Source organism: Williamsia sp. SKLECPSW1, assembly GCF_054332755.1.
In genome coordinates this window covers 750,120-807,790 of record NZ_JBTGLI010000001.1, presented here as the reverse complement: position 1 = coordinate 807,790, position 57,671 = coordinate 750,120, and the positions used below count along the sequence as shown (strand labels likewise).

At 68.6% G+C, this 57,671-nt stretch carries 39 protein-coding genes (2 of these 39 cut by a window edge); 20 read left to right on the top strand and 19 right to left on the bottom strand.

Annotated elements, in window-relative coordinates; genetic code table 11:
• The 10 genes from ACXVUM_RS03535 to ACXVUM_RS03490 all read right to left on the bottom strand — a co-directional run.
• On the bottom strand, positions 1–731 hold the 5' portion of the coding sequence (locus ACXVUM_RS03535; RefSeq protein ID WP_458520487.1) for a YveK family protein. It extends 373 nt beyond the left edge of the window; only the first 731 of its 1,104 coding nucleotides appear in the window; its start codon is at positions 729–731; the stop codon falls past the left edge of the window.
• A complete protein-coding gene (locus ACXVUM_RS03530; RefSeq protein WP_458520486.1) occupies positions 728–2,023 on the bottom strand; it encodes a hypothetical protein in 1,296 nt (431 codons plus the stop codon). Before ACXVUM_RS03530 ends, ACXVUM_RS03535 begins: the two co-directional genes overlap by 4 nt.
• The gene (locus ACXVUM_RS03525; protein WP_458520485.1) at positions 2,020–2,703 is read right to left on the bottom strand and encodes an acyltransferase; all 684 of its coding nucleotides are present in this window, start codon (positions 2,701–2,703) and stop codon (positions 2,020–2,022) included. The genes ACXVUM_RS03530 and ACXVUM_RS03525 overlap by 4 nt, the downstream gene beginning before the upstream one ends.
• The gene (locus ACXVUM_RS03520) at positions 2,700–3,299 is read right to left on the bottom strand and encodes a YveK family protein (RefSeq protein ID WP_458520484.1); all 600 of its coding nucleotides are present in this window, start codon (positions 3,297–3,299) and stop codon (positions 2,700–2,702) included. Before ACXVUM_RS03520 ends, ACXVUM_RS03525 begins: the two co-directional genes overlap by 4 nt.
• Positions 3,296–4,438, bottom strand: coding sequence for a glycosyltransferase (locus ACXVUM_RS03515; RefSeq protein WP_458520483.1), 1,143 nt, complete (start codon positions 4,436–4,438; stop codon positions 3,296–3,298). Before ACXVUM_RS03515 ends, ACXVUM_RS03520 begins: the two co-directional genes overlap by 4 nt.
• Complete coding sequence (locus ACXVUM_RS03510; protein WP_458520482.1) at positions 4,429–5,610, bottom strand: lipase family protein; 1,182 nt, start codon at positions 5,608–5,610, stop codon at positions 4,429–4,431. Before ACXVUM_RS03510 ends, ACXVUM_RS03515 begins: the two co-directional genes overlap by 10 nt.
• A gap of 8 nt (positions 5,611–5,618) precedes the next feature.
• Positions 5,619–6,830 (bottom strand): hypothetical protein, encoded by a 1,212-nt coding sequence (locus tag ACXVUM_RS03505; RefSeq protein ID WP_458520481.1) that lies wholly within the window; start codon positions 6,828–6,830, stop codon positions 5,619–5,621.
• Entirely contained in the window at positions 6,827–8,104 is a 1,278-nt protein-coding gene (locus ACXVUM_RS03500) for a glycosyltransferase family 4 protein (protein WP_458520480.1), read from the bottom strand. The genes ACXVUM_RS03505 and ACXVUM_RS03500 overlap by 4 nt, the downstream gene beginning before the upstream one ends.
• Before the next feature lie 114 nt (positions 8,105–8,218).
• Positions 8,219–8,752: a WcaF family extracellular polysaccharide biosynthesis acetyltransferase gene (locus ACXVUM_RS03495; RefSeq protein WP_458520479.1), complete on the bottom strand. Its 534-nt coding sequence runs from the start codon at positions 8,750–8,752 to the stop codon at positions 8,219–8,221.
• Positions 8,749–9,480, bottom strand: coding sequence for an FkbM family methyltransferase (locus ACXVUM_RS03490; protein WP_458520478.1), 732 nt, complete (start codon positions 9,478–9,480; stop codon positions 8,749–8,751). The genes ACXVUM_RS03495 and ACXVUM_RS03490 overlap by 4 nt, the downstream gene beginning before the upstream one ends.
• 346 nt (positions 9,481–9,826) lie before the next feature.
• Here ACXVUM_RS03490 and ACXVUM_RS03485 point away from each other — a divergent pair, with 346 nt between their 5' ends.
• Together ACXVUM_RS03485 and ACXVUM_RS03480 are read left to right on the top strand one after the other, a co-directional pair.
• Complete coding sequence (locus ACXVUM_RS03485; RefSeq protein ID WP_458520477.1) at positions 9,827–10,414, top strand: DUF3558 family protein; 588 nt, start codon at positions 9,827–9,829, stop codon at positions 10,412–10,414.
• 470 nt (positions 10,415–10,884) lie between these two features.
• Positions 10,885–12,420, top strand: coding sequence for a hypothetical protein (locus ACXVUM_RS03480; RefSeq protein ID WP_458520476.1), 1,536 nt, complete (start codon positions 10,885–10,887; stop codon positions 12,418–12,420).
• A 137-nt stretch (positions 12,421–12,557) separates the two neighbouring features.
• Here the strand turns inward: ACXVUM_RS03480 and ACXVUM_RS03475 are convergent, their stop codons facing one another.
• The 3 genes from ACXVUM_RS03475 to ACXVUM_RS03465 form a co-directional block, all read right to left on the bottom strand.
• The gene (locus ACXVUM_RS03475; RefSeq protein ID WP_458520475.1) at positions 12,558–12,854 is read right to left on the bottom strand and encodes a hypothetical protein; all 297 of its coding nucleotides are present in this window, start codon (positions 12,852–12,854) and stop codon (positions 12,558–12,560) included.
• A 63-nt stretch (positions 12,855–12,917) separates the two neighbouring features.
• A complete protein-coding gene (locus tag ACXVUM_RS03470; protein ID WP_458520474.1) occupies positions 12,918–13,442 on the bottom strand; it encodes a hypothetical protein in 525 nt (174 codons plus the stop codon).
• Positions 13,443–13,584: 142 nt separating this feature from the next.
• Positions 13,585–15,048 carry a polysaccharide biosynthesis tyrosine autokinase gene (locus ACXVUM_RS03465; protein ID WP_458520473.1) on the bottom strand — a complete coding sequence of 488 codons (1,464 nt, stop codon included), beginning with the start codon at positions 15,046–15,048 and terminating at the stop codon, positions 13,585–13,587.
• Positions 15,049–15,492: 444 nt separating this feature from the next.
• Here ACXVUM_RS03465 and ACXVUM_RS03460 point away from each other — a divergent pair, with 444 nt between their 5' ends.
• The 7 genes from ACXVUM_RS03460 to ACXVUM_RS03430 all read left to right on the top strand — a co-directional run bounded on the left by ACXVUM_RS03460 (position 15,493) and on the right by ACXVUM_RS03430 (position 41,177).
• Positions 15,493–16,611, top strand: a complete 1,119-nt coding sequence (locus ACXVUM_RS03460) for a glycosyltransferase family 2 protein (RefSeq protein WP_458520472.1) — start codon at positions 15,493–15,495, stop codon at positions 16,609–16,611.
• A gap of 484 nt (positions 16,612–17,095) precedes the next feature.
• Positions 17,096–17,713 (top strand): glycosyltransferase, encoded by a 618-nt coding sequence (locus ACXVUM_RS03455; RefSeq protein WP_458520471.1) that lies wholly within the window; start codon positions 17,096–17,098, stop codon positions 17,711–17,713.
• 6 nt (positions 17,714–17,719) lie between these two features.
• Positions 17,720–19,009: a hypothetical protein gene (locus tag ACXVUM_RS03450; protein WP_458520470.1), complete on the top strand. Its 1,290-nt coding sequence runs from the start codon at positions 17,720–17,722 to the stop codon at positions 19,007–19,009.
• Positions 19,010–19,293: 284 nt separating this feature from the next.
• Entirely contained in the window at positions 19,294–20,124 is an 831-nt protein-coding gene (locus ACXVUM_RS03445; protein ID WP_458520469.1) for a glycosyltransferase, read from the top strand.
• 26 nt (positions 20,125–20,150) lie between these two features.
• Positions 20,151–21,392 carry a DUF1972 domain-containing protein gene (locus ACXVUM_RS03440; RefSeq protein WP_458520468.1) on the top strand — a complete coding sequence of 414 codons (1,242 nt, stop codon included), beginning with the start codon at positions 20,151–20,153 and terminating at the stop codon, positions 21,390–21,392.
• A gap of 280 nt (positions 21,393–21,672) precedes the next feature.
• Positions 21,673–39,399: an amino acid adenylation domain-containing protein gene (locus ACXVUM_RS03435; RefSeq protein WP_458520467.1), complete on the top strand. Its 17,727-nt coding sequence runs from the start codon at positions 21,673–21,675 to the stop codon at positions 39,397–39,399.
• Positions 39,396–41,177 carry a DUF4012 domain-containing protein gene (locus ACXVUM_RS03430; protein WP_458520466.1) on the top strand — a complete coding sequence of 594 codons (1,782 nt, stop codon included), beginning with the start codon at positions 39,396–39,398 and terminating at the stop codon, positions 41,175–41,177. The genes ACXVUM_RS03435 and ACXVUM_RS03430 overlap by 4 nt, the downstream gene beginning before the upstream one ends.
• A 20-nt stretch (positions 41,178–41,197) precedes the next feature.
• Here ACXVUM_RS03430 and ACXVUM_RS03425 read toward each other — a convergent pair whose 3' ends face one another.
• Positions 41,198–41,764: a YdcF family protein gene (locus tag ACXVUM_RS03425; RefSeq protein WP_458520465.1), complete on the bottom strand. Its 567-nt coding sequence runs from the start codon at positions 41,762–41,764 to the stop codon at positions 41,198–41,200.
• A 68-nt stretch (positions 41,765–41,832) separates the two neighbouring features.
• Here ACXVUM_RS03425 and ACXVUM_RS03420 point away from each other — a divergent pair, with 68 nt between their 5' ends.
• From ACXVUM_RS03420 to ACXVUM_RS03410, 3 genes are all read left to right on the top strand, one after another.
• Complete coding sequence (locus ACXVUM_RS03420; RefSeq protein ID WP_458520464.1) at positions 41,833–42,762, top strand: ATP-binding cassette domain-containing protein; 930 nt, start codon at positions 41,833–41,835, stop codon at positions 42,760–42,762.
• Positions 42,759–43,586 carry an ABC transporter permease gene (locus tag ACXVUM_RS03415; RefSeq protein WP_458520463.1) on the top strand — a complete coding sequence of 276 codons (828 nt, stop codon included), beginning with the start codon at positions 42,759–42,761 and terminating at the stop codon, positions 43,584–43,586. The genes ACXVUM_RS03420 and ACXVUM_RS03415 overlap by 4 nt, the downstream gene beginning before the upstream one ends.
• 111 nt (positions 43,587–43,697) lie before the next feature.
• Positions 43,698–44,519 carry a hypothetical protein gene (locus ACXVUM_RS03410; protein WP_458520462.1) on the top strand — a complete coding sequence of 274 codons (822 nt, stop codon included), beginning with the start codon at positions 43,698–43,700 and terminating at the stop codon, positions 44,517–44,519.
• An 81-nt stretch (positions 44,520–44,600) separates the two neighbouring features.
• Here ACXVUM_RS03410 and ACXVUM_RS03405 read toward each other — a convergent pair whose 3' ends face one another.
• Positions 44,601–45,539, bottom strand: a complete 939-nt coding sequence (locus tag ACXVUM_RS03405) for a 1,4-dihydroxy-2-naphthoyl-CoA synthase (RefSeq protein ID WP_458520461.1) — start codon at positions 45,537–45,539, stop codon at positions 44,601–44,603.
• An 83-nt stretch (positions 45,540–45,622) separates the two neighbouring features.
• Here ACXVUM_RS03405 and ACXVUM_RS03400 point away from each other — a divergent pair, with 83 nt between their 5' ends.
• Positions 45,623–46,264: a PaaI family thioesterase gene (locus ACXVUM_RS03400; RefSeq protein WP_458520460.1), complete on the top strand. Its 642-nt coding sequence runs from the start codon at positions 45,623–45,625 to the stop codon at positions 46,262–46,264.
• A gap of 287 nt (positions 46,265–46,551) precedes the next feature.
• Positions 46,552–48,057: a sugar transferase gene (locus ACXVUM_RS03395; protein ID WP_458520459.1), complete on the top strand. Its 1,506-nt coding sequence runs from the start codon at positions 46,552–46,554 to the stop codon at positions 48,055–48,057.
• A gap of 18 nt (positions 48,058–48,075) precedes the next feature.
• On the opposite strand, the gene ACXVUM_RS03390 is transcribed toward ACXVUM_RS03395, so the two are convergent.
• The 3 genes from ACXVUM_RS03390 to ACXVUM_RS03380 form a co-directional block, all read right to left on the bottom strand.
• Complete coding sequence (locus ACXVUM_RS03390; protein WP_458520458.1) at positions 48,076–48,594, bottom strand: arsenate reductase/protein-tyrosine-phosphatase family protein; 519 nt, start codon at positions 48,592–48,594, stop codon at positions 48,076–48,078.
• A gap of 7 nt (positions 48,595–48,601) precedes the next feature.
• Positions 48,602–49,870, bottom strand: a complete 1,269-nt coding sequence (locus ACXVUM_RS03385) for a saccharopine dehydrogenase family protein (protein WP_458520457.1) — start codon at positions 49,868–49,870, stop codon at positions 48,602–48,604.
• Positions 49,871–49,931: 61 nt separating this feature from the next.
• Positions 49,932–51,059 (bottom strand): AbrB family transcriptional regulator, encoded by a 1,128-nt coding sequence (locus tag ACXVUM_RS03380; RefSeq protein ID WP_458522767.1) that lies wholly within the window; start codon positions 51,057–51,059, stop codon positions 49,932–49,934.
• An 89-nt stretch (positions 51,060–51,148) separates the two neighbouring features.
• Between ACXVUM_RS03380 and ACXVUM_RS03375 the strand changes: the two genes are divergently transcribed.
• From ACXVUM_RS03375 to ACXVUM_RS03355, 5 genes are all read left to right on the top strand, one after another.
• Complete coding sequence (locus ACXVUM_RS03375) at positions 51,149–51,643, top strand: MarR family winged helix-turn-helix transcriptional regulator (RefSeq protein ID WP_458520456.1); 495 nt, start codon at positions 51,149–51,151, stop codon at positions 51,641–51,643.
• On the top strand, positions 51,643–53,292 hold the full coding sequence (menD, locus tag ACXVUM_RS03370; protein ID WP_458520455.1) for a 2-succinyl-5-enolpyruvyl-6-hydroxy-3-cyclohexene-1-carboxylic-acid synthase: 1,650 nt from the start codon (positions 51,643–51,645) through the stop codon (positions 53,290–53,292). Before ACXVUM_RS03375 ends, menD begins: the two co-directional genes overlap by 1 nt.
• 197 nt (positions 53,293–53,489) lie before the next feature.
• Complete coding sequence (locus ACXVUM_RS03365) at positions 53,490–54,026, top strand: hypothetical protein (RefSeq protein WP_458520454.1); 537 nt, start codon at positions 53,490–53,492, stop codon at positions 54,024–54,026.
• A 5-nt stretch (positions 54,027–54,031) separates the two neighbouring features.
• Positions 54,032–55,180 (top strand): glycosyltransferase family 4 protein, encoded by a 1,149-nt coding sequence (locus ACXVUM_RS03360; RefSeq protein ID WP_458520453.1) that lies wholly within the window; start codon positions 54,032–54,034, stop codon positions 55,178–55,180.
• 67 nt (positions 55,181–55,247) lie between these two features.
• Positions 55,248–55,967: a demethylmenaquinone methyltransferase gene (locus ACXVUM_RS03355; protein WP_458520452.1), complete on the top strand. Its 720-nt coding sequence runs from the start codon at positions 55,248–55,250 to the stop codon at positions 55,965–55,967.
• Here ACXVUM_RS03355 and ACXVUM_RS03350 read toward each other — a convergent pair.
• Positions 55,960–57,234 carry a geranylgeranyl reductase family protein gene (locus ACXVUM_RS03350; RefSeq protein ID WP_458520451.1) on the bottom strand — a complete coding sequence of 425 codons (1,275 nt, stop codon included), beginning with the start codon at positions 57,232–57,234 and terminating at the stop codon, positions 55,960–55,962. The two genes, ACXVUM_RS03355 and ACXVUM_RS03350, sit on opposite strands and share 8 nt — an antisense overlap.
• A 142-nt stretch (positions 57,235–57,376) precedes the next feature.
• On the opposite strand from ACXVUM_RS03350, the gene ACXVUM_RS03345 reads away from it, so the two are divergent.
• Positions 57,377–57,671: the 5' portion of a polyprenyl synthetase family protein gene (locus ACXVUM_RS03345; protein WP_458520450.1), read on the top strand. Its footprint extends 722 nt past the window's final position; the window shows 295 of its 1,017 coding nt (coding positions 1–295); the start codon lies at positions 57,377–57,379; its stop codon lies off the right edge, out of view.

Here is a 57,671-nt window from a genome sequence, read left to right as displayed (position 1 = left end):
AGGGACGTCTGCAGGGAACGATCGGCGACGGGCGCGGTCGCCGCGGGGGCGGTTCTCGTGTCCTGCGCCGGGGATGCGGCATCGGTCTCGTCGGCCGGCGTCGACGTCGTCGTGCCATCGGCCTTGCGTCGGTTGACCAGCCGGAACCGCCCGGGGATCAGGATCGCGATCACCGCACCGAGCACCAGTCCACCGACGCCGTAGGCGGCGAGCAGGGTCGGTTGCAGCACCGGGACCTTCGTGACACCGGCGTCGGCGGGTTGCAGGATCAACAGACCGAGGGAGGGACTGCCACCGCGGAGCGGGCGCTCTGCCTGCGACACCAACGACACCAGCTGCTGGGCCACCGCGTCGGACAGGGCTGCGGCCTCCTGCGCGTCACCCGCGGTCGCGGCGATGTCGAGCAGAACGGTGTCCGGTGGAGTCGACACCGAGATCCGCTTCGCGAGTTCGCTTCCGGTGATGCCGACGCCGGAGCTCTGCGCCGCCCGGGCGAGGAGTTCGGGACCGACCGCCATCAGGCCATAGGTCCGGACGCGGGACTGCGCCGCCAGGTTGCCCTGGTTTGCGGCGGTGACGTCCTGGGCAGAGGTGCCCACGAACAGGCGGGACGTGGCGCGGTAGGAGTCGGGCGACGCGGTCGCCAGCGCGGCCGGGACCGCCACCGCGACGATGCCGCAGAGGACGATGAAGACCAGTCGCCGTCGGACGAGCTCGAGTATCTCGCTCATGACGCTCCTTCTGTCTCGAGCCGGGCAGGCTCGGGTGCGGGGTGTCGCCGTCGTGGCAGTCCGATGCGGCGGGGGACGAGGAGGCGACCGGGGCCGATCATCAGCAGCAGAACCGGCACGCACGGCAGGATGCCGAGGAAGTAGGGGGTCATCAGGCTCTCGAGCGTCGAGATCCCCAGCAGGCCGCAGACGGCGACGATGAAGACGGATCGTTCCTCGCCCTCGAGGAGGAACGCCTTGAGCGCCATCGCACCGACGATCACGATCACGCCGGCGACTCCCACCGACAGCGTCGTGTCCAGCCATGCGTTGTGGGGCGAGTAGTTCGCGTCGTAGACCGATGTCGTCCCGAGCCGTTCCCAGAAGGCGGGTCCGGCGCCGAGGACGAGGTGTCGCCCGATGAGCAATTTCGCCTCGTTCCACAGCGTGCCGCGGAAGCTGAACGCCTCGTCGCCATAGGACAGCAGGACGGGTAGCAGCGACAGGCCGAGGGATGCCAGCAGACCGATGAGGTGGATCGCACGGTGCGCGCTCGACGTGCGGAGGGCGACGGTCATCAGGGTGACGATCCCGACGCCGATCAACGCCGTTCGGCTGCCCGCCAGTTCGCCGAGGGCGACCACCGCGACGAGGAGGGCGATGACGTGCGGCCACCGTCGCCCGACGAGCGCGAACGGCAGCAGCAGGGCGACGGCGAGGCCGAGCACGTTCCCGTTCCCGGCGAACGCGGACGTCAGTGCCTCGCCTGCCGATCCGCACTTGTCGGTGCGACAGGAGCCGACCGCGCCGGGCACGACGGTGACGGCGACGAGGACGGTGATCGCGATGACGAGCAGGCTGGCCCGTGCGGCCCAGGCCAGCGCGGCCAGCGTGACGCGCTCGCGTTTGAGCAGAGGGATGGTGAGGAGGACCCCACCGAGAACCCACCGTTGGATCTCGCTGAACGTGCCCCCGTCGAGCAGCAGCGGGAACAGCGCGAGCACGGAGACGCCGGCGATCATCGCGACCGGCAGATCGATCCGGAAGCCCGGTGAGTCGAATGCTCTGCGCAGCAGCAGTACTGCGATCACCGCCGACGGCAGGTACCACAGTGCCGGGAACAGCGACGACGCAGGCGTCGACACGATCACCGGTCCGAACACGAACGTCCAGGCCATCGGCCAGGCTGTGACCAGGACGACGGCGACCGCCGCCCAGCGGTCCTCGTCGCCCAGAGCGGTGAACTCGCCTCGTCGCACCGTCACCACGAGGACGGCGATGACCGCGACGAGGGCATAGACGATGACGGTCATCGGAGGGTCTCCGTCGTCGGCAGGTCGACGGGCGTGTGGACCGCGATCCTGTCGAACCAGGCCCACCCCGAGATGTCCTTCTTCGGCTGGGCCGGTGTGCCCGCGTAGAGCTGCCGGGTGGGATCCCCGGGGGCCGTGGCGGTCCGGGTGGACCCGGCGGCGAGGATCGACCGGTCGGGCAGGTACGAGTTCTGCAGCATCTGCACGCCCGTCGCGGTGAAACACCGCGCGCCCACCACGATGTCACCCGCGCGGGCCACGTTCTGGGCGAGATCCAACTCATGTGTCTGGAACACCGATCGGATGCCGGCGATCATGGACATGTCCCCGACGAGGAACCTCCCGGAGCAGTCGACGTGGTGCCGGTTGGTGAACCCCGCGCCGCGGCCGAGGCGGAGGAGACCGAGTTCCGGGTCGACCGCGCGGTGGTCCGGTGCGGCGGTGAACTGGTTGAAGTTGCCGATGTAGGCGTCCGCGTCGAGGTGGACCAGCCGCAGCGACCGGAAGACGTTGAGAGTTCCCAGGGAGGTGTTGTCGCCGAGGGTGAATCGGACATCCCCGAGGACGACGGTGGGCCCGATCCGCACCCCGTGGCCGAGGGTGACCCCGATCCGACGCAGCAGCATGTTCTTCACCGGAGAGGGGGGCAGCAACCACAGCAGGAGGCGGACGACGGTCATGCCGGCACCTCCGATGCCCGGCGGGTGGTGAGCAGCGACAGCGCGAAGGCGCCGATCAGACCGAGGATCCCGTACATGGCGATGACCTCGGCCGGACGTTTGCCGTCCGGCGCCGACGGTGCCATCGCGGAATCGACCACGGTCACCCGTACCGGCAGGAGGTTCTCCCGTTCGGGGATGACCTGTGCCAGCACGCCCGCGGTGGCGTTTGTGAACGTCACGGCGGCCTCGGGCGTGGTCGCACGAACGCTCACCTCGATGAGTGCGGTCTTCTTCGGTGCCGTCACCGACAGGTTGTCCCCGAGCTGATCTCGACTCAGCGGCAGCTTGTCGGTGGAGATCACACGGTCGAGGAACGAGTCGGTGGTCCCGAACGCCGCGTACTCGGGGACGCGCGACTGGATGAACACCGACTGCGCGAAGCCGCCCGGATCCGACGAGCCGCCGCCGACGGCGGGAAGGACTGTGGCGGTGGCGGTGTAGTACCGCGTCGAGTCGTGTGAGACGTACCAGCCGAGCGAGGCGCCCACGACGATGCCGGCGAGCAGGAGGACCGCCCGGGTGAGCAGCAGGTGACGCAGGTCGCCGATCGTCATGCGACCCCCTCCCGTCGACGTGGTGACGCCGCGCGGTAGATCTCCTCGAGGTCGTCGACGACCGCGGACACCGAGAACTGTTCCGCCACAGCAGCACGTCCCCGAGCGCCCGCCGCGGCGGCGGCGTCACGGTCGTCGAGCATGGTGCGGATGGCCGCAGCGAGCGCGTCGTCGCCGTGGTCGACGACGGCTCCGCAGCGGGCACGCGTGACGGCGGGGGCGAGTCCACAGGTCTCGGTGACGATCACCGGTACACCCACCGACATCGCCTCGAGGACGGTCATCGGAAAGGGTTCGTGAACGGATGGCAGGACGTAGACCGCGCTCTGCGCCATCCGGCGCGGGACGTCGTCGGAGTGGATCGGTCCCGTTCGCACGATCCGGTCGGTGTGGCCGCTCCGCGCGATCTCGGCGTCGACCGCTGCCGCCTGCCCGCCGTCCGGTCCGACGAGGGTGAACCGCGCCTGCACACCCGCATCGAGCAGGGCCGCAGCGGCGCGGACGAAGAGCGCAGGTCGTTTCCGCTCGTCGAGGCGGGCGAGGAACAGCACCTCGGTCGAGTCGCCGGTGCGCTGGATCGAGCCGTCGACCGGCACGCCGTTGACGATGCGGCGGAACGGCAGACGCCCCGCGACGTCGCGGAGACCGCCCTCCTCCGTCGGGGTGAGTGTCAGCACCTCGCGCGCGGCCTGCAGGGCGGGGATCGTCGCCGCACGGTCCAGCGGTCGGGCGAGCGTTCGCGACGACGGGTCGATCATCCCGTGGCACTGGACGACGTAGGGGACCGCGGACCGTCGCACGGCCATCGCTGCCGGCAGCGTCACGAGGTCCCGCGCGAGGTGGATGTGGACGACGTCGTGATGACGTGCGCTGTCCGCGACGAACGCGCGCGCACCGGGGGCGCGGAGCCCCGCGACGCCGAGACCCGGCACCGATCGGCGCTGGGGGAAGAAGCGGCACCGGACACCGGGGAACGCGTCGCCGGGATCGGACTCCCATCCGCGTGCGGCTCCGGTCAGCGTCACCTCGTGCCCCCGTCGGGCGAGTTCGACGGCCTGGTGGCCGGCCACGCGGGTGGGCCCACCGAACTGGCCGTCGGGGGTGAACAGAGTCGCGATGTGGAGGATCTTCACGGGCACGCGTCCGTCACCGGACGCCCGGCGAACCGGTCGACCACCCATCGCAGATCCGAGTCGTCGAGGAGGGTGTCCCCGTGCCCCTTCCCGGGGACGGCCCGTGGGGACACCTGGCTGCCCTCGGCGCACGCCTGTGCGATCGGAGTGGTCACCCAGTCGGGTGGGATCAGCTGATCGGCCAACCCGTAGACGACGCGGATCGGGACGGTCGACCGTCTCTGCGGCAGTGCATCTCGTTGCAGTGCGGTGGTGTACGCGCCCACGGCGTCGGGTGCCGGGGCGAAGCCGTCGGGGCCGATGCTCTGCAGGGCGCGGGTTCTGGTGGCCGCGTCGCATCCGACGAGATCGCCCACCGTCGCGGCGGGGATCGCGGGGAGGACCTGCGCGACGGTGAGCCGGCCGTCGGACGCTCTCGCTGCGCCCAGTGCCACCATGGCCGCGATGGTGCGTTGTTGCATGGAGAGGTCTCCGTCGGCCGCCAGCTGCGCCAGAGCGGTCACGTTCGCGGCGGGCTTGGTGGCCAACGCACCGACCATCGTGAGACCGGCGCCGTAGTCGCCCTGTTGCTCTGCTGCCGCCCAGACCGCCTGTCCGCCCTGCGAATCGCCGTAGGCGAGCCATCGGGTGGACGTGGTGGGTGCCAGGCGGTGCAGCGCGCGGGCGGCGTCGATGACGTCGAAGGCGGCGGTGAGCGGATCGAGATAGAGGTGGACCCCGTCGGGCCCGAGGCCGCGATAGTCCGTGGCGGCCACGGCGTACCCCGCGGTGAGCAATCCGACGACGGTGCCGGCGTACCCGCGCAGGTCGGGTGACTGGGACAGACCGCACCCGTTCGATGTGCCGGTGGTGCCGTGGGCGAACGAGATGACCGGCCACCCGCCGGTGGGCGGTGCGGTGCGGGGGAGGAAGAACGCGCCGGTGACGCGGACCTCGGCCGCCGTGCGGGGGTCGGTGGAGACGTAGGTGGCGCGCACGGCCTGCGAGGCCGCCTGGGCGAGGGCGGGTGTCGCATCGGTGAGGGGGGTCGCCGTGACGATCGTCCCACGATCGGCCGGCGCCGGCGGGAGCGACGGTGTGACGGGGATCGGTGACCGTACGGCGGTCGTCGGCGCGGGGTCGTCGGAACACGCGACGGACGTGAGGGCCGTGGCCGCACAGAGGGCGAGGGCGATCATCGCGCGCCTCACACCGCACCGACCGGATTCGCGAGGGCCTCGCGGAGTGCGGAGCCGACGACGTCCGGATCCTGTGCGCCGTCGAGGAACCGTGCGGTGACGAACACGGTGTCCTCGACGCGGCTGTAGACGAGGTTGAGTTCGTCGCTGCGGGTGCAGACGGTTGCGACCCCGAAGATCCGCGGCGACGCGGACGTGGTGCTCCAGCGGGCCGCGGCGATCGCCGGGCTGGCCGACAGGTCGGACACGATGAGCCTGGTGGGTGCGCCGGCGACCCATCGCCGGATGTGCGGATCACGCAGCCCCGCGGGTCGCACCGCGCCGAGCGCGTCGGAGAGTGCTTGGCGCACCACGAGATCGGCACCACCGGCCACGGTGCGGACGGTGGTGCTCATCTCGGGGGGTGAGGTCGACGGCGCGGTGATGGCACCGATGAAGTTCGACGTCGACACCGATCCGGGTGGCAGGTATCGCCGGAGGTTCACCATCAGGGTGATGTCGTCGGCCAGGGCGACGCCGGCGGCGCGCAGTCGCCGGTCGATCAACCAGGTCATCGTGGTGGTGGCGCTGGCATCGGGATGGTCGCGGTCACGCAGCGCGCGTAGACGGTCGGGGAATCCCGGGTCACTGGCGACGAAGACGCTGCGTGTGGTCGCGTCGGGTGCGGTTCTCGATGCCTCGCCCGTCGCGGTGCCGCGTCCGCGCAGGACCCTCCGCGTCGCGTCGACGACTGCTCCCGGATGGTGTCGCACCGCCGAGGCGAGTGCGAGCGCGGAGGGACGACGCACCGCCGACGCGCCGTCGACGAGGAAGCTGGGGAACGTCGGCGTCGACGACTGGGTGAGAGCGGCAAGCAGTTCCGTGATGTACACGCCGTCGCCGATGCCGTGGTCGCAGGTCGCGAAGAGGTGGTCGCCGCTGACGCGGATGTCGAGTGCCGCGGTGGACATCTCCGCGGCCCGCTGCATCGACCCCCCGATGTCGTCGACGTCGAGATCGGCCGCGGTCACCGAGGTCCCACGCCGGATGTCGTGGTCCCACCGAGCGGAGTCGAGGGTCGGCACGAGACCTACGCGGGTGTGCGCCCCCTGTGCGGCGATCGCGGCGAGCCGGTCGCGGATCCCCTGGATGCCGCCGGTGAACTCCACCGGGCCGATCGCGGCGGTGTACCGGGCGGTGGCGAACTTCCGGTCGCTGACCGTCTGACGCAGCGCGGTCATGCCGCACCCCGCGCCAGGTCGCGACACCAGTCGGCGTAGGCGTCCAGGGCCTGACCGGCGTCGAGGACGTCACCGGCGTAGCGGCCCCCGTTGTCGGCGAGCTGCCGGATCGCGTCATCGTCCCGTCCCAGTGCGAGGACCGCGTCCAGCAGTGCCTCGGGATCGGCCGGCGGGACGGTGACCCCGGCACGCGATCGGGCGATCTCGTCGGCGGTGACACCCGCCGGGTCGACCGCGGCGATGACGGGTCGACCGCTGGCGAAGTAGCTCGTGAGTTTGCTGGGAGCCGCCATGTCGGCCACGCCGGGACGCTCGTTGACCAGGAGCACGTCGGCTGCGCCGAGTGCGGCCATGTAGTCGTCCTCGGGGAGGGGGTCGAGGAAGGAGATGGTCTCCACTCCCGCGGCGACGGCCTCGATGTGGGCGCGTTGGTTGCCGTCGCCGATCAGCACGAACCGGACCGGTGCACCTCGCTGTGCGGCGAGACGGGCTGTCTCGACGACGTTCTCGAGGCCCTGCTTCACACCCATGTTGCCGCTGTGCACCGCGACGAGTTCGGCTGCGCCCCAGCCCAGGCGGTCCCGCGTCGATGCACGGTCCGACGGGTCGGAGCGGACGACGTGCGTCCAGTTGCGGATGGTGACCATGCGCGGCTGGTGGATGCCGAGGGCGCCGATCGACCGGGCGAACCGGTCGTGGATCACGACCACCGATGACGCCCAGTGCACGCACCACGATTCGATGCGGGTGATGAGTTCGCTGGTCCGGCCTCGAGCCAGACCGGTCTCGATGGCGCCCAGGCTGTACAGGTCTTGGACGACGAGCCCGACGGGGATGTGGCGCAGGCGTCCGTAGAGCGTGATGATCGTCGCAGCGATGAGCGGGGGGCTGATCACGACGATGGCGTCGGGTGTCCCGATCCCCGCCGCGATCGACCGCATCGCGAAGCTGAGCTCCATCCGTGCGCGACCCCGGGCGGTGACGATCGGCGGTACGTGGTGGTCGACGCGTTTGACGACGAGTGACCCGCCCGACGGCGTCACGGTGGCGGCCACCGCGGGCGGGGCATCCCATTTGCGCCACTGCGGATAGTGAGGGATGCCGGTGTGCACCGACACCGTGAAGCCGCGCTCGCTGAGTCCGCGTGCGAGCCCGAACGTGTACGGGCCGATGCCGGTGACCTCAGGTGCGAAATTGATGCCGACGATGGCGACGGACACCGGGCGTCGAGCAGCCGGCAGTGCGCTCTCGCTGCCTGCTCGGTCCGATGTCATCGGGGACGCCACCTCGGTGTTTGCTGCTGTCGGGCCCCCGGGTGTGCGGTAGATCACCCACACAAGTGCATCGTAGATTCAAATCGGTACATGCGTCGCGTAGACGCGACACGACTATCGACCGTCCACGACGAATTCTCCGGGGGCGACCGAGCGCGCCACGACGCTGCCGGCACCGATCACCGCGTTGTCCCCGATGGTGACCCCGCGCAGCACGGTCGCCCGTGCGGCCACCCACACCCCGTCGCCGATGGCGATGGGTGCGTTGTCGAACTCGAAGGTGGGGGAGTGGCGGTCGTGGCTGCCCGTGCAGAGCAGCGCCTCCTGCGAGATCACCGTGTCGGCGCCGATCCGGATCGGCTCGAGATTGAGCAGCCAGGCACCCTCACCGATCCACGAGTGGTCGCCGACGCTCAGCTTCCACGGCCAGTGCACGCGTACCCGATGGCGGATGAGAACTCCCTGGCCGATGTCGGCACCGAACCCGCGGAGGAGGGCCGATCGGAGGCGTGCCGGGCACCACCACTTCACGAAGACGACGTTCAGACACACGAACCAGGCGACCTGGACCGCCAGCGGTCGCCCCTTGTCGTAGCCGGCCCCGGTGAACCCGGCCAACTGCCACCCACGTGTCGGTCTCGGCGTCACAGGACACCCGGCCGCATGTAGACAGCGTCGACCTGCAGCATCCGGCCGCTGGTGAGATCGGTGAATCCCGGGAAGATGCTGACCGTCTCGAAGCCGGCCGCCGCGGCGAACGCCGCCCCGTCCTCGAGCGACATCCCCTCGGAGTACATCGGGACGAGGGACAGCTCGAGCTGGACGCCCACGCACCGGTCGCGGATGAAGTCCGCGGCCCCGTCGAGGACGTGCCGCTCGAATCCCTGGGTGTCGACTTTGAGTAAGCACCGATCGGCTGCGGGCACGAGGTCCGCCGCGACCGCGTCGAGACGGCGGACCTGGACTTCTTCCTCGCCGACGTATCCGATGTCCGGCGCCGCCTGCTTGTGGCCGTCCAGCATCTCGAGGAGCGAACTGCTCTCGCCGGCGTTGCTGGCGATGTGCATCCGCGCGGACTGGTCGCGATCACCCAGACCCATCTGGTGCGCGGTCCACTGCGAGTCCTTGGCCGACGCGGCCTGGAGCCGCGAAAAGGGTTCGGACAGTGGCTCGAAGGACACGATCGCGCCCGCCCATCCGGCCTCGCGGACCTCCTGCCCGTACCGGCCGCCGTTCGCTCCCACGTCGACGACGCAGTCGACCGACGCAGTCGTGAGCATCCGCGCCAGCATGACCGTCGGACCCAGGCCGGGATAGCGCACGAGATCGACACCGACCCGACGGAGACCTGCACGTACGGAGCGTGTGAGCGCCATGAGTCACCCTAGGCTGCCGGATCGCCAACATCCGAGCGTTTGCCGCGCACCGCCGATCGGAACGCGCCCGTAACGCGCTCGTGCCCTCCTGGGGATCCCTTGCCGCAGTTTCGCCAGGTGACGTGACTGTTCCCCGTAGGTGCCTCGGCCCGAATCGACCTCACCACCGCCGGCAACCGCGGACAGGTACCCCTCAGTGGCCCAGCAGGAGTTTTGCGAGGCGGGTGATTGAGCTCGTGGAGGAATGGCATGCGGACAATGACTGGGCGGTAGACATGCCCGGTCAAGTACAGGCGGACTTCATCGCCCGTATCCAGAGCAGCGTCGATGAGGACATTTCGAAAGGATGGTTGAAATGACGCGGTGGCGTGCGGCGGGGCTCGGCGTGGTGCTACTCGGTGCGATAGTCGCGGTGGCGGCCTGCGGGTCAGGCGACACTCCCGCGTCTGAGCCCACAGCCTCCTCGACGACTGTCTCCGCTCCTGCGACACCGGTACGGCCTGCAGATCTGACGGGGTCTGCTTTATGCGGGCTCTTGGGAACAGGGGACCTCGCGCCGCTCGTCTACGGCGATACCGCCGGCGGCCCTGCTGCCGAGTCGTCGGGGGGACTTGCTGGGTGCCGCTGGCCGGTGTCCGGATCCCGCAAGGACTTCGCGATCTTCGTCGACAGAGAGTCTGGCGGGAACATGCGCGAGAACTTCGGCGAGTTCGCTCAGGTGACGATGAAGGTCGACGGCCAGCAGTTGGTCCGGACAACCACGGGCGCAACGACCTGCGACGCTGTGGTCTACGGTCCGCAGGTCCCGGCGACTTATTATCTGCGTATCAAGTACGAGGCCGACAAGTCGATCCTCAAGGGCCAGGATCCGTGTAAACCAACACTTTCAGCTGTCGATGTGGTCCTGACGAAGCTTGGGTGGGTACCGCGGTGAGGTTGCTTGCGTGGCAGCTGTCAAGCTGGTAGGCAGGGGCCGCTTTCGCGTTCACTCAAAACCCTGAGCTTGGGGCCAGGCACCTTCACTGTCACTGAATTGTTCGACCGCCGGACGGCGTCGTCGAGAATCGGTGGTTATGAACGCCCCTGTAATGTCCGGCGGCTTCAGGCTGCGCGCGGGGTCAGTTGGTCGCTAGACATGCCCGACAGATCGCACGGCCGTCGGAACAAAATGCCTACTGGGGCTCAGTTGCAGATAAGACCAAGTCGGTCGCTGACCTCGCCACCCCTTACGCCGCGCGGCCAAGCCGCGTCGCGTAGGTCAGGAAATGGGCACGTCATCGCGACAGCACAACGACCGAGTTGCGAATGCCTTGGCGAATTATCGGGCGATCAACGCCGTACGCGAGCTGGTGGTCGGGTGTTCTAGCACGGGCGCGGCGGATCGACTCTGTGGCTGCACGATCTGTGTGCCAGCATCGTCGCTGTTCAGGAGGATCCAGAGTTCGTTTGGAACGAAGCCGCGCTGATCGCAGCATCGGAGGCGTAAGCCGTGTCCCAAAATCGCTGTGGGCGGGTGGACCGGTCGGTCGACATGCCGGAACCGCACCCGTGTCCGATAATCAGCCGGTGACCGTGACCGATCCTCGCGCTGACGTCGACGACGAGCTGGGCGCTGAACGGTCGCCACTGTTCGCGCCCATCGCGCTCGTGTTAGCGCTCTCGGCGCTGTCAGTGGGTGGTGCGCTGACGTCGCCCAAGTTCGCTGCCGTCGCCGCAGCCGGAATCCTCTTCGTCGCCGTGTACTTCGCTCCGCGAGAGCGGGTGTGGGGTCTGCTCGCGGTCGGCTTCGTCGCATCACTCACGCTGTTCCCCGTGCTCGCGATGAAGGGCGTCAGCCTGTCGATCATCGGCGCGGCCGTCGTGGTCATGCTGATACGGGCGGGGGTCGGCGAACGTCGCTGTGTCACGGCCCCCGCGAGCACCTTCGCGTTCTGGGTTGCCCTGGCGGCGGTCGGGATGTGCACGGGGCTGAACCCCGAGTCGTCAGCACGAGCATGGTTCTTCTTTGCCCTGGTGGTATTCGTGCTCGTGCCGACCGTGGCCGCGGCCAGCCGCGAAGACATGACAACGATGTACGCCGGCGGGGTGACGCTGGTCGCGGTCGAGTTGGCCCTGTCTCTCTACGAGGAGTTCGTCACCCGCACACCGCTGTACGTCATCGGTTCCCTGCGTGATCCGCTCGACCCCGAGGCGGTGCCCGCGTTCCTGCAATCGACCTTGTTCGAGGACGCGGTCCGCGTGACTGGCACCCTCGGACACCCTCTACCCCTGTCGTTCCTGATGGTCGTCATGTTCGCCATCACCGTTGCCTTCGCCGACCGCATCCCCGTGGCGGTGCGGAGGTCGATGTACGTGGCGTGCCTCGGCGCGCTACTCCTCGCGAGCGCCCGCAGCGCGCTTATCGCCGTCGTGCTCGTCGCGGTCATCGCCGGCTTGGCCCGCCGCACCGTCCCGACGCTGATCGCCGCCGTGTTCGGCGTCGTCGCCTACGTGCTGATCGGCGGCGAAACAATCGCAGGCTGGCTCGGCGTCGACGCGCTCGAAGCGTCTGGGTCGTTCACCCACCGATCGGGCGTGCTGTCTGCGCTGCCCGCCCTACTCGACCGCGACCTCGGGCCGCTAATTGTCGGGACCGGGTACGACCAGCAGAAGGGCGTCATCGAGACGTTCGTCGGCACGAGCTTTTCCGCGGTCGACAACCAGTTCGTCGGCTACCTCATCACCGGCGGACTGGTCGCGTTCGTGGCGCTGATAGTGGCCCTGCTCGTCGCCGCTGTTCAGTCGCAAAGGATGCGGCTGCCGCTGCTCGCGGTCGTCGTCATGTTCTTCTCGTTCGACGCGCTGTCCTGGCTCGCACCGCTGTCACTGGTCGCGGTCATCATCGGACTCGCCGCCAATCCCGCCACCGACGACGAGGTCTACGTTGAGGATCCCGTCTGACATCAAGCGCGCACTCGATGTCATCTCAGTGCTGGTGACCTTGTACTTCCTCTACACGTACGTGCGGCCCGAGCAGGGGATGTCAGCAGTTGCGTTCTTTCTGATCTGGCCGTTCCTTGGCTGGCTCGGGATTCGCCTTATGCGCTGGCACGACGATCGCAAATCGCCCACCAGTTCGCGCCGTCCCACTGATAGCGACCGACCGCGAGAGCGCTGAGTGAGGCGCTCGCCTGTCCGTCGATCGTGCCGGTGGTTGGCGGCACGGTCACGGTGGAGCCGCTGGTGATGTTCTTGAGTCGGTAGATCCGGCCCGCCGCAGCGGGTGTCGGCAGGGTGATCGTGATGACACCGTTGGCGAGGATTGTTCCGTCGGTGTCGAGCGCGGTGTAGTTCGCCGTCTTCGTGGTGACGGGTGACGACAGCGCTCCGGACACCGAGGTCCCGACGAGCACCTAGCCTGTTGCCGCGTCGTACCGCCGGAAGTTGGCGGTGGCGCGCTAGGGCAGTACGAGTGTCGGTCCCCATCCGCGTAGGTTCAGGTCGGTCGTGCTGTCAGCGCCGGCGTTGGACAGGATGATCGGCCTGCCGAACGCCATCAGGGTGATGTCCTGCCCGGCCATCGGGTGATAGCTGGCGTCGATCGCGACGATGGCGGTGGCGTTGACGAAGAAGGTGGTCGACCGTTTGAACGGGGTGATCTTGCCGTCGGCGTCGACGCCGAACTGCTTGCTGAACCCGTTCGACGACACGACACGGCCCAACGGCCAGCGGACCGTGCCTACTTCGGAGATCGACGAGAACGAGTCCCTGATCAGGCCGGCGGAGAAGTTGCCCGTCGCGGAGCCGCCTCTGATGTCGACGAACGACTGGTTGCTCACGGACACGAGCACGGGGATGTAAACCTTCCCCGCCGGGCGGGCCTTCGCGGCGTCGATGGCAGCCTGGATCGCGGCCGAGTGGGTGTCCGCCGTCGCGGCGAGGTTGACCTTGGCGTGGTACATACCGGTCAGCGGATGGACCACCGCGGCGACCGGCGGTTGAATGACGGAGTCGGCCTTCGCTCCCTGCGCAGTCGAGGCATATGACGAGGAATGAGCGCCAGGTGGCAGTCACCTCAGCAGTGCTGAATCCCGCTCCGAGATTTAGAGACGTAGAGCCTGTCAGCTAATGCGAATCTGCCCGGTGCTGCGCGGCGTCTGAGGCAAGCGCGGTCTCGACCACTGCCTGACTTCGTGGACGCTTGCCCGGTCCGAGCCGCTGGCCGTAGTAGGTGTAGCGGGCAGAGCGAACGTCTGCCTCGGTCAAGACCGTCCCGATTACCGGAGTCTGGGCAACCCCGAGTTGTTCAATCGCGGATTGGAGGTCGCGCACCTTCGTCGCGCGAGCGCGTGCGACGAGCAAGACAGCATCGACATAACCTGACAGAATTGCCGCATCGGTGACCGGTAGAACCGGCGGGCTGTCGACAATCACCAAATCAAAACTATCGGCCAGACGCTTCAAGGCATTCCGCGCGCGCTCAGTCGCCAGCAACTCTGCTGGATTCGGAGGCTGCGGACCGCTGGCAAGCATCCACAGGTTCGCCATCTTCGACTCCTGAACCAAATCCTCCAAATCTGCATCTCCACGGAGGAAATTAGTAAGACCGACACCGCCAATGAGGCCGCTTCGTCGGTCTACCTGTGGCCGACGCAGATCGGAGTCGACTAGGACCACTTTATGACCAACCTCGGCGAGGGCTGCGGCAAGGTTCATTGCTGTGGTCGTTTTGCCTTCAACAGCCATAGGGCTGGTGACGAGAATGATGGACGCTGGCTTGTCGACGCTAGTGAAAGAGAGATTCGTCCGGAGCTTTCGGTATGCCTCTGCCGCTGGCGTTGCGCCTGAGGCGAAATCGATGAGTCCCTGCTTGCGGAGCGAGCTATCGGTGGGAACGACGCCGAGGACCGGCGATTCGGACACGGTCGCGAGATCCTCTTCCGATCGGACACGATTATTGAACCGTGACCTGGCCAAAACCCAGATTGCGCCCATGGCTGCCCCAACAAACAAGCCGAGCAAAACGTTGCGGGTGGTCTTCGGACTTACCGGTGTTGAACTTGCGACTGCCGGCGTAACGAGGGTCAGCTTTGCAAGCGGCTGTCCCCCTCCCGCGGGAGTCTCGAGTCTCTGGATGTAGGCAGTCATCGACCTGGCAACAGCATTAGCGAGATCAGAAGCCGAGGATCGGCTCGACTCTGTCGCTGTGATCGACAACAGGACAGTCGACGTTGAGGATGACGAAGACAAAGCCTTACGCGCATCTGACGTCGAAATTTGTAGCTTCGCTGAACTGAGCGCCTGATCGAGCACCGCGTCGGAGTTCACAAGTTTCGTATAAGACGCGACTCGCTGCTGCGCGGCCTGTCCGCCGACATACGCAGCGTTGCTGTTGTCATCGCTCCCGGATGTGACATAAAGCGTCGCCGTCGCGGCGTACATCGGCGTTTGCGCGAGGCTGAAGGCGAGTGCTGCCGCCCCGACGATGACACCGACGATGAGCACCACGAGCCACCCGCGCCGCAGTGCGGACAGTGCCTCATGCACGCCGTCTCTGGGGTCCGCCCTCTGACGTTGGCCATTTGTCATCGTAAATCCAATCTCATACCCAGAACGGTCATGATGACGGTCGCTGCTGATGATCGCTTGACTGTGGTCGAGGCGAAAACCGTTTCTTCTGTTGAGCTTCGAGTTTCGATACGCGGTCGAACCAAAATCTCAGAGCGTCCTGCGACGGTCGTCTCACGTGGAGCGTAGACGCTTAACACGGGCTCAGCATGACATGTGTAGAGGCACGGCGAGTACAAGCGGACTGTCCATAGTAGAAGGAGCCAGCTAGCGGTATCTAGCGACAGCATCGGTCGCCAGACGGGCGCGTCTTTGCCAGACTTCATCGTTGCTTATGAGGCCCAGCTCAAGAACCAGGCGCCGAACTTGAAGCAACTTCTCAGCCGAACAGAGCCGCCTTTTTCTGGGTTGCATTGAGAAAAATTTATTCGCGATTGTGGTTGCCGTCGATTCCTCGAACCATCGATGCGCCGTAGAAGTTCGGCGTGCGCGACTGCGACGAGCGTGGTTCAATCTCCGCAATGCATGGTGGCAAAGTGCCCAGATATCACCGAAAAGGCGGCGCCGAACGTGGCAGGTTCTGGATCTCCTGATCGTGCGCACCCTCAAGAAGGCGATGTGTCCCCCACAGTGAGTATCGCGATTGTGACCTACAACAGTGGCCACGTCATTTGCGATTGCTTATCCAGTATTGCGGCAATCTTAGACCGCGGGGGCGAGATCATCGTGGTCGATAACGACTCCACCGACGATACTTGCGACCTAATCGAAGGGCGGTTCCCGGGTGTGACCCTGGTCCGCAACTCCTCGAACGACGGTTTCGCGAGCGCCGTGAACGTCGTCGCCCTCCAGGCTGCAGGGGATGTGGTCGTGCTCCTCAATCCCGACGTTCGAGCCAGCCTGGATGTTCTCGTTCAACTGTCGAAACTTGCTGTGGACAACGAGTCAGTGGTCGGACCAGTCGTGCGGGCGACCGACGCAGCCGTCGCAACGGTCGGTGGTGGGATGTTCCCAACGCTCTGGCGGACAGTCCTTCATTGCTCCGGGCTGGCAGCTTTCGCACCGGGGAGTATCTCGTGGCTACGTGGCTGGTACATCTACGGCTCCAAGCTTCACGACCTCGAATCGCTTCAACCAGTGGATTGGGTCACGGGCGGGTGCATGGTGGTGCCTCTCCCTCTCTGGCGAGAGCTCGGTGGGCTCTCTGAACGATGGTTTATGTACGCCGAGGACGTCGAATTCTGCTATAGGGTTCGCAATGCGGGGCACGATGTTCTACTTGTAACTGACCTTGAGGTGCATCACGCGATCGGGGGAAGTTCTGCGGGCGTCGACGGACGGGCCGGCACCGCGTGGTTAGTCAACCTCTACGATTTCTACGAGTGGAGAATCAGCAGTTCGCGGTTCTGCCGCATGTTGTGGCGTGCGACGGTGCGCGCAGGTTACGCTGCGCGCCTTGCCGCCGCGAAGGTGGCGGAGAAGCGCGACGGGCAGCGTTACGGAGGTAGGACGCGTCAGTTCGAAGCCTATTCCGCGGCAGCTGCAGCACTTCGCGAAAGGCAATCGGAAAAAGCTAATGTCTGAGTCCTTATTGAAATACTATCCTGTTGCACGAACGGCACACGTCGAGAGAATATTACTCAATCCCTCGGCGTATCTCTATTTCAAGCGAACGCGGCTCGATTTCGACGCAGGGGTCCAAAAAAGTGCTGGTGATCGCCTGCGCCAGGGCGGAGTTTGGGACTTTCTCGTTGCCATCATTCGACTTCGCCCGAGGTGGGTGGAAGTGCCAGAACCGCTCGCCGTTCGGTGCTGGCCGCAAACCCTTCCAATTCTGATTTTTATTCGATTTGCTTTCCCGCTTATCATGCTCTTTCGAGTCGAGCGTCCCGTGTCCGTGAGTTACTGTATCGAGAACTGTAGCCAGGGCCCGAAGTTGTCCGAAACGCTGCGACTTCCTCGGCGACTCGGTAATTTGCTGGTGCACTTGGTGACCACTCTCGCGATGAACTTGCTTGACCGTGTTGCGTTCGGGACCCATGGAGCGCTAGATAACTATCGACGGTCCATGTTCTGGTACGACAAGGTTCGCGCTGAGTGCCGAGTCATACTAGCGCTTCCAGATGCGCAAATCGACGAGTCGCCGGCGCCTCGTCCGAGAGGACCGCACCTCGTCTTCCTGGGTACTTTTGAGCGTCGAAAGGGAATACTCGAATTACTCGCCGCGTGGGATCAGGTTCGGTCTCAGGTGCAGAATGCTGAACTGACCATTATCGGGTCGGGTGAGCACCAGTCCGCGGTAGAAGTGTTCGTCAGAGAAAGAGCGGAGTGCTCGCTCGTCATATCGCCGGCACGCGACGAAATATTTGCCCTTCTTAAGCAAGCGAAAGCTTTGGCGCTGCTGTCGCAGCGCGAGGTTGGATGGCGAGAGCAAGTTGGACTCCCGATCGTAGAAGCACTGTCCGTAGGCTGTGAGATCATCACAACCGAGGAGACGGGAATCGCGGACTGGCTGATCGCCAACGGTCATCAGGTACTGTCGACCGACGCAACTACCACCGAGATCGCGGCGTCTCTCATGGCTTCGCTGCTCTCTGGCCGAACGCCCTTTGATGTCCTGGGCTCACTTCCGTTGAATGACGGACGTATGGAAGCAGAATCGTGGCTGCTCGATGCGTCGCGGTAGCGATCTATGAGTCTGGCGATCGATAGTCCAAATCGATTTCATCGCATTTTTTATTTCGGTTTCCCCACCCTGATCGCCGGATTTTCTCAGGGCCTTGGTCTGTTGCAAATATTTCTGCTGCTCTACCCTTCCGGTGGAGGCATAGCATCCGACTTTTTCTTCTACACAGGGACGCTTGCCGCATTTCCGAGTCAGGTTTTGGTTCTCGGCGTACTCTTCGCGCTTTACACGCGTCGCTGGGTTCCGGCCGCTCGGACCATTCGGACCATCGAGATTGCACTTTCTCTGGCAAGCATTCTCCTGGTCGCGGCGGCGTTTTGGTTTTATAGCGCCCAGAATCGATCGTTTTCAACGATGATCCCCTGTGCGCTTCTGATCTGCGTCAATTCCCTACTGCAGAACGCTTTTCAGATGTTTGCTTACCGTAGGGCCGCCTATGGTGACGCGCGATTCATCGCAGGGGCGACGCTACTTCCCAGTATTTTTTCGTGTTCTTCACTGCCGTTCGCAATCTATTCGAGTTTGAATTTCAAGGTGTTGGTTTTGGCTGCGGCTACTATGATAGGATCGGTTTTCGCGGTAGGTTTCGTGATTTATATCCGGCGAGCTGAACGACGAATGGCGGAGGGGTATTCGGGGGACGCGCAGCTTGGCCACGTCTACCCAGGTGCAGAACTCCGCCGCGACACCCTGTGGTTTGGGACGAAGGCTGTGACCGGCTATGGCGCCGGCGTCGCATTGCAGTCGGTCGCCAGCCTTCTCCCCGCGTCAAGCGTCACGATTATCGGAATACTCTCAAGGCTTGTGTCGGGGTTCTCGACGACCGTTACCAACGCTCTATTGCCACGACTAGTCAACGCAAGGTCTAGCGGCAAGTCTGCCGCGCAGAATTACTGTTACGTGGTTTTGCTGTTTACGACGTTGGTGAACGCAGCGCTCATGATCCCCGTCGTGTTGGGCGTGGGTTTTAGCGTTGGCCAAGTTTCCTTGGCGATTATCGCCGTTACATGGATCGGTGGTAGTTCTGCGAGCGCAGTAATTCAACGCCTCGCGATAAGATTCCATTCTTCTGTCGCCTCGTGGGTCAGCATCGTCGTGTCAATTGCTGTCCCTGCTTCCCTCGGGATCATCCTCGTCACCGGGAATCTGAACCTGCTTGTGGTCGTCGTAGGATTTGTGTTGTTAGACGTCGCAGTAGGATTAGGGACCGCTCTTTTGTTAAAAGAATTTCAACTGTCGGTCGCTGTTGCTTCTGCGGCCGCGTTTGGCCTATCTGTAGCGATTGGTATCCAATGACAGCTTTGTCTCTGCCGGAATCGACTAATTCGCGCCCAATATCGATCGTGGTCGATGCGTATTGGTGGCATTCGGGACCGGCCGCCCTGCGTCGAACCGTCATATCGATAGTGGAGCGATGGGCAGTGTCCTATCCCGAAGATCGGCTTGCAGTCGTAATTAGACGGGGTGCGGTGAAGCCACGGGTGCCCGGAAATGTGCTCGTTGTCGAGAGCCGTGTGTGGCCACAGGCGCTGAACGCGTGGCTTATTCTTCCGATAGTGAGACGCCGCTACAGAGCCGACTTGATCTTGTCGCAGAATTTTTCACCACTTGGTGGAGCGTCGGCGGTATTTATTCATGACTTAATGTTCGTTGAGCATCCGGAGTGGTTCGGCTTCCTGGAGCGGTTGTATTTTCGACTCATGCGTCGAATGAGGAATAATGTGAGACTTGTTCTAACCAGCTCGGAAACTGAGGTGGATAGGATTTCCTCCGTTCTTAGGGGGCGTGTTCCGGCCGCCGCGGTCGGGCTTGGTGTCGAAACTTTTACAGAAATCGCCAGTAGGCCGATACCCGGACTTGATCGTGGGAAATTTCTACTCACCGTAGGCCGCTTAAATGTCAGAAAAAATTTAGCAGGAACTATTCGTGCGGCTCAACTTTCCGGGCGGATCAAGCCGACATTTCCTCTGGTGGTGATAGGAAACCCGGATGGGATCCCTCCGCAATCTGTGGACGGACTCTCCAGCTTCGTGAGCGAAAGCGTACGATTCCTGAACGGAATTGGTGACGACCAGCTGAAGTGGGCTTACGAAAACTGCGCTGCTTTCGTGTTTTTGTCGTTAGATGAAGGGTTTGGGCTTCCTCCGCTCGAAGCTGCTGTTTTAGGCGCACCTGTTGTAGTCAGCGACATTCCTATTTTTCGAGAGACTCTTCGGGGGACGGTCGCCTGTAGCTGGGTTCCCCCAACGGATCCTGCAGCTGGCGCCGCGGCGATACGCGCTGCGCTCGATGGGCGCAAATCGGATGTTGCCACTGCACGTCAGCGCGAGAACTATGGGACAATTACTGCGCGCTATTCGTGGGCTGGCGTCGTGGAGTCGACCCGCCTTGAGATCCAAAAACGTATCTGAACCTTCACTGCGCAGGGAGTCCGAGATTGACCAGCTTTGCTCAAGGACAATCGTCGGAGTCTGCCGAGAGCCGTATTGGTGACCGCAAATTGCGAATCGCAGTCATCGGAAGCCGCGGCTATCCGAGTTACTACGGTGGTTTCGAGACGTTGGTCCGACGCCTCGCGCCTTACTTGGTCGATTGCGGTCACGGCGTCGTGGTTTTCGGTCGCCCAGGCGCCACGGAGGCGAGTAATGCGGAGCGTGACTCGAGAGTCGTGAGCAGGACTACGGCGGGTATCGAGCGCCGTTCGTTGAGTACGATGACCTACGGCTTGACTGCCGCAGTGGACCGTGAGGTTCGAGGCGTGGACGTCGCATTCGTTATGAATGTCGCGAACGGGTTTTGGCTTCCCATCCTGCGCCTCCGTGGGGTGCGGACAGTGGTTAACGTTGATGGACTCGAATGGCAGAGGGCAAAGTGGGGGCCCCTTGCCCGTTTTGTTTTTCGCTCTGGTGCCATACTGACCGCTCGATATGCTGATGAGTTGGTTTTCGATGCGCAGGCAATAGCTGACTATTGGCAAGAGAAATTTTCACGCACCGGTACCGTCATTCCGTACGGGGGTGACGTTGATTTCGATACTGTCAGCCCGTCGCCTTTCGCTCCCCGCTCGTACGTCCTTGTGGTCGCCCGTTTCGTCCCCGAGAACACGATTCCGGAGTTCCTTGACTCGGTAGAGGCGATTGCGGAACACGCGCACATCGTGATGGTTGGCTCGTCGGGATACGGAGGTCCACTCGAAGAACGCGTTCGGCTGCTGGATCGTGACAACAAAAATTTTACGTGGATGGGCCATGTGAAGGATGACCGACTCCTCTTCACGCTTTGGCAGCAATGTGGCGCCTACTTCCATGGGCACAGCGTCGGAGGAACCAACCCCGCACTGGTTCAGGCGATGGCGTGCGGCGCTCCAATCGTCGCGCGCGACACACCCTTCAATAGGGAGGTTCTCGGACACGCCGGCGTATTCGTGGCACCCAGCTCCTCGGAGATCGCAAATGGCGTGCGCAGCGTCGTAAGTTCCGAAACCCGGCGCGACGTTCTGTCCCGCGAAGCCCGGGCACGAGCTGCGACGCATTACTCATGGGTGGGCGTCTGCGATTCCTATCGAAAGTTGTTGACGTCTGCCGGTGAAGGCGAACGCGCGTGGAGGTTTAGGTCGGTAAGCGGACTTCGTGGCGGTTGGCGTCGCTCTATTTCGCGGGGCGCTACCGCCCGCAAGTGAAGGTCTTTTCTGGCGACTCGTTGCTCGGCATCTTGGTCAACAGACCTAAGGGATCGATTGGACGTCGCGAAAACTGTACGGGCACCTGCGGTGTAGTTGTTGGTCCGCCTAATCAGAAGGCCTCACCACGCAGAGGACGCGGTGCAATGCTCGGCTACGTGCGTGCTCCCTTTCCACATCGGTACGAAGGAGGTTCGAGTAGGTCAGATGTTTCACTTGAAGACCACCTTGCAGCAGACCCAGGGACGCGCCGGTTGACGTCCAACGGTGAGCGGAAGTCATGATGAGCATCACGTCGATGACTCAAGCCCAGCGCGCCCTTTGGGATTTGCATACGGCTTCGTCGGGAGCACCCGTAACCGTCGGCTACTACCTTTCCATGAATGGGCCGCTCGACACTGGGCTCCTCGGCCAGGTCGGGCGAAACTTCGTCGCTCGTCGGGCGACCCTGTTTCTGCGCTTCGAGGTGGGCATTGAGGGTGTCGTGATGGTGCACGACCCGTCACTTGACGATTCGAACATCACCTTGGACTTCCGCGGTGAGGCGGACCCGTTGGACGCCGCGCGGGAGTGGATGGCCGCGGATGCTGCGCGGCCTCTCGACCCGACGCGAGACCGGACAGCACTGTTCGGGCTATTGCGCATCGCCGAGGACCAGCGCCTCATTTACATGCGCGGTCACCACCTGGTAGCGGACGGCGTCGCTGCACTGCAGCTGCTTGACGAGTGGGGTCGTCTCTACACCGACGCGGTCGAGGGTCGGGAGCCGTCGTATCCGCCGGTGGAGGATTTCGGGCCGGCGCTCGAGGCCGACGCTGCGTACCTGACGTCGGCGCGGCGAGAGCGCGACCGGGCGTACTGGCGTGAGCAGCTCACCGGGGTACCGCCACCGCCGGACCTGAGTCGGCGCGCGGGACCGATCTCCGCGCGCACCCACCACATCAGCGGACTCGTGCCCCCGGCCACGTCGGAGGTGATTCGCCGTGTGGAGACCACCCACACAACGACGCTGCCTGCGATCGTCGGCACCGCGCTGACCATCTACCTGGCGCGGATTACCGGGGAACGAGACGTTCAGTTCGCGCTGCCCGTTGCAGCGCGAACTGTTGCAGCTCTGAAGAACACCCCGCTGCCGGTGTCGAACGTCGTCCCGATCCGCACGCAACTCACCGACGCGACCACCACCGGCGAGGTTTTGCGGGCAACGCAGGCGTCCATGCTCGGCGCCCTGCGTCATCAGCGCTACCGCTACGAAGACATCCGCGCCGACCTGGCTGCCGCCGGGACACCGGTACCCGCAACCCCCGGCGTGGCCGGCCCCGTCCTCAACCTCATGCTGATCAAGCCCACGGTCCGCTTCGGCGAGGCCACCGGCACCGTGCAGATCGTCAGCACCGGCCCCATCGACGACATCTCGCTCACCATCTACCCCCGCGCCGCCGTCGACGGCACCCTCGACACCCAGATCGACCTCGACGCGAACCCGAACCGCTACACCGAGGACGAGGCTCGGGCCCACCACGCCCGATTCCTCCGCGTCCTCGACGAGGTGTGCCACGCACTGCTCGACGCCCCCGACACCCTCGTCCTCGACCTGCCACTGCTCGACGAGACCGAGCGCCAGACGGTTGCAACCGTTGCCGGGCCCACGGCGCCGGAACCGACATCACTTGCGACGCTGACCCCCGAGGTCCCCGAGGCGACCGACCTCCGACGCGTCGGGGGAGTGGTCACCATCGAGCAGGGTCGTGGGGACGCGCAGACACGCGGCATCTGGGCCGCGACGCAACGGCCCGAGCCTCTGCTGATCCTCGATCCCGACCTCCCGACGGAGCGACGCCGACGCATCCTCCAACTCGTCGAGCAGGCCGCGCTGCCCATCTCGCCCGGCGTCGACCATCCCGACCTACCCGAGTACCTCGTCTTCACCTCCGGCACCACGGGGGAGCCGAAGGGGGTCGTCGTCCCGCGGCGGGGGATCGGGGCGCTCGTCGAGGAGCTGCGGTCACGCTTCCCCGTGACCGGAACCGTGCGCGTCGCGCAGCTCGCAGCGCCGGCGTTCGACGCGACGATCTTCGAGCACGTGCTTGCCGCGGCGCTCCGCGGAACGCTGGTGCCGGCACCGCCCGGGACGCTGGTGGGCCCGGCGCTCGCCCGATTCCTCAACGAGCAGCACATCACCCACGCCGTCATCACGCCGACCGTCCTCGCGACCATCGCCCCCGACGACCTGCAGCCCGGAATCGTCGCCACGCTCATGACCGCCGGCGAGGCACTGCCGGCGGGGCTCGCCGCGACATGGGCTCGCGGCCGCGACCTCCACAACCTCTACGGCCCCGCCGAGACCACCATCATGGCGACCGCCGCGCGCATCGCTCCGAACGACGACGGCGTCGTCGAGCCGACCATCGGGCGGCCGATCGTCGGGGCCAGCGTGCACGTCCTCGACGCGCGGTTGCGCCCCGTCCCACCCGGCGCGCCCGGTGAGCTGTACGTCGCCGGCCCGTCGCTCGCCCTCGGCTACCTCGGTGACACCGCCGACACCGCAGCACGATTCGTCGCCGATCCGTTCCTTCCTGAACAGCGGATGTACCGGACCGGCGACCTCGTCGCGTGGGACCACGACCTCACCGGACTCGCCTACCTCGGTCGTGCCGACAGTCAGGTGCAGATCCGGGGTGTCCGCGTCGAACTCGCCGAGATCGAGTCGAATGCAACGCTCCACCCCGACGTCGACGCGGCGGCGGCCACCGTCGTCGACGACACCGTGGTCCTCTACGTCGTCACCCGATCGCCGACGACGGTCCGTCCCGGTCTCCGCCGCCTCTTCGCCGACCGCCTCTCGCCGGCGATGTGGCCGTCGCAGATCCTCGTGGTCGACCACCTGCCCGTCACCGGAACCGGCAAAATCGACCGCGACGCGCTCGCCGGTCTCAGCCCTCTCGACGTGGAGCCGCCGCACCTCCCGCCCGCCACTGCCACCGAGCGGGACGTCGTCGCCGCGGTCTCCGAGGTGCTCGGTGTCACCGCACCGTCGGTCGCGGCCGACATCGTCGACCTCGGCGCCACCTCGCTCAACGCCACCGAGATCGCGACCGCCCTGGCGCGGCGAACCGGAAAGTCCATCACCGTCCGCGACGTCCTCGCCGCGGTATCGTTGCAGGAGTTGGCCACTCACATCGACGGCGCCGCGTCGGCCGACGTGCCGCACCGGCCGGACCGACCGCCGGCGTCTCCGCAACAGACCGCGATGGTGGTCTCGGCACGTCTGTCCCCCGAGTCGACGGCCGAGGTGCTCGTCGGATCGGTCACCCTGCGCGGCGACGCGACCGACGCCGTAGCAGTACGCGCCGCGGTCGCCGATGTCGTCGCACGCCACGAGATCCTGCGAACCGTCGTCCGGGTCGGCGCCTCGGGGGAGCTGTGGCAGGACGTCGTGTCGACCGACGAAGCGATCGCGGCAGTCCTCGTCGATGACGCCCCCGACGCACGCGCGGTGACGGATCCCACCATGTCCGTGCCCGTGCGGGTCTCGATCCACGAGCACGATGACTCCCTCGTCATCGCCGTTGCTGCGCACCACGCGCTCGTCGACGACGTGTCCCTCGACGTCCTCGCCGCAGACCTGGCAGCCGCGTACGCCGCGCGGCGGGCAGGGACGGCTCCGGAGTGGGGCGACCACCCGCTGCAGTACGCCGACGCAACCGCGATGCTGGCCACTGCACTGGGTGACCCGTCCGATCCCTCGTCGCACTACTCCCGTCACCGCGTTTGGTGGGCCGAGACTCTCGCCGACCTTCCGGCCCGCCCACGCCTCCCGGCACCGACAGGTCCTGTCGGGACTGGGGCGAGCCAGGTGTCGACGACGGTGCCCGCAGCGCTGCTCCCCGACGACACCTATCCCGCTGTCCACGCCGCTGTCGCCGCGGTCATCGCGCGGTTCACCGGCAGCCTCGACCTCACGCTCACGACGGTCCACTCCGGTCGCGACCTGCTGCCGGCGCGACCCGCGATCGGGATGTTCGTCAACCCCGTCGCGGTGCGCACGCGCCTGAACCCCGCGATCACTCACCGCGCGATGGTCGCCGAGGTGTCCGCAGCCGTCCGCGAAGCGCGATTGCACGGCGACATCCCCGTCGCTGACGTCGCGCGTGCCGTCGAACCGACCCGCGCACCTACGACGGCGCCGCTGTCGGACGTGCTCATCAGCTACCGCGGCGTCGACCGGATCGCTTCCGCTGCCAGACGGTTCGGGCTCGAGATCGAGGTCCACGAGGAACCGGCCCGCGACCCCCGGGTCCCGCTGCAGTGGAACCTCGATCGTCACGCCGACAACCTGCACGTCACGCTCACCTACGACACCGCTGTGCTCGACGCACCGACCGCCGCGGCGATGGTCGACGCCGTTGGGTATGCGATGACGGTGGCCGCGTCTGCCCCGGATGCCCTACTGCACGAGCTGGTCCCGGGAACGTCGTGGGAGTCGTCGGTCGCGGTGACTCCGGAGCGGAACGTTGTCGATGTGGTGCTCGCGACGGCGTCGACCACCCCGGATGCCATCGCACTGTCCGATGGCGAGGTGCGCTATCGCTACGCCGATGTGGTCGACGCCGCACGGGCCATCGGATCCGGCCTGGCGGCACTGGGGGTCGGCCCGGGCGATCGGGTGGCCGTCGCACTACCTCGGAGCGGGCATGCGGTCCTCGCACAGCTCGGCGTCCAGATGACCGGCGCCGCCTACGTTCCCGTCGACGTCACGCTCCCGCCTGCGCGTATCGCCGCCATCCTCGACGACGCCGCTCCCGCGGTGGTGCTGGGCGCTGTCGACGGTCACCGGTCGGTGGGCCTCGACGATCTCGTGGGCGATCCGGACTGGCAGCCGGTGCCCGTACCCGCCGCGGCCGAGGCGTATGTCATCTTCACCTCCGGCTCGACAGGTCGCCCCAAGGGCGTGTCGGTAAGCCACCGCGCCGTCGTCGCCATGCTCGACGGCGTCGCCGAGACCTATGGCCCCGACGACGTGTTCAGCTGCGTCCACTCGCTGTCCTTCGACTTCTCCGTCTTCGAGATCCTCGCCCCCTGGCGCGTCGGCGGTTCCGTTGTCCTCGCCGACACCGAGACCGCGCGCGATCCCGCCGCGCTGTGGCGATTCGTGCAGGACAACCGGATCACGGTGCTCTCGCAGACTCCGGCGGCGTTCGAGGCGCTCGCTGCGTACGCGTCGACGCAGCAGGAGGTCTTCGGTCCGCGGCACATCGTGTTCGGAGGTTCGGCGCTCTTTCCTGACCGGCTCAAGCGATTCGATTCCACCGCCGGGACCGGTCCGTCGTTCGTCAACATGTGGGGCATCACCGAGGGCGCGGTGCACGTGACGTCGACGCCGGTGGACGTCGCCGACAGCCGGTCACTCATTGGGGAACCACTGCCCGCGATGGCGATCGCGATCCTCGACGCGACGCTGCAGCCTGTGCCCGTCGGGGTGTGGGGCGAGCTGTACATCTCCGGCGCGCAGCTCGCCGACGGGTATGTCGGGCCGACCGCGCGTTCCGCGGAACGGTTCGTCGCAGCACCCGGCGGAATGCGCATGTATCGCACCGGTGACGTCGTGCGGCGCACCCACGACGGGAACGTCGAATACCTCGGGCGCTCGGATGACCAGGTGCAGCTCCGCGGCTTCCGCGTCGAACTGGCCGAGGTGGAGGCGGCGCTTCGTGCGGTGCCCGGCGTCGTCGATGCTGTTGCGTCCGTGTCGGGGGCGGATCGGTCCGACGGAGGCGTGCTGGTCGCGCATGTGATCGCTGACGAGGTCAGCCCGACGGAGATTCTTGCCTCTGCCGCTGGGCAACTCCCGTCGTACGCCGTGCCATCCCGAGTCGTCCTCGTCGACTCCTGGCCGCTGACCTCGTCGGGGAAGATCGACCGCGCGGCGCTCCCGATGCCCGTCTCCGGTCCGGTGGTGCCACTGAGCGACGACGGGTCGGAGCATCTGTCGGCCGTGCGTGCGGTGGTCGGCGGGGTACTGGGACTCGAGCCGTCGGCGATCGATCCCGCGGCCTCGCTGCTCGACCTCGGGGCACAGTCGTTGTCGTACATGCACATCGCGGTCGGCCTCGCGTCCGCGACGGGGAAGCAACCGGCGGTTCGGGATCTCGTCACCGCGCCCACAGTGGGCGCGCTCGCCGAGGTGGTCGCGGCTGCGCCGGCGGTCGTCGACCCGATCGGTGGTGCACCGCGCGAATACATGCCGACGTCGCAGCAACGGGGACTGTGGTTCCTGCACCGCGTCGTACCGGATTCGACCGTCTATCACCTTCCCGTCCGCATCGATCTGGACCCCGCCGTCGGTCTGGACGTGATCCGTTCGGCCGCGCTCGACGTGGCGGCCCGCCACGAGATCCTGCGGACCGTCCTTCTCGACCGCGACGGAGCACCGAGCGCGCGGGTTCTCCCACTGTCCGACGCGGCAGCCCACGTCGACGCCGCCGTGGCGGGCAGGCAGACCGTCGGGCCCGACCTCGTCGAGACCGCCGTCGACGACGCTGTCCGCGCGCCGTTCGACCTGGGTGCGGCGCCGGGATGGCGAATTCATCTGTGGGACATCGAGGACGACGGTGTGGTCACGGCGCGGGTGCTCGTCGTCGTCGCACACCACGCGGTCGTCGACGGGTGGTCGGTGCAGATCCTCGGCCGCGACGTCCTGACCGCACTGACCGCGCGCGTTGACGGACGCGCCCCCGACTGGCCGGATGCGGCGCCGCCCTACAGCGCGTTCGCCGAGCGTGCGGCGCAGCATGGTTCGGTGTCATCGGAGGTTCTGGACCACTGGCGGGCCACGCTGGACGGCGCACTGACACACCTGTCGTTGCCGCGCCCGTCGACGGCAGCCGGGCCGGGGCCCGAGCCCTCCGAACATCTCGAGGCGACCCTGGCTTCGGATGTGCGTGACCGGGTGATCGCACTCGCCGACGCCTGCGGCGCGACACCGTTCCACCTGGTGCACGTCGCGTTGACTCGCGTGCTCGCCGGGATCGTCGGTGAGAGCGACATCGTCGTCGGCGTCCCGACCGCCGGACGGGACAGCGCCGCCGATCTCGGCGCCGTCGGGATGTTCGTGCGGATGGCGGTGCTGCGCACCCGTCTCGACGCCGACACGTCGGTGCGACAGGCGGTCTCGTCGAGCGCGTCGACATTGGGGACCGCGACGGGTCCGCTGGCGATCGACTACGAGGACCTCGTCACCGGGCTCGCACCCACGCTCGGCAGCGGTCGGCAGCCTTACCTCGACGTGATCGTCGCCTACGCGGAGAACACCGTGGACGCGACCGTCGCACTCGAGGGGCCGGTCCGATCGGTCAGCCCGCTGCGCGTACCGCATGCGCGGGTGCCCCTCGAGTTCACGATCACCGACGCCACTGACGGGCTCGAGGTGGTCCTGACCGTCGGCCTGTCGAGCGTCGATGTGAGCGCGGCGCAGCGCATCCTCGACGACATCGTCGCGACACTCGGGGCGCTCGCCGAAGCCGGGCCGGATACGAACGTCGACTCTCTTGTCCCTCGCGGAGACGACGGGCGGTTGAGTGGGCCGCCTGTCGGTACCGTTCTCGATCCGATCGCCGTGTTCCGCGAGCACGCGCAGAGGTCGCCGTCGTCGGTGGCGGTGATCGACGGGGACCGTCGCGTCGAGTACGGCGAACTGGCCGCGTCGGTCGACGAGTTCGTCGAGTCGTTTCGGCGGTACGGGGTCGGACCGGGGTCGCGGGTGGTAGTCACCGGTACGCGGTCGGCCGCGATGCTCGCCGTCATGCTCGCGGTCCACGAGGTGGGCGGTACCTGGGTCCCGATCGATGCGTCGTACCCGGCGCAGCGACAGGCGGAGATCACCGACGCGGTGTGGCCCGCGCTGCCCATCGTGATCAGTCCCGATCCCGACGGTGCGGTGTTCGGGGCGCAGGTGCGGATGTACACGCCGATGGGCGTGGTGCCGACGTCGCCCCGGCCGATCTCCGACGCGCTGCCCGCCTACATCATCCACACGTCCGGGTCGACGGGGACACCCAAAGGTGTTGTGGTCACACGGTCCAACCTCGCGTCGATGTTGTCGGCGACGCTGCCGCTGGTTGACGGGTCGCCGTCGGATGTGTGGACGTGGACGCACTCACCGGCCTTCGACTTCTCGGTGTGGGAGACGTGGGGTGCGCTGACGACGGGCGGGTTAGTCGTCGTCGCGGACGGGGAAGCGGTGCGTGACCCGGCGGTGTTGTCGCGGCTGATCGACGACCACGGCGTCACCGTGCTGAGTCAGACGCCGACGGCGTTCGCCGGCCTGGCCGATCGCGGTGAGGAGCTGTCGTCGCTGCGGTGTGTGGTGTTCGGTGGTGAGGCGCTCGCGCCGTCGACGCTGGCGAAGTGGACCGCCCGACATCCGGATGTCCGGCTGCTCAACCTGTATGGGATCACCGAGACCACAGTGCATCTCACCCAGCAGGTGGTCGACACCGAGGACGTCCGCAGCGTGATCGGGTCACCGCTGCCCGGGATGGCGGTCCTGGTGCTGGATGCGCGTCTGCGGCCGGTGCCCGTCGGGGGACGGGGCGAGCTGTACGTCGTCGGGCCGCAGGTCGCCGACGGGTATCTCGGCGAGCCCGGGCGGACGGCCGAGCGGTTCGTCGCCGGACCCGACGGGCAGCGGATGTACCGGGCCGGTGACCACGTCCGACGCATCGACGTCAACCGCCTGGAATACCTCGGACGCACCGACGACCAGGTCCAGATCCGTGGATTCCGTGTCGAACTGGGGGAGGTGACCGCCGCACTCCGATCGGCCGCGGACGTCACCGACGCGCGGGCTGTGGTGCGGCCCGGGCCGCGTGCGGGCGACGAGACCCTGGTCGGGTTCGTCGTCGGGGCGGTCGACACCGAGGAGGTCCGGACGCACGTCGCACAGGTGGTGCCGGCGCAGGCCGTGCCGGCGCTGGTGGTCGCCGTTCCGTCCTGGCCGCTGACGCCGACCGGCAAGGTCGACACCGAGGCGCTGCTGCGCGCGGCCGCGGCGTCGATGCCGTCGACCCGCCCGCTGACCCCGCAGGAACAGGTCGTCGCGGCCGTCGTCGCCGATCTCACCGGGGCAGACCTCGACGGACTCGGCCCGGGCAGCAGCTTTTTCGCGCTGGGCGGGTCGTCGCTGACCGCGGCGCGGCTGGCGGCGGCGCTGTCGGAGGTGGCGGGGACGACGGTGAGCGTGCGATCGGTGTTCGACCACCCCACCGTCGCGGCGCTGGCCGGGCTGATCGACGCCGGGCAGGACGTCGGTGTGGTGCCGGTCCCCGGGCCGGTGCCCATGCCGCGACCCGATCGGCTGCCGCTGACGCCGCAGCAGGAGGAGATCTGGCTGCAGTGGACCCTGCATCCCGACGACACCGGGTATCACCTCGTCGCCGCGGTCCCGGTGGACGACACCGTGGCCGCGATGCTGCGCGACGAGGAGTCCCGCGCTGCCGTCGTCGAGCGGGTGCGTGCGCTGCTCGCGCGGCATGACGCGCTGCGGACGCGGTATCCCGTCGACGACCTCGGGCCGCGGCAGGAACTGGTCGACGTCGACGACGTCGTCGTCGATCTGACACCGCGGCGGGGTGACGACGTCGTCGGCGTGGTCGCCGAGGTGCTCGCCCCGTTCGACCTCGCGGCGTATCCCCCGTGGCGTGTGCGCGTCGCCGACACCGGGAACGGGATGGTGATCGGTGCGGCGATCCACCACATCGCCGCCGACGGGCACGCGATCGCCGTTCTCGAGCGGGAGATCGTCGCGCTGACGTCGTCGGACGACCTGCCCTCGGGCTCTGTCGATTTCGCGTCGTACACGCAGTGGTACCGATCGATGCTGACCGCGCGCGCCGACGACCTGCACCGCTTCTGGGGTCACGTGTTCGCCGAGCCGATCCAACCCATCCGGCTGCCGGGGGTCGCGTCGAGCGTGGGTGAGCGGTCCGGAGAGCCGAGTGCGATCGCGGTCGCGGTGCTTTCTGAGGTGCAGGAGTTGCGCGAGTGGGCGATCCGGCACCGGACGACCGTGTTCATCGCCGTCCACGCAGCGCTCGCATCGGTGATCGCGCGGCGGAGTGCCTCGCGCGACGTGGTCATCGGGACGGCGACGTCGGGCCGGGTCGACGCGGCGATCGCCGACACCGTCGGGATGGTCGCGCGTACCGTCCCACTGCGCACCGAGATCGACGTCGACCGGCCGTTCGTCGAGGTTGTCGGGGACGTCACCGCGACCGATCTCGACGCCTTCGCGCATGCGGATCTGCCGGCCGCGGATATCGCCGCCATCGCCGACCCCGACCGCTCGACGGCCGGTCGCGCCCTGACCTCCATCGTCCTGTCCGACCTGATGGCCGATCGGGAGCGGAGCCTCGCGCTCTCGACCGACGTCGAGGCACTCGCCCGCACCGGCCTGCTGCGCACCGTGTTCGGCCTCGACTTCTCGGTCGCGACCACCGACGCGGGCCTGCGGATCGCACTGGTCCACCGCCCGTCGACCGTCGACGAGACCGTCGCGCAGGGCCTCGTCGACGACGTCGTCGCGGTCCTCTCCTCCGCGCTCTCGCACCCCGATGTGCCTGTCGGGGAGATCCTCGTCGCCCCAACCGCCCAACGAACGTCCGTAACCGCCCAACGAACGTCCGTAACCGCCCAACCGACGTCTGGAAGCGCCCAACGGACGTCCGGAAGCGCCCAACCGACGTCTGGAAGCGCCCAACCGACGGGGGTGGGTGTGCAGGTCGGCGAGGGGACAATGGGTGGGATCCTCGCCGCCTCGGCCGCTGTACACCCCGACGCTGTCGCACTGGTCGACGGCGACTGGGTCCTCACCTACGCGGAGGTCGACGCCCGGGCGCGGGCGATCGCCGGTGCCCTGCGAGTGCGTGGCATCGGTCGTGGGGACGTCGTCGCGTTCCACGCGCCGCGGTCGATATGGTCGGTGCTCGCTCTGTGGGGGATCAGCTACGCCGGGGCGGGGTTCCTCGCCCTCAACCCCGCCGACCCCGCGGCCCGCCGCACCCGGATCCTCGCCGACGCAGCGCCACCCGTCGTCCTCACCGCGCCCGGTCACCCCGCCGACGATCTCGTGGGTGTGCTCGACGACGCCATCGTCCTCACGCTCGACCAGGCCGTCGACCACCCGTCGCCGATCGCCGAGCCGGTGCCGGTCGGGCCGGACGACCTCGCCTACGTCATCTTCACCTCCGGATCCACCGGCGCCCCGAAGGGTGTCGTCGTGTCCCATCGCGGCATCGGTCCGCTGGTCGCGACGATGCTCGCCGGGACCGGCATCGGACCCGACGCCGTACAACTCCTCACCTACGCACCGTCGTTCGACGCGCACATCGTCGAGCTGCTGACCGGTGTCGCCGGCGGCGGACGCATGGTGATCTGCCCGCACGACGTCATCGGCGGCGACGCGATGGACGACCTCATCGTGTCCGCCGGCGTGACCGTCGTGTACTCGACGCCGGCCGTCCTGGGAACCCTCGATCCGCAACGGCTGCACACGGTCACCCTGATGGCGATCGGCGGCGAGGCCATCCCGCAGCGGATCGCCGAGGTGTGGGCGCCGGGCCGCCGGCTGGTCAACCTCTACGGCCCCACCGAGACCACCGTCGTCGTCACCGCCGACATGGACATGGAGGCGGGACCGGTCGACATCGGGACGCCGGTGCTCGGATCCGACGTCGTCGTCCTCGACACCAGGCTCCGCCCCGTCCCCGACTTCACCGTCGGCGAGCTCTACGTCCGCGGGGAGGCGCTCGCGCGCGGATACCTCGGTCGGCCCGACCTGACCGCCGAGCGGTTCGTCGCCGACCCACGGCACCCCGGGGCGCGCATGTACCGCACCGGCGATCTCGCCCACCGACGCGCCGACGGCACCCTCGTCACCCATGGCCGCACCGACGCCCAGCTAGCGGTCCGAGGCCTCCGCGTCGAGCCGGCGGAGATCGACGCCGCGCTGGTCGCCGTCCCGGGCGTCCGCGACGCGGTCTCCGACCTGCACCGGCCGGCGTCGGGCGGAGATGTGCTGGCCGCGTGGGTGGTTCCCGACGACCCGGACGACCCCCCGGCGGCCGACGAGATCCGCCGGGAGCTGCGGGAGATGCTCCCGCGGGGGATGGTGCCGGCGCTGATCACGATCGTCGATGACCTGCCGCGCACCGCGAACGGGAAACTCGACCGCCGAGCGCTGCCCGTGCCGGCGGTACCCCGTGGACGCGTCGCGCGGACCCCGACCGAGCTGGCGATCGTCGCCGTGTGGTCGGAGGTCATCGGTGTCGACGCCGAGACCATCGACACCGGAACGGATTTCTTCGCGCTCGGCGGGTCGTCGTTCACGGCCACCCGGGTGGTGGGCCGACTGCGGGAGGCGACGGGACGTGACGTCACCATCCGACAGATGTTCGACGCCCGCACCGTCGCCGATCTCGCCGCCGACCTCGACGCGATGCCCGCCGCCGACGCGCGGGGTGTCCGCCCGGTCCACCTGCCGACCCCGGCGAGCACGCCGCTCGCTTACCCGCAGCGGCGGATGTGGTTCCTCAACCGACTCGACCCGGACTCGACCGCCTACACGGTCCCGCTCGTCGCGCGGATCGTCGGAACCGTCGACGTCGAGCGCATCCGGCGGGCGGTCCGGCGCGTCGTGGTGCGGCACGAGAGTCTGCGCACCGTCTACCCCGACACCCCGGACGGGCCCCGGCAGGTGGTGCTGGCAGCCGACGATGTCGACCTGCCGGTGGTGCTGCACGCCGACTCCGATGACGTGATCACCCAGTTCGTCACCGCGCCGGTCGATCTCATCAGCGCGACCGCGTTCCGGGCCGCACTCGTCGAGCGGGACGGCGCGTGGCTCCTGGTGGTGGTCATGCACCACGTCGCCGTCGACGGATGGTCGCTCCGCACGCTGCTCGCCGACCTGGCCACCGCCTACACCACCGACAGTGATCTGCCCGCACCGGAACTCACCTACATCGACGTGACCCGCTGGCAGCTAGGGCGTCTCGGCGACCCGGACGACCCCGACTCCGACTACGCACGGCAGCTGGAGTTCTGGCGACGCAGTCTGGCCGGTGCGGGCGAGCCGCTGAGGCTGCCCGGACACGACGACGCGCGGACCGGTGACGGCGGGCGGGTCACCGTCGCTCTTCCCGACGACGTCACCGCCGCGCTCACCACCCTCACCCAAGAGGTCGGCGCGACCGTCTTCCATGCGGTGCACGCCGCGGTGGCCACGGTTCTCGGACGGTGGAGGGACGGGACGGACGTGTCCGTCGGAGCCCCGGTGCTCGGCCGTCCGGATCCGGCGATGGAGCCGGTGGTCGGCATGTTCGTCAACACGGTGGTGCTGCGGACGGCACTGGACCCGGCGGCGTCGGTGCGCGACACCCTGGCAGCAGTGCGCGATACCGACCTCGCCGCGATGGCCCACGACGGCGTGCCGTATGACGCCGTCGCCCGTGCGGTTCGGCCGGATCACCGTGGCCGCCACGATCCGCTCGTGTCGGTGCTCGTGGTCCAGCAGGAGGCCCGGGCTGTCGTGGACCCGGCGCTGGTCAGCGAGGGGATCACGCTGGGGGACAGTCGGGTCGAGCCGATCGGCGACATCGACACCCTGGTGGCGTCGAAGTTCGACGTCGAGGTGGTGCTCGCGCCACAGCCCGACGGTGGACTCCAGCTGATCGTCCTCCACACCGCGGCGGTTCCCGCATCGACGGCACAGACGCTTGCCGACCACGTCGTCACGCTGCTCACCGCCGCCGTTGAGACGCCGGGTGAGCCGTTCCCGCTGACCGACGACGGACTGACCGCACTGGCGCCGTCCGTTGCTGTCGCGGAGGTGTCACCGTCGGACTCCGGCGGTGCAGGCGTCGACACCGACATCGTGCGTGCGGTGTTCGCCGAGGTGCTCGACGTCGAGGCGGTCGGCCCCGACGACGACTTCTTCGCGCTCGGCGGGACGTCGTTGGCGACGACGCAGGTGGTCGCGGCGCTGGCCCGTCGGACCGGTCGTCGGGTGCCGGTGTCGGAGGTGTTCGCGCATCCGACGGCCGCGGGGCTTGCGTCGGCGCTCACGACGACGCCGTCGTCCGACGCGGGTGCGGTCGCAGTGGCATTGGAGCGGGTGCTCGCAGCTGGACCCGTACGGGGACTGATCCCACTCAGCACGGTGCAACGTCGGATCTGGTTCGCGGACCGACTGCTTCGCGAGCAGGCGGCCACCGCGGTGTACGCCGTGCCTGTCGCGGTTCCGGTGCCGGCCGGTGTGGGCGAGCTCGAGGTGGCGGCCGCGGTGCGGGCCGTCGTCGACCGACACGCCCCTCTGCGGACCGTCTACCGCCTCGACGGTGATCGCCCGTATCAGGCTGTCGTGCCGTCGTTCACGCCGTCGGTGCCGACCGTCGACCTGGGTGTCCGGACCTGGCGGGAGGCGATCGCCGACCCTCCCGCGGACCTGATGGCGCATCTCGCGGCGCCGTTCGACATCGCCGCCGCGCCCCCGGTACGTGCAGCGCTGGTCGTCGCCGGTGACGACCGCCTGTTGGTGCTGGTGGTCCACCACATCGCGCTCGACGGGCAGTCCGTCGGGCTGCTCGTCCGTGACCTCGCCGACGCGCTCGCCGGGCGTTGGCTGGCGCCGCTCGACGTGACGTATCCGCAGTGGGCGGTCGCGGAGCAGTCTGTGCCGGCAGCGGTCCGGGCCGCCGAGCGGGCCCGTGTGGTGACCGCGCTGGACGGGTACTCCGGTGTGCTCGACGTCCCCACCGATCGGCCGCGGACCGGCGACCGATCGTTGCAGACCGCGGCGGTGCGGGTGTCGTTGGATCCCGCCGTTGCCGACGCGATCGACGCCCGGGCACGCACCGCAGGTGTGACGCCCTTCCATCTGTGGCATGCAGCGCTGGTGCTGATGCTCGCGACGACCACCGGGACCGACGACGTCGCCGTCGGGACGCCGGTGTCGTTGCGATCGGAGCCGGAGATCGCTGCCGTGGTCGGGATGTTCGTCTCGACGGTGGTGTTGCGGACCCGCCTCGACGGTGGAGTCGCCACCGTGTCCGATCTGCTCGCGCTGGTTCGTGATGAGGACACCGCGGCGATCGGGGCGACGCTTGTCGGGTTCGACGAGGTGGTCGCCGCGGTGCGGCCACCCCGCGACCCCGGGCGTCATCCGCTGGTGCAGGTGCTGCTGTCCCTTGCCCCGGATGTGCTGCCTGCGTTGCCGATCGGTGTGACCGATCTCGACGAGGTCGTGTCGGCGCCGTCGGAGTTCGACCTGCAGTTCACCGTCGCGCCGGACGGGACCGCGATCGTCACCTACGCCGACGCCCTGTTCGACCGGACGACCGCCGAGGCGCTCGGCGATCGCTGGCTGCGCGCGGTGACCGCGCTGGTGATCGCTGACGGCACCGGACCGCTGGACGCGATCGACCTCCGCAGCCCGGCCGAGGTGGCCCGCGACGCCGTCGACCGATCGGTGCTCGACATCCGCTCCGAGGTGACATTGCCGGGTGTGTTCGCCCGCGCGGCAGCGTCGTTCCCTGACGACATCGCCCTCGACGACGGGGAGATCACGCTGACCTACGCCGCGCTCGACCGCCGGTCGGCCGCCGTCGGCGCTGCACTCGTCGAGGCCGGTGTGCACCCCGGTGACCGCGTGGCGATGATGCTGCCGCGGTCGGTCGCGTCGGTGGTCGCGACGTGGGCGATCGTGCGCGTGGGCGCGGTGCTGGTCCCCGTCGACCCGCGGTTCCCGGCCGATCGGGTGTCGCGCATGGTCGCGATGACCGACGTCCGGGTGGCGATCGCCGACGGAGACGCTGCGGATCTCGTCGTGGTGGGTGTCGATGCCGAGAGGGGGGAAACCGCCTGGGCGACTCCGCCGGTCGACGCCCCGGCGTACGTCATCTTCACCTCGGGCAGCACCGGCGCGCCCAACGCTGTTGTCGTGACGCACCGGGGGCTGTCGCTGTTCGCCGATCCCATCGAGTCGGGCCTCGGCCCGCACGATCGTGTCGCGCTGATCGCCTCGCCCAGCTTCGACGCGTCGGTGCTGGAGATGGTCCGCGCCGCGGGGTCCGGCGCACGGTTGTCGGTGATCGCCGTCGATCGGGTCGGCGGGCGTTCCGGCACAGCAGAACTGGCACGGGCGGGGGTGACGTCGGCGTTCATGACGCCGACCGTGCTGGCCACGCTGGATCCCGACGCACTGCCCACGCTGCGGTCGCTGGAGGTCGGGGGTGAGGCGGTGCCGCCGGACCTGCTGCGGCGGTGGTCGGTCGGGCGCCGGGTGGCCGCGGCTTACGGGCCCACCGAGGCGACGATCCTCGTGTGCTGGTGGGAGTTCGACGACACCCCGACGCCCGGGCCGATGCTCGGTCGGCAGGGGGACAGCATCGGCGTCGCCGTCCTCGACCGGCGTCTCCGACCTGTGCCCGACGGCTGCGTCGGTGAGCTGTACCTTCTGGGACCCGCGCTGGCGCAGGGATACGCCGATCCGGCGCTCACCGCGTCACGGTTCCTCGCCGCCGACGACGGGCAGCGGATGTACCGCACGGGCGACCTCGTCCGACGCACACCCGCGGGACTGGCGTTCATCGGTCGCGCCGACCAGCAGGTCCAGATCCGGGGTGTGCGCGTCGAGCTCGGCGAGGTGGACGCCGCCGCGCGGGCTGTCGGGGTGGGGCGGTCGGTGACCGTGGTGGTCGCCGGGCCGTCGGGGGACACGTTGGTCACCTACGCCGTCACCGACCGGCCGGGTGCGCAGGTGCGGGAGGCGATGGCGGCTGTGCTGCCGTCGCACCTGGTGCCCGCCCAGGTGATCGTCGTCGACGGGTTGCCGGTGACGACGGTCGGCAAACTCGACGTGGCCGCACTGCCGACCCCGGTGTGGGCAGGGTCCGGTGACGCGCCGCAGACGCCCACCGAGGAGGCCGCCGTTGCGGTCTTCCGATCGGTGCTCGACGACGCGTCGATCGGTGTGCGCGACGACTTCTTCGCCGTCGGCGGCACCTCCCTCCAATTGATCCCCCTCGTCACCGCCCTGCGGGACCGTCTCGGGGTGGACGTCGGGTTGGCGGACGTCGTCGTGCACCCGACGCCGGCGGCGGTTGCCGCGTCGATCGACGCGGGCGAGCCGACCGGCATCCCCGACGAGATCGCAGTGCTGCTCCGCCACGTCGTCGACCTTCCCCCCCACCCCGCCGAGCGTGCCGAAACCGCCGCCGACCGGGCCGATACTCCGCTGTGGCTGGTCCATCCGGTGAGCGGTCTGGCGTCGATGTACGCCCCGCTCACGCAGACGCTGGGCGGGGGTGCCGTCGGGCTCCAGCTGCCCGACCTCCTCGACGGCGACGTGACCGCCCCGTCGACCATCGACGCGCTGGCGAAACGCCATCTCGCCGCGGTCCGCGAACGGCAGCCGCACGGCCCGTACCGCTTCGGCGGGTGGTCGGTGGGCGGCCAGATCGCGCACGCCATGGCGCGGCTGATCGTCGAGGCGGGCGAGACCGTCGATCTGTTGGTTCTCCTCGACGCGCGGGTGGGCGTCGACGTCGCGGGCACCGACGACGAGATCGCGACGATCGATGCCGCCACCGCCGACGCCCTCCGGGCCGCCGATCCGCACCGGTTCGCGAACTACGAGCGGCGGGTGGCGGCCCTCGCGCGATCGGCAGCCGCCTTCATCCCGGAGCCGACGACGGTCGCGCACACCGTGCTCGTCGTCGCCTCCGACACCTCCGACGATGCCGTCGACCGCTGGCGGGCCGCGGTACCCGGGCGGCTGACAGTGCTCGACGTCGCCGCGCCGCACGCAGAAGTGGGCGAGCCCGCGACGATGCGGGCGATCGGTGAGATGCTCGCAATCCAGACCGCCGAAACCGACGTGCCCGACACCCACACATCCGACACCGACACATCCGACACCGATCGGGCCGCCCGAGACGAGGGGACCGCATGACCGCCGAGACCACCGCGACGAGACGACCCCGTCGGCGTCGGCGCACCGTCCTCATCGTCGTGGCGGTGGTGCTGCTGATCGTGATCCTGGCGGTGGCGTGGATCGCCTATCGGGCGGTCTCGGTGAAGGGTGACCTCGAGACCGCCCGCACGCAGGCGAGTGCCGCCCGGGCGGCAGTTCTCGACGGTGACGTCGCCCGTGCCCAGCAGGCAGCGGCGTCGGCGGAATCGGCTGCGTCGAGCGCACACTCCGCCACGCACGACCCGGTGTGGTCGGTGGCGGCCGCCATCCCCGGACTGGGTTCGCCGCTGAAGTCGGTCAGCGACATCTCCGACGTCGTCTCCGACCTCTCGACGCAGGTGCTCAAACCCATCGCGACGCTGGCCACGACCCTCGACCCCAGCCGACTCCGCACCGGGGACAAGGGCATCGACACCACTCTGCTCGCCCAGAACCAGCAGCAGCTCGGGCAGATCGCCGACGCCGCCGACCGCATCGACGCCCGCGCGCAGGCGATCGACGGCTCGTGGCTGGGCCAGGTGTCCGACGCGCGGAAGCAGCTCGCGTCGCAGACGCAGAAGACGAGCCGGTTCATCCGCGGCACCGACACCGCCGCGCAACTCCTGCCGCCGATGCTCGGCGCCACCGAGACCCGTCGCTACTTCTTCGCCTTCCAGACCCCCGCCGAATCCCGCGCCACCGGTGGCCTTCTCGGTGCGTACGGGGTGATCAGCGCGCGGAACGGGCGGGTGAACGTCGACAACCTCGGGTCGAACACGACGCTGCGCGCACCCAGCCGGCCGATCGACCTCGGACCCGACTTCACCCTCAACTACGGCATCAGCCGCCCGTACACCGACTCGCGGAACAGCAACGCCAGCCCGCACTTCCCGTACGCCGCGCAGATCTGGATGTCGATGTGGCAGCAGCAGTCCGGGGAACGTCTCGACGGCGCACTGGCCACCGATCCGATCGCACTGAGCTACCTGCTGAAGGCGACCGGCCCGATCCGCCTCGACGACGGTGAACAGATCACCGCCGACACCGTCGTCCCCATCACCCTGTCGACGTCGTACCAACGGTTCGGCGGCGACAACCCGGCCCGCAAGGCCTACCTGCAGGAGATCGCGGCGAAGGCGATCACCACCATCAGCACGGCCCGCGGCAACACCGGCGGCGTTCTCGAGGCCCTCGGTCGCGCGGTCCACGAACGCCGCCTCATGATCTACAGCACCCGCCCGAACGAGCAGGCGCTGCTGGAGAAGTCGGGGCTCGCGCACACGGTGACGGAGACGACGGCGCCGTACGCGGAGGTCGCGATCGGCAACCTCGCCGGCAACAAGATCGACTACTACCTCAAGCGCGACATCACCTATCGCGCCCCGGCCTGCACCGGCAGCACCCGGGAGACGACGGTGACCGTGAAACTCACCAACACGCTGACGGACCTGTCGTTGCCGGCGTACGTGATCGGCGGACTCGGCAACCCCGACAAGCGCATCGCACCCGGGACCAACTACGCGAACATCACCCTCGACGCGACGAACGGGTCGGTGCTGAAGAGTGTGACCGTCGACGGTCAGCCGACGTTGTACGGCAGCGGAACCGAACTCGGGCATCTGCACGCCACCGCCCAGGCGCGGGTGAAGCCCGGCGCGACGGCCACCGTCGTGTTCACCCTCATCGAACCGACGTCGGCGAAGGGACCCGCCGTCGTGCCGGTGCAGCCGCTCGTCGACGACCCGACGATCACCGTCGACGTACCCCAGTGTCGATGACGGCGGTGCCGGTGCCCGGGTCAGCAGCCGGATTGCAGGGCGGCGCGCACGAAACCCGCTGTCTGGTAGGCGTACATCCACGCCCAGTAGTCCAGCGAGAGCCGTTCGCGGTAGTCGACCATCACGAGATCGCCGGTGAAACAGCGACCGATGATGTAGTCGGCGCGGGTGACGTGCGGGCTGAAGGTGACCACCATCGCCGACCGCCAGCCGTGGCGCTGCGCCTCGTCGCGCAGGAACCGGGCCTCACCGCGCGTCGTGCGGGGCTGCGGGTCGAAGCAGACCACGCGTACGGAATGCGGGGTGTCGCAGACGGCCTCCATGTAGGCGTCGGGGCGGGTGTACGGATCCGACACCAGGACGGTCTTCGCGAGGCCCTGCTCGGCCAGGGAGATGGCGTAGGCCTCCCGACCGTCCTGCCGCCCGCCGAGCACCATGATGACGTCGACCGGTCGGGGACTGTCGGCGACGACGGGGAACACGTACAGCGGGAGTCCCGCCGCCGCGACGGTGATCACCAGGGCGATCGCCACCACGACCACGCGGGCGACGACGGAGGCGGCGCCCCGCCGCGCTGTCCGCCCCATGGATCGACAATAACCAGCCCTCGCCGGGCCCGGCCGGGTGCGAGACGGTCCTCACAGGCCGGCGTCCGGTGACGCTCGAGGTCGACGACCTGACCGTCGCGTTCAGTGACATGGTCGCCGTCGACGGGGTGTCGCTGTCGGTGCCGGCGGGGACGGTGATGGCGTTGCTGGGACCGAACGGGGCCGGGAAGACCACGACCGTCCGGACCGTCGCCACCCTGATCGCGCCGACGTCGGGATCGGTGCGGGTGGCGGGCGTCGACGTCGTCGCCGAACCCCATCGGGCGCGCGGGCTGCTCGGCCTGTCGGGACAGTTCGCGACCGTCGACGACTCACTCACCGGCCGCGAGAACCTCGCGATGATCGCGCGGCTGTCGGGGTACCGGCGTCGTGACGCGCGGCGACGGGCCGACGAGCTGCTGGAACGATTCGGCGTCGCCGACGCGGCGGGTCGTCGGGTGCGGACGTGGTCGGGCGGGATGCGGCGCAAGCTCGACCTGGCCGGCGCGCTGGTCGCCGGACCGCCCGTCGTCGTCCTCGACGAGCCCAGTGCCGGCCTGGACCCGACCGGCCGCGAGACGCTGTGGGACTCGGTGCGCGACCTCGCCGCCGACGGCAGCACCGTGCTGTTGACGACGCAGTACCTGGAGGAGGCCGATCGCCTCGCCGACGACGTCACCGTCATCCATCGCGGGTCCGTCGTCGCCCGTGGCGGACCCGAGGAGTTGAAAAAGCGGTTCGGGACGGCGACGGTGACCGTCCGGTTGGCGTCCGCCGCCGACCCGAGCCGGGTACGGGGTGCGATCGGGGAGGGGTACGTCTCCGTCGAGGCTGTCGGGGACGTGGTGACCGTCGAGGCGCTCGACGGGTCGGCGGCGGTGGCCGCGGTGGTGTCGGCGCTGGCGGTCGCGGGGATCGAGGTCGCCGATGCGTCGGTGCGGGCGCCGTCGCTGGACGACGCGTTCCGATCGCTCACCGCCGACGGTGCGGCGTCGTGACCGCGGTGGTGCGGTCGCGGGGTGCGGTGCCGTTCCTCGTCGACTGCGAGGTCGTCGCGGTGCGCAACCTGCGGATCATCGCGCGGAACTCGCAGATGCTGCTGGGCGTGGTGCTGCAACCGCTGATGTTCGTGCTGCTGTTCTCCTACGTGTTCGGCGATGCGCTCGGCGGAGATCGCTACCGCGAGTTCCTCATCGGTGGGATCATGGCGCAGACCGTGACGTTCAACGCGGGGTACACGGCGCTCGGACTCTCGTCGGACCTCGACACCGGGATGGTGGACCGGATGCGGTCGTTGCCGATGTCGCGTGCCGGGATCATCCTGGGGCGCACCGTCTCCGACCTCACGATCAACATCGTCGGGCTGTCGGTGATGACCGCGGCCGGCTACATCATCGGGTGGCGGATCTCCGGTGGCTTCTGGTTCGCCGTCGGGTCGTTCGGGACCGCGCTGGTGTTCGGGTTCGCGCTGAGCTGGGTGGGGGCGATCATCGGCCTGGTCAGCGCGTCGGCGCAGGCCGCGCAGAGTCTGGTGATGACCGTCGTGTTCCCGCTGAGCTTCGTGTCGTCGGCGTTCATCCCGTCGCGACTGCTGCCCGAGCCGCTGCGCTTCCTCGCGACGTGGAATCCCGTCACCGCCGTCGCCCGCAGCTTCCGACAGGGCTTCGGCAACCCGATCTCCGCGGATCCCGCTGTGCGCGAACCGATCACCTGGGCCTCCGAGCACGCCCAGGCCTACACCCTCATCTGCTCCGCTGTACTCCTCGCCATCGCGGTCCCCCTCGCCACCCGGATCCTGAACCGGCGCGCGTCAGACCGGTAGATTGCCGAATTCCGCACTCTGACGGTGCTCCGTGGTCACTGTGACCACGCCCCCGCGTCAGAATGCTGATTTCGGCCACAGGTGGAACCGGAAACCGCCGCATCGCGTCCCATGAACATGAAGCCTGGGGTCTACAGCCGCGCGGAACTCGGTGCCATGGGTGTCGGGAACAACCTGCTGCGAGCGAAGGTGCGCGCGGAGGAACTCGTGTCGGTTCGCCACGGCTGGTACCGGACCGCAGGGGCCGACGGCGACGTGGTCGAGGCTGTTCGCCGTGGCGGCGCACTCAGTTGCGTCTCCGTCCTGGCTCGCGCCGGGGTCTGGATCCCGGAGGGATACGGCGGCGTACATGTCCGAGCGGCCCGCCACCTGCGTGATTCGAGGACGGGCAGGTTCTGTCGGGGTCACGGCGCCCCATGGCCGGTGACCACTGCCGTCGACACCCCGCTCGACGCCCTGGTCTGCGCGGCACAGTGCGTCTCGGACGAGGACTGGCTGATCCTGTGCGACTCGGTGATGAACCAGAGCGGTCGCAGCGTGGAGGATCTCGTGGCGCTCCTGCGGCCGCTCTCCCGGCGATCGCTGGCCCTGATGGAGAAGTGCGACGGGCGGTCACAGTCAGGGACCGAGACCGCCGTCCGCGTCCGGCTGCGGGCGAGAGGTTTCCACGTCGACGTGCAACCGAAGGTCCCGACCGTCGGGCAGGTCGACCTCCGAGTCGGGAAACTGCTCATCGAGTGCGACAGTCGCAAGCACCACACGGGTGCAGACACCTATCAGGAGGATCGGCGCCGCGATCGTGCCGCGCTGCTTCGTGGGGACCTGAGCATGCGACTGACCTATCAGGACGTGTTCCATTCCTGGAACACCACCGAGCAGGAGATCGTCGCGCTCACCAGGCCGCGACGACATCGCGACCGGCGGGCGTCGTGACCGAGATCCGCACCCTCAGCCGGGGTCGTGGTCACCATGACCACGGAGACCGGTCAGGATGCGGACTTCGACCGGATCGGGTCAGTAGTAATACGGGAAAGCGGTCCAGTCGGGGTCGCGTTTCTGCAGGAAGGCGTCGCGGCCCTCGACGGCCTCGTCGGTCATGTAGGCCAGACGGGTGGCCTCGCCGGCGAACACCTGCTGGCCCATCAGGCCGTCGTCGGTGAGGTTGAAGGCGAACTTCAGCATCCGCTGGGCGGTGGGGGACTTGCCGTTGATCGCCCGGGCCCACTCGACGGCGGTGTTCTCCAGGTCGGCGTGGTCGGCGACCTCGTTGACTGCCCCCATCCGCTGCATCGCCTCGGCGTCGTAGCTGCGGCCCAGGAAGAAGATCTCCCGCGCGAACTTCTGGCCGACCTGCTTGGCCAGGTAGGCGCTGCCGTACCCGGCGTCGAACGAGCCGACGTCGGCGTCCGTCTGCTTGAACCGTGCGTGCTCGCGAGAAGCGATGGTGAGGTCGCAGACGACGTGCAGCGAGTGCCCGCCACCGGCCGCCCAACCGCTGACGACGGCGATGACGACCTTCGGCATGGTGCGGATCAGACGCTGCACCTCGAGGATGTGCAGACGACCGCCCTCGGCCTGGACACGTGCGGTGTCGACGGTGTCGGTGGTCTCGCCGCCGGCGTACTGGTAGCCCGAGCGCCCGCGGATCCGCTGGTCACCACCGCTGCAGAACGCCCACCCGCCGTCGCGGGGACTCGGTCCGTTGCCGGTGAGCAGCACCGTCCCCACGTCGGGCGTGCGGCGGGCGTGGTCGAGGGTGCGGTACAGCTCGTCGACGGTGTGCGGGCGGAACGCATTGCGCACCTCCGGTCGATCGAAGGCGATCCGCACGATCCCGTTCTCCCGGCCGGCTCCGGTGTGGCGGTGATAGGTGATGTCGGTGAGGTCGGAGAACCCCTCGACGGGCGCCCACTGCTCGGGCACGAACGGGGACGGGCTGCTGGCGTCGCTCATCCTGACGAGCCTAGTGACGGCGGTCGCGTGCGTCGGCTGACGCTCCGCGTCGGCCCCGATCGGCCTACCGATAGCGTGAGCGGATGAGCGACACCGGTGCGACGACCAGCCACGACGAGGCGCATGAGGGCGGATTCCGCGCCGACATGGCCATCAACACCGACCGTGGAGGCCCGCGCTACGGCGAATTCGTCGACGCCGTCCGACTGTTCATGGACCGGGCCCGCGCGGCCGAACCGAGTGAGGAACTCGTCGACCGGCTCATCGCCACTCTGGGGGAGGTCAACGACGAACTCGGCGCATGCGCGATCAACGAATGGGAGGCGCCGTCGGGCACGCGCATCGATCTGCCCGCCCGCGGGAACATCACCCTCCCGCCGTACGAGGTCGAGAAAGCCGACGAGAACGGCGTGCACGCGACGGTGCGCTTCACCCGCTTCCACCTGGGTGGCAACAACGCCGCGCACGGCGGGTACATCGGACTCGCATTCGACGATCTTCTCGGTATGACCGGCGCATTGGCGTCGGGAAAAGTGACGAGAACGGCCTTTTTGACTGTTAATTATCGGTCGATAACACCGCTCTATCGTGATTTGACGGTGCGTACCGGAATCAATCGCATCGACGGACGTAAAATCTTCGTCACCGCGACAATGCACGACGGTGACCGACTCTGCGCCGAGGCCGACGGATTGTTCATCGCGCTCAAGCCCGGCCAGCCCTAGCTGGGCATTTCCGGCCGCGCTCCTCGTCATCCTCGTCGCGGGGGGCGCAGGAGCTCCGCGCGACGTGTCGTTCCAACAGATGCGGTCCTGCAACAGCGGTTGCGAGGGGCGTGCGGAGAATATAGGTTCAGCGAGTCGGGATCGGGCGTGGGGATTGCGCTCCCCGACGCGCGATGTGGCGCATTTCGGATACTTGAACCAGTCAAAATATTGTGATTCGGCAAGTAATTCGTGGTCGTCAGGGGAGAGATCGCACGAGGGCAGGCTCGTGAGGTGAGGGGAGCGTGATGACCGCCGAGACGAGTCCACGCGAGCGGTCCGGCAGTCGGGTCTCGGCTCGCCTGGCGCGGCGCCCCCGGACTCGCGAACGCCTCACCACCTGGGCGGACCGCTACCGCCGCCGACTGGTCTTCACCGATGCCGTGGTCGTCGTGGTGGCCGTCGTCGCCGCCGAGATCGCCCGCTTCGGCACCGAGCTGACCATCCCCGTCGCCAGTCTCGAGATCCCCGCCGTGTTCGTCGCCGCACTCATCGCGGGCTTGTGGGTGGTGCTGCTGTACGTCACCCGGGTGTCGGATCTGCGGATCATCGGCACCGGCCCGACGGAGTTCAGTCGCGTCGTCAGCGCGAGCCTCACCCTGTTCGGTCTGTTGGCTATCGTCGATCTGCTGCTCAAACTGAACATCGCGCGTGGGTTCATCGCTCTGGCGCTGCCGCTCGGGACGCTCGGCCTCCTCCTCTCGCATTACTTGTGGCGCCTCGACCTCAAGGCGTCCCGCCGTCGTCGCAACTGCCTCAACCACGTCCTCGTGATCGGCGGGGAACGCTCGGCCCGACCGCTCATCGCCCACCTGATGCGGAGTCCGGAGCTGGGATTCGACGTGGTCGGCCTCTGCCTGCCGACGCCGGGGAACCGCTCCGAGATCACCATCGGTGACCATTCGATCCCCATCCTGGGCGACTTCTCCCAGGCCGGCGACGCGGTGGTGGCATCCCGTGCGACGACGGTCGCCGTCACCTCCGCAGAGGTCCTCGGGCACTCTGCGATGCGCGAATTGTCCTGGGAGCTCGAAGGTCTCCACGTCGACATGGTCGTCGATCCCGGTGTCATCGACGTCGCCGGGCCGCGGATGCTGGTGCGACCGGTCGCGGGGCTGCCGCTGCTGCACGTGGAGAAGCCGACCTATCAGGGCGCCAACCGCATCCTCAAGGCCACCGTCGACCGGCTCGGTGCGTTCGCCGCCGTGATGCTCGCCGCGCCGGTTTTGCTGGCCTGCGCGATCGCGGTCAAACTCGACTCGCCGGGCCCGGTGTTCTACCGCGCGCAGCGGATCGGGCTGAACAACGAGCCGTTCCTCATGTGGAAGTTCCGCTCGATGGTGGTCGACGCGGACGCCAGACTGGCCGAGTTGCAGGCACAGAACGAGGGCGCCGGTCTGCTGTTCAAGATGCGCGACGACCCCCGCGTCACCCGCGTCGGGAAGATCCTGCGGCGCTACAGTCTCGACGAGTTGCCGCAGCTGTTCAACGTGCTGGGCGGGTCCATGAGCCTGGTCGGGCCGCGCCCCCCGTTGCCGTCGGAGGTGCAGCGGTATTCCGGCCCCATCGCCCGACGCATGCTGGTGCGCCCCGGCATCACCGGACTGTGGCAGGTCTCCGGCCGATCCGACCTCAACTGGGAGGAATCGGTCCGCCTCGACCTCAGCTATGTCGAGAACTGGTCCATCGCACAGGATGTCGCGATCCTGTGGCGGACCGTGCGGACCGTCGTGTCCAGCCGCGGCGCGTACTGACGGCCCGACCCCGCACAGTCAGTCGCGCAGCGACGACAACCAGTCGGCGAGACGCTCGACGAGTGGGTCGAGTTCTGCGGCGACGCGATCGAACTCCTCACGCGGCCGGCCCATCGGGTCGGCAATGTCGAGCTCGGGACGGTTCCGGTCGCCGGGGAAGCGTGTCGCCGTGAGGTCGGCGCCTCCGTCGGCGATCGCCTCGTCGAACTCACGGAACACCGCGATCCGCTTCCACCGCACCGGTGCCTTCGACGTCGCCGCGTCACGGTGCTCCCGCGACATACCCAGCACCAGGTCGGCGTCGGTGAGGATCGCCGGGGTCAGGTAGCGCGCCCGGAAACCCTGTGCGTCGATCCCTCGCTCGGCGAGGACCTCCTCGGTGAGCGGATGCGCCGGGTGGTCGACCAGTGCAGCGACACCGGCACTGCCGACCGTCGCGACCTCCGGGTTGTCCCGAAGGCGATGGCGGAGAAGGTATTCCGCCATCGGGGACCGACAGATGTTGCCGGTGCAGACGAACAGGACGTGAGGCGTCACCGCTGCGTCAGGCCGTGGTGGTGGCGCCGACCGGACCGGCGGTCAGCGTCATCCCGGCACCCCGCAGGCGGGCGACGAGAGCGTCGCCCATCGCGGCGGCGGGCGTCAGCACACCGGTGCGCTTCGGCAGGGCGTCGCGGTCGAGGGCGAGGGTCAGTGCACTCTCGCCGAGCATCACCGCGGTCGCCTTGTAGCCGGGGTCGCCCTGCGCCGACACCCGCGACGAGAACCGCTTGCCCGTCGTCGTCGTGGTGAAGACGTCGCAGGTGAAATGCCCGTTCTCGCGGGCCTTCTCGCTCGGTCCGTCGCCGGGGGCGGGGAGGATGCGATCGAGCAGCTTGCGGGTCGGTGTGAACGCCATCGCCGCCAGGAACGCGCCGAGACCACCCGCGACGGCACCGGCGACGATCGTCGAGACGACCGGCAGCGACCCCACCGACATCGCCTCGGAGTAGCGGAACCGCTCACCGTAGGCGTTGTCCAGCAACGCATTGCTGCGTCGGACGATGCGGGTGTTGTGTGAGGCCATCACGAACGGCGCCAGCGTGCCCTTCAACGACGGGTCGACGCTGGACGCGGGCATCAGTCGGGTGTCGCTCGGCTCGCCCTCGCGACGCAGGCGCGGCTCGCCGGGACCGGTCGACAGGGCGTGCTTGTCGAGCAGGGTGCGCCGCGTCGCAGGGTCTTTCGCCTCCTGGGCGATGACGCGCATGGAGTCGACGGTCCCGCCGGAGACGCCGCCCTTGAACGACCGCACGACGAGCGTGGTGTCGGTCATCTCGCCGGCACCGGCCTCGGCGACCGCACGATGCAGCAGGTAGACGCCGATGTCGGACGGGATGGAGTCGAAGCCGCAGGAGTGCACGATGCGCGAACCGCTCGCCTCCGCCTGCTCACCGAACTTGTCGATGGACAGACGCACGAACGGCACCTCACCGGTGAGGTCGACGTAGTCGGACCCGGCGGTGACCGTCGCGGCCAGCACCAGCTCGCCGTACTTGAGGTACGGCCCGACGGTGGTGCACACGACGCGGGTCCGCGCGGCCATCGCGTCGAGCGACGACGGCGAGTCGGCGTCGGCGACGATGAGCGGCCAGTCGTGTGCGGTCGCGGGCAGGGTGCGACGCACCGAGGCGAGTTTGGTCTCGCTGCGGCCGGCGAGGGCGACACGCGTACCGGCGGGGGCCGATCGCGCGAGGTAGTCGGCGGTGAGCGCACCCACGAAGCCGGTGGCACCGAACACGACGACGTCGAATTCCCTGGACGAATCGGTCATGGGGCGACCCTACTAGCGCCGCCCGGGTCACCCATAGGGCCGAACCCCGACCGCCGGTGCGTCAGATGTGGGCGGGTTCGGGCTGCTCGACGGTGCGCCGATCGGATCGTCGCGTGCGCCACCGGTTGTAGCCGCGGGCGGCGAACGGCGCGACGAACAACATCATCAGCACCCGGATGATCTGCGCGGCCAGCACGAAGGTGATGTTGGAGCCCGACGCGGCCGCGGCGGCGAGCACCGCGTAGATCCCGCCGGGCGTCGTCGCCAGGTAGCTGTCGAACATGCTCTCGCCGGTCCAGGCGCTGAGCACCACACCGAGCCCGGCCGACCCGACGCCGATCACCACGATGAGGACCACGGCCAGGGGCAGGATCCGGCCGATCGCCCGCATGCTCGCCATGGTGAAGCCGAGACCCGCCTGCCACCCGATGACGGCGTAGGCCGCGACGACCAGCATCGACGGGACCACCGCCGACCCCGCGAGGCCGGTCAGTTCGGCGACGACGGTCACGATCAACGGCCCGAGCAGGCCGGCGGCCGGCAGGCGGATCGCCCGGCCGACGGTCAGGCCGATCCCGATGCCGGCGGCCAGGAGCAGCAGCCCCCACGCCTGGTCGGTGAGACCCGCGCCGCTGTCCGGCGACGACGACCCACCGGTGTGGGCGCCGTAGACCAGGGTCGCGACGATCGGCATGGTGACGGTCACCAGGCCGACGCGGACGTACTGGACCACCGCGACGACACGATCGTCGCCGCCGAGTTCGCGGGTCAGCGCGACGAGTCCGGACGCTCCGCCGGCGACCAGGGCCAGCGAGCCGGTGAGCGGGTCGACGCGTCGGTGCAGGCCGAGCAGCACGCCACCGCCGACGGAGAGCACCAGCGTGCCCAGCGCGATGACCACGACGGGCAACCACGACCGGGCGAGGCCGCCGAGCACGTCGGGCTGCACCATCGTCCCGATGTAGACGCCGAGGACGCCCTGCCCGGCGACACCCCAGGCGCGTGGCATGGGTGGACGTGCGGGTGCGTCGGGTCCGGGACCGGGGCGGCCTGTCGGGGCCCAGCCCAGCAGCGCCAGCACGGCCGCGACGACCAGCCCGGCGAACAGTGCGGCCGAGGGGACCGAGAGCTGGTCGAGGCCGAGGGTGGCGACCGCCGTGACGGCGACGAGAACACCCCAGCGGATCAGCATGATGGCAAGGTTACTCTTGGTATTGCGGGTTCGTACAGCCGCGTCGTAGGTGGAGAGCGTCGAGAACTATCTTCTATGATCTTGGTATGTCCGACTCCGACGCCACCCGGTTGCGCGAGGCCGTCATGGGTGTCGCGCGGGCGGCCCGCCTGCACCGACCGGACCACGGCCTCACGCTGACGCAGGTCACCGTCCTGGGCTACCTCGACCGTCTGGGCGCGACGACCGTCGCCCACCTGGCCGATCGCATGCACGTCCGCGTGCAGTCGCTGACGGTGAGCATGAACAAGCTGACCGACGGCGGACTCATCGCGCGCACCACCGATCCTGATGACCGTCGACGCCAGCTCGTCTCCCTCACCGAGGCCGGTGTGAACCTCCTCACCGAGGACCGCGCGCTGCGCGACGAATGGCTCGCGCGGGCCGTCGACGACCAGCTCGACGAGACCGAACGCGGCCTGCTCATGCTGTGCGTACCGCTGCTGGAACGGCTCGCGTCCACCGAACCGATCGGGGTGCCGCGGACCGGGGGTGAGCGACGACATCCGGACGCGCCGTCGCAGGTATCTACGCTGGACTGATGAACCCGTCCACCGTGCAGGCCCGCGTCATCGTCGACGAGATGGTGCGCGGCGGCGTCCGGGAGGCGGTCCTCTGCCCGGGGTCACGCAACGCGCCGCTCGCGCTCGCCCTCCACGCGGCCGATCGTGCGGGTCGCCTGCGACTGCACGTCCGGATCGACGAACGCACCGCCGGGTACCTCGCACTCGGGCTCGCGGCCGCGTCGGGACAGCCCGTGCCGTTCGTGATGACCAGCGGCACCGCCGTCGCCAACGTCAGCCCGGCGGTCTTCGAGGCCAACTACGCCCGCGTCCCGCTCGTCGTCGTCAGCGCGAACCGTCCGTACGAACTGCTCGGGTCGGGTGCGAACCAGACCATCGAGCAGTTCGGGATCTTCGGCACCCAGGTGCGCGCCGCGATCAGCCTCGGTCTCGCCGAACAGGATCTCGACACCAACTCGCAGTGGCGGTCCGGGGTGTGCCGTGCGCTGGCCGCGGCACGGGGCGCGCGCACCGGCAACGCCGGCCCCGTCCAGTTCGACATCCCGCTGCGCGAACCTCTGGTGCCCGAGGCGGGCGTCGGACCCGACGACGATCTCGGTGTCTTCGCCGGTCGCGACGACGGGGCTCCCTGGACCACAGCGGCTGTCGGGAAACTGGACGTCCCCCTCGACATCGACATCACCGACGACACCGTCGTCGTCTCCGGGCACGGCGCCGGCGTGCGGCCCGAACTGGCCGGCATCCCCACCGTCGCCGAGCCGACGGCCCCGTCCCCGGCGACGCCGCTGCACCCGTTGGCGCTGTCGGTGCTGCGCCCCAAGCAGGCGATCATCTGCGGTCGGCCGACGCTGCATCGTCAGGTGTCGCGACTCCTCGCCGACCCGGAGGTGCGCGTCTACGCGCTGACCACCGGACCGCGCTGGCCGGACGTCTCGGGCAACGTGCTCGCGACGGGCACGCGTGCGGAGGTCGCGGGAGCCCCGTCCGAGGAGTGGCTGAAGGCCTGCGCCGACGCCCAGCAGAGGGCTGTCGCCTCGGTCGACGCCGAACTCGACCGCGACGGTGCCGCGACCGGTCTGCACGTCGCCCGCACGGTGAGCGCCGCCATGCGACCCGGTGAGCAGCTGCTCGTCGGCGCGTCGAACCCGATCCGCGACGTCGCGCTGGCCGGTCGGGTGTCGTCGGAGGTGCGGGTGATGTCGAACCGCGGCGTCGCCGGCATCGACGGCACCAACTCGACGGCCATCGGTGCCGCGCTGGCCGCCGACGACCGTCGGACCGTCGCGTTCATGGGCGACCTGACGTTCCTGCACGACGCGTCCGGGCTGCTGATCGGTCCCGGCGAGCCGCGGCCGCGCGACCTCACGATCGTCGTCGCCAACGACGACGGCGGCGGCATCTTCGGGCTGCTGGAGCAGGGTGAACGTCGATTCGACGGTCCCGCCTGGGACGGGGCGTTCGAGCGGGTGTTCGGCACCCCGCACCGCGCCGACATCGGTCGGGTGTGCGCGGGATTCGGCGTCGAGCACCGTCGCGTCGAGCTCGCCGACCTGCCCGCGGCGCTCGGTGCCGGGGGCAGCGGCATGCGGGTCATCGAGGTCCCCACCGACCGCGACCGCCTCCGCGACGTCCACGCGGCGATCGCATCGGGTATCCGAGGCGAGTAGCCGCCCACGCGACGTTCGGAACCGCCCACTGGACGTCTGGAACCGCCCAACGGGCGTCTGGAACCGCCCAACGGGCGTCTGGAACCGCCCACTCGACGGGTGGGTGGGCTACCCCGCCGAGTGGGCCGAAACACCCCGCCGAGTGGGCTGAAAGTGCGCGCCGAGAGTGCTCAGGGTGCGGCGGTATCCTGACGCGCATGCCGACTGCGCTGCGACGGACGCAGATCACGATCGTGATCGTCGGCGCGATCGTGACCGTGATGATGGGTGTGGTCGTCGCCGGGTGCTACCGCGACGACGCCGCCATCGACAGTCACCGCGGCACCGCCGTCGCCGACGTCGTGACGGCCGGCGCCACCAAGTCGACCGTCCGCTTCTACACCCCCGACGGTGAGCTGCGCAGTCCGCGACTCGGCATCTTCTACCCGACCGAACTGACCGCGGGTCAGCGCATCAACGTCGACTACGACACCCGCAACCCGGACGTGGTCCGTGTCGCCGGGCGCGATGCGAGCCTGGCCGTCGTCCCGGCGTTGTCGGTGGTCGGGGTCACCTGGCTCGTCATCGTCGTGGTGATGGTGGGGATCGCCGAGTACTCCCGACGACGACGGGCACACGTCGCCGACGACACCGACGGACAGACGGCGGGTGAACCGGGCACGGACAGTTCACCCGCCATTCCGGGTGGGGTCACGTCGGAGAACGATCCGGGTCAGGTGCGCTCACCACACTGACGTCCGTGCGTACAGCCATCGTGACGGAGAGTTTCCTGCCGAACACCAACGGCGTCGTGAACTCGGTCCTGCGAGTGCTCGACCACCTCGATCGACGCGGACACGACGCGATCGTCGTCGCGCCCGACACCCCGCGCGGATCCGCCCCCGCGCCCCGCGAGATCAACGGCGTACCGGTGCATCTGGTGCCGTCGGTGAACGTCCCGAAGATCTCGTCGCTGCCCGTCGGGATGCCGCACCCGGCGCTGTACCGCGCTCTGGCCGACTTCGCCCCCGACGTGGTGCATCTCGCCTCCCCGTTCGTCGTCGGTGCCGCCGGTGCGCATGCGGCCAACCGCCTCGACATCCCGACGGTCGCCGTCTTCCAGACCGACGTCGCCGGGTTCGCGTCCAGCTACGGGGTCGGGCTCACCACCCGCGCCGCGTGGGCGTGGACACGACGTCTGCACGCGTCGTGCGATCGCACGCTGGCGCCGTCGTCGGTGTCGGTCCGCGCGTTGCAGGAGCACGGTGTGCCGCGGGTGTTCCGGTGGGGCCGTGGGGTCGACGCCGAGAAGTTCGACCCCCGACGCCGCGACGACGCGCTGCGAGCCCGGTGGAGTCCGACGGGCGCGCCCATCGTCGGGTTCGTCGGGCGGTTGGCACCGGAGAAGCACGTCGAACGTCTCGCCGTGCTCAGCGGCCGCCGCGACCTGCAGATCGTCATCGTCGGGGACGGGCCGGAACGTGCACGCCTGCAGCGTCTGATGCCTGACGCGGTGTTCACCGGCGAGCTGTCGGGCCTCGAACTCGCCTCCGCCTACGCCAGTTTCGACGTCTTCGTCCACGCCGGGGAACACGAGACGTTCTGCCAGGCGGTCCAGGAGGCGCTCGCCAGCGGTGTGCCCGTCATCGGACCCGACGCCGGCGGACCGAAGGACCTCATCGCCCCGATGCGCACGGGGTACCTCCTCGACGTCCCGTCGTTCGAGCAGCGTCTGCCTGCCGCGGTCGACGCCCTCCTCGACCCGACCGTCGGCCCGGCGTTCGGTGCGGCCGCCCGTCGCAGCGTGGCCGGCCGCACCTGGCTGTCGATCTGCGATCAGCTCCTGGGTCACTACGAGGCCGTCCTCGAGCGCGCCGGTAGCCTCGGCGTCTCGCGCCGCACCGCCTGACCCGCACGCTCGACGGTGGGTTCCGGCACGCTCGGCGAGTCGGGCGACGAGCAGTACCGTGGTGCCCATGAGTGCAGCCACGTACCGCGCCGGACTGGACAAGCAGCCGTCCGAGGTCGCCGCCATGTTCGACGGCGTCGCACGTCGGTACGACATCACCAACACGGTGCTGTCGTTCGGTCAGGACCGGTTGTGGCGCAAGGCGACTCGTGAGGCGCTGGCGCTCACACCCGACGACGTCGTCCTCGACCTCGCCGCCGGGACCGCCGTCTCCACCGAGGAACTCGCGACGTCCGGCGCGCGCTGCGTGGCCGCCGACTTCTCGTTGGGCATGCTGCACGCCGGGTCCGCGCGTCCCGTCCCGAAGGTCGGCGCGGACGCGCTGCATCTCCCGTTCGCCGACGGCGCCTTCGACGCCGCGACCATCTCCTTCGGGCTGCGCAACGTCAACGACGTCGACGTGGCGCTGGGTGAACTGCGGCGCGTCCTGCGGCCGGGTGGGCGTCTGGTGATCTGCGAGTTCTCGACGCCGGTGTTCGCGCCGTTCCGCACGGTCTACATGGAGTACCTGATGAAGGCGCTCCCGTCGGTCGCGAACCGCGTCTCCAGCAACCCCGACGCGTATGTCTATCTCGCGGAATCGATCCGGGCATGGCCCGATCAGGAGGCACTGGCACGACGGATCTCCGACGCGGGGTTCACCGGGGTGCGATGGCGCAATCTCACCGGCGGGATCGCGGCCCTGCACAGCGGGATCGCCGCCGACCAGGCCGGCGCACCTAGCTGAACGGTGGGCGGTGATCGACGACGGTCGACACCTTCCCCGCGGCATGCCACGCGCGCGCGACGAGGTCGCGGTCCTCGGCGGTGATGAGGTTGCCCATCACCCGCACCACCATCGACATCAGCGCCTGTGACCGGATGCCCGGACGCCCCAGGACCGGGACGGCCTGGGGAACGGTCAGGACACCCGCGAGCCGACGGGCGGCGGAGAACGCCGTCCCGTAGTGCTCGGTGAGCAGGACGGGCCAGGCCGTCGTGTGGTCGCGCTCGTGCAGACGCGCCGCGGCGAAACGCCCCGTCTCCAGCGCGTAGTCGATGCCCTCACCGTTCAACGGGTTCACGCACGCCGCGGAATCGCCGACGAGCATCCAGTTGCGGCCCGCGACGGTGCTGACAGCACCGCCCATCGGCAGGAGCGCCGACGCGATCCGCTGCGGGCCACCGTCGAGCTGCCACCGATCGCGCTGTGACGTCGCGTACTGCGTGAGCACCGACCTCAGCGCGATGTGCGCGGGGCGCTTCGCCGTCGCCAACGCACCCACACCGAGGTTCACGGTGCCGTCGCCGAGCGGGAAGACCCAGCCGTAGCCCGGGAGAAGTTCGCCGTCGGCGCCGTGCAGTTCGAGATCCGAGCCCATCCACTCGTCGTCGGCGCGACCGGACGTCGCATACGACCGTGCGGCGATGCCGAAGGCCGTGTCGCGGTGCCATTCCCGGCCCAACGCCTTGCCCAGGGGCGACCGCACACCGTCGGCGACGATCACCTGCCCCACCCGGATCGACGTCGGCCCGTCCTCGCCGACCACGTCGACGGATCGGACGGCGCCGTCGCGGATCTCGGCACCGACCGCCCGCACACCGGAGACCATCCGCGCCCCGCGGTCGAGAGCCACACGGCGGACGGCGTCGTCGAGTTCGGTGCGCGCAACCGCACTGCCGTGTGCGGGAAATCGCCCCGACGGCCACGGAACACGTTGCGACGCACCCCAACCCCGCATCGCCAGGCCCACGATGCGTGGACGGTCGGCGAGATACGTCCCCAATCCCAGGTGCTCCATCTCCGCGACGGCACGCGGGGTGAGGCCGTCACCGCAGGTCTTGTCCCGCGGGAACACCGCGGCGTCGAGGAGGACCACGTCGTGTCCGGCGGCGGCCGCGTGTGCGGCGGTCGCCGACCCGCCCGGCCCCGCCCCGACGACGAGCACGTCGGCGGATCCCGGGATGGGGTCGGTGCCCCTCCCGTCGGTCCCGTCCGGTGCGACATCGCTCACCTGATCCAGTATCACCGACGGCACACGCGACCCATTACCCTCGGGTGCAGGAGCCCGGCGGGCCCGACCCGCGCCGCGGTGGGCCGCCCCGGAGCCGGGCCGAGGAGATGGAGCCGTCCGTGGACACGTCAAGGCGCGAGGAGTGAAGACCACCTTCGCCGGCATCGACATGGGTTCGGCCGAGTTCGCCGAGGAGATCGGCAGCTCACTGGCCCGCGTCGAGGACCTGCTGCTGTCCGAGCTGTCGTCGGGCGAGGACTTCCTCACCGAGGCCGCGACGCATCTCGCCCGCGCCGGTGGCAAGCGCTTCCGGCCGTTGTTCGCGCTGCTCTCGGCGCACTTCGGCACCCGGCCGCGCGCCGACGACGTCATCACCGCGGCCACCGTGATCGAGCTCATCCACCTCGCGACGCTCTACCACGACGACGTCATGGACG

Bases quoted from the DNA above. Each gene is read 5' to 3' on its own strand.
- ACXVUM_RS03510 (WP_458520482.1), bottom strand. From the start codon at position 5,610: ATGATCGCCCTCGCCCTCTGTGCGGCCACGGCCCTCACGTCCGTCGCG.
- ACXVUM_RS03490 (WP_458520478.1), bottom strand. From the start codon at position 9,480: ATGGCGCTCACACGCTCCGTACGTGCAGGTCTCCGTCGGGTCGGTGTC.
- ACXVUM_RS03385 (WP_458520457.1), bottom strand. From the start codon at position 49,870: ATGACCGATTCGTCCAGGGAATTCGACGTCGTCGTGTTCGGTGCCACC.
- ACXVUM_RS03405 (WP_458520461.1), bottom strand. From the start codon at position 45,539: ATGAGCGACGCCAGCAGCCCGTCCCCGTTCGTGCCCGAGCAGTGGGCG.
- ACXVUM_RS03500 (WP_458520480.1), bottom strand. From the start codon at position 8,104: ATGACATCGGACCGAGCAGGCAGCGAGAGCGCACTGCCGGCTGCTCGA.
- ACXVUM_RS03375 (WP_458520456.1), top strand. From the start codon at position 51,149: ATGTCCGACTCCGACGCCACCCGGTTGCGCGAGGCCGTCATGGGTGTC.
- ACXVUM_RS03395 (WP_458520459.1), top strand. From the start codon at position 46,552: ATGACCGCCGAGACGAGTCCACGCGAGCGGTCCGGCAGTCGGGTCTCG.
- ACXVUM_RS03365 (WP_458520454.1), top strand. From the start codon at position 53,490: ATGCCGACTGCGCTGCGACGGACGCAGATCACGATCGTGATCGTCGGC.
- ACXVUM_RS03520 (WP_458520484.1), bottom strand. From the start codon at position 3,299: ATGACGATCGGCGACCTGCGTCACCTGCTGCTCACCCGGGCGGTCCTC.
- ACXVUM_RS03430 (WP_458520466.1), top strand. From the start codon at position 39,396: ATGACCGCCGAGACCACCGCGACGAGACGACCCCGTCGGCGTCGGCGC.
- ACXVUM_RS03505 (WP_458520481.1), bottom strand. From the start codon at position 6,830: ATGACCGCGCTGCGTCAGACGGTCAGCGACCGGAAGTTCGCCACCGCC.
- ACXVUM_RS03485 (WP_458520477.1), top strand. From the start codon at position 9,827: ATGGTTGAAATGACGCGGTGGCGTGCGGCGGGGCTCGGCGTGGTGCTA.
- menD (WP_458520455.1), top strand. From the start codon at position 51,643: ATGAACCCGTCCACCGTGCAGGCCCGCGTCATCGTCGACGAGATGGTG.
- ACXVUM_RS03525 (WP_458520485.1), bottom strand. From the start codon at position 2,703: ATGACCGTCGTCCGCCTCCTGCTGTGGTTGCTGCCCCCCTCTCCGGTG.
- ACXVUM_RS03460 (WP_458520472.1), top strand. From the start codon at position 15,493: ATGCGCCGTAGAAGTTCGGCGTGCGCGACTGCGACGAGCGTGGTTCAA.
- ACXVUM_RS03355 (WP_458520452.1), top strand. From the start codon at position 55,248: ATGAGTGCAGCCACGTACCGCGCCGGACTGGACAAGCAGCCGTCCGAG.
- ACXVUM_RS03400 (WP_458520460.1), top strand. From the start codon at position 45,623: ATGAGCGACACCGGTGCGACGACCAGCCACGACGAGGCGCATGAGGGC.
- ACXVUM_RS03425 (WP_458520465.1), bottom strand. From the start codon at position 41,764: ATGGGGCGGACAGCGCGGCGGGGCGCCGCCTCCGTCGTCGCCCGCGTG.
- ACXVUM_RS03450 (WP_458520470.1), top strand. From the start codon at position 17,720: ATGAGTCTGGCGATCGATAGTCCAAATCGATTTCATCGCATTTTTTAT.
- ACXVUM_RS03410 (WP_458520462.1), top strand. From the start codon at position 43,698: ATGAACATGAAGCCTGGGGTCTACAGCCGCGCGGAACTCGGTGCCATG.
- ACXVUM_RS03530 (WP_458520486.1), bottom strand. From the start codon at position 2,023: ATGACCGTCATCGTCTATGCCCTCGTCGCGGTCATCGCCGTCCTCGTG.
- ACXVUM_RS03435 (WP_458520467.1), top strand. From the start codon at position 21,673: ATGATGAGCATCACGTCGATGACTCAAGCCCAGCGCGCCCTTTGGGAT.
- ACXVUM_RS03455 (WP_458520471.1), top strand. From the start codon at position 17,096: ATGTTCTGGTACGACAAGGTTCGCGCTGAGTGCCGAGTCATACTAGCG.
- ACXVUM_RS03465 (WP_458520473.1), bottom strand. From the start codon at position 15,048: ATGACAAATGGCCAACGTCAGAGGGCGGACCCCAGAGACGGCGTGCAT.